This window comes from Brevibacterium metallidurans (assembly GCF_037101285.1).
Lineage (GTDB): Bacteria > Actinomycetota > Actinomycetes > Actinomycetales > Brevibacteriaceae > Brevibacterium > Brevibacterium metallidurans.
In genome coordinates this window covers 44,161-101,831 of record NZ_BAAAAF010000004.1, presented here as the reverse complement: position 1 = coordinate 101,831, position 57,671 = coordinate 44,161, and the positions used below count along the sequence as shown (strand labels likewise).

Annotated in this window: 47 protein-coding genes, 1 tRNA gene and 2 CRISPR repeat arrays (1 of these 50 running past the window's edge); of the genes, 20 read left to right on the top strand and 28 right to left on the bottom strand. The window is 66.9% G+C overall.

Translation table 11 applies throughout. From position 1 onward, the window contains the following. From AACX88_RS06945 to AACX88_RS06930, 4 genes are all read left to right on the top strand, one after another. Window positions 1-44, top strand: the end of a protein-coding gene (locus AACX88_RS06945; protein ID WP_137825680.1) for a CarD family transcriptional regulator. Its footprint begins 439 nt before the window's first position; only the last 44 of its 483 coding nucleotides appear in the window; its start codon lies beyond the left edge, outside the window; its stop codon occupies window positions 42-44. Continuing rightward, the gene (locus AACX88_RS06940) at window positions 41-895 is read left to right on the top strand and encodes an IspD/TarI family cytidylyltransferase (RefSeq protein ID WP_339392497.1); all 855 of its coding nucleotides are present in this window, start codon (window positions 41-43) and stop codon (window positions 893-895) included. The genes AACX88_RS06945 and AACX88_RS06940 overlap by 4 nt, the downstream gene beginning before the upstream one ends. A gap of 135 nt (window positions 896-1,030) precedes the next feature. Further along, entirely contained in the window at window positions 1,031-1,510 is a 480-nt protein-coding gene (gene ispF / locus AACX88_RS06935; RefSeq protein ID WP_339392314.1) for a 2-C-methyl-D-erythritol 2,4-cyclodiphosphate synthase, read from the top strand. Window positions 1,511-1,710: 200 nt separating this feature from the next. Then, window positions 1,711-2,601, top strand: a complete 891-nt coding sequence (locus AACX88_RS06930) for a hypothetical protein (protein ID WP_339392313.1) — start codon at window positions 1,711-1,713, stop codon at window positions 2,599-2,601. Window positions 2,602-2,630: 29 nt separating this feature from the next. Here AACX88_RS06930 and AACX88_RS06925 read toward each other — a convergent pair whose 3' ends face one another. From AACX88_RS06925 to AACX88_RS06850, 16 genes are all read right to left on the bottom strand, one after another. Further along, entirely contained in the window at window positions 2,631-3,035 is a 405-nt protein-coding gene (locus AACX88_RS06925) for a transcriptional regulator (RefSeq protein ID WP_339392312.1), read from the bottom strand. Further along, window positions 2,920-3,411 carry a hypothetical protein gene (locus AACX88_RS06920; protein WP_339392311.1) on the bottom strand — a complete coding sequence of 164 codons (492 nt, stop codon included), beginning with the start codon at window positions 3,409-3,411 and terminating at the stop codon, window positions 2,920-2,922. The genes AACX88_RS06925 and AACX88_RS06920 overlap by 116 nt, the downstream gene beginning before the upstream one ends. A 104-nt stretch (window positions 3,412-3,515) precedes the next feature. Then, entirely contained in the window at window positions 3,516-4,913 is a 1,398-nt protein-coding gene (locus tag AACX88_RS06915) for an amino acid permease (RefSeq protein WP_422614418.1), read from the bottom strand. 156 nt (window positions 4,914-5,069) lie between these two features. Continuing rightward, window positions 5,070-5,435 carry a VOC family protein gene (locus tag AACX88_RS06910; protein WP_339392309.1) on the bottom strand — a complete coding sequence of 122 codons (366 nt, stop codon included), beginning with the start codon at window positions 5,433-5,435 and terminating at the stop codon, window positions 5,070-5,072. A gap of 292 nt (window positions 5,436-5,727) precedes the next feature. Then, the gene (gene cas2e / locus AACX88_RS06905; protein WP_339392308.1) at window positions 5,728-6,105 is read right to left on the bottom strand and encodes a type I-E CRISPR-associated endoribonuclease Cas2e; all 378 of its coding nucleotides are present in this window, start codon (window positions 6,103-6,105) and stop codon (window positions 5,728-5,730) included. Continuing rightward, the gene (gene cas1e / locus AACX88_RS06900) at window positions 6,105-7,049 is read right to left on the bottom strand and encodes a type I-E CRISPR-associated endonuclease Cas1e (protein WP_339392307.1); all 945 of its coding nucleotides are present in this window, start codon (window positions 7,047-7,049) and stop codon (window positions 6,105-6,107) included. The genes cas2e and cas1e overlap by 1 nt, the downstream gene beginning before the upstream one ends. Window positions 7,050-7,061: 12 nt before the next feature. After that, a complete protein-coding gene (gene cas6e / locus AACX88_RS06895; protein ID WP_339392306.1) occupies window positions 7,062-7,790 on the bottom strand; it encodes a type I-E CRISPR-associated protein Cas6/Cse3/CasE in 729 nt (242 codons plus the stop codon). Further along, window positions 7,771-8,571, bottom strand: coding sequence for a type I-E CRISPR-associated protein Cas5/CasD (cas5e, locus tag AACX88_RS06890; RefSeq protein ID WP_339392305.1), 801 nt, complete (start codon window positions 8,569-8,571; stop codon window positions 7,771-7,773). The genes cas6e and cas5e overlap by 20 nt, the downstream gene beginning before the upstream one ends. After that, complete coding sequence (cas7e, locus tag AACX88_RS06885; protein WP_339392304.1) at window positions 8,568-9,713, bottom strand: type I-E CRISPR-associated protein Cas7/Cse4/CasC; 1,146 nt, start codon at window positions 9,711-9,713, stop codon at window positions 8,568-8,570. Before cas7e ends, cas5e begins: the two co-directional genes overlap by 4 nt. A gap of 75 nt (window positions 9,714-9,788) precedes the next feature. Then, the gene (gene casB, locus AACX88_RS06880) at window positions 9,789-10,502 is read right to left on the bottom strand and encodes a type I-E CRISPR-associated protein Cse2/CasB (protein ID WP_339392303.1); all 714 of its coding nucleotides are present in this window, start codon (window positions 10,500-10,502) and stop codon (window positions 9,789-9,791) included. Beyond that, complete coding sequence (gene casA / locus AACX88_RS06875) at window positions 10,489-12,171, bottom strand: type I-E CRISPR-associated protein Cse1/CasA (RefSeq protein ID WP_339392302.1); 1,683 nt, start codon at window positions 12,169-12,171, stop codon at window positions 10,489-10,491. The genes casB and casA overlap by 14 nt, the downstream gene beginning before the upstream one ends. A gap of 82 nt (window positions 12,172-12,253) precedes the next feature. After that, entirely contained in the window at window positions 12,254-15,475 is a 3,222-nt protein-coding gene (gene cas3, locus AACX88_RS06870; protein WP_339392301.1) for a CRISPR-associated helicase Cas3', read from the bottom strand. A 375-nt stretch (window positions 15,476-15,850) separates the two neighbouring features. Continuing rightward, window positions 15,851-16,366: a CRISPR direct-repeat array (repeat unit 28 nt; unit sequence GGATCATCCCCGCGAGCGCGGGGAGCAC). A gap of 92 nt (window positions 16,367-16,458) precedes the next feature. Beyond that, window positions 16,459-23,077: direct repeats of the CRISPR family, unit length 28 nt; unit sequence GGATCATCCCCGCGAGCGCGGGGAGCAC. A gap of 410 nt (window positions 23,078-23,487) precedes the next feature. Then, window positions 23,488-24,159 (bottom strand): MBL fold metallo-hydrolase, encoded by a 672-nt coding sequence (locus AACX88_RS06865; RefSeq protein WP_339392300.1) that lies wholly within the window; start codon window positions 24,157-24,159, stop codon window positions 23,488-23,490. After that, window positions 24,156-25,250: an S-(hydroxymethyl)mycothiol dehydrogenase gene (locus AACX88_RS06860; RefSeq protein WP_339392299.1), complete on the bottom strand. Its 1,095-nt coding sequence runs from the start codon at window positions 25,248-25,250 to the stop codon at window positions 24,156-24,158. Before AACX88_RS06860 ends, AACX88_RS06865 begins: the two co-directional genes overlap by 4 nt. Before the next feature lie 436 nt (window positions 25,251-25,686). After that, window positions 25,687-25,791, bottom strand: a complete 105-nt coding sequence (locus tag AACX88_RS06855) for a methionine/alanine import family NSS transporter small subunit (RefSeq protein ID WP_339392298.1) — start codon at window positions 25,789-25,791, stop codon at window positions 25,687-25,689. Next, the gene (locus AACX88_RS06850) at window positions 25,791-27,377 is read right to left on the bottom strand and encodes a sodium-dependent transporter (protein ID WP_339392297.1); all 1,587 of its coding nucleotides are present in this window, start codon (window positions 27,375-27,377) and stop codon (window positions 25,791-25,793) included. The genes AACX88_RS06855 and AACX88_RS06850 overlap by 1 nt, the downstream gene beginning before the upstream one ends. A 212-nt stretch (window positions 27,378-27,589) precedes the next feature. On the opposite strand from AACX88_RS06850, the gene cysS reads away from it, so the two are divergent. Both cysS and rlmB read left to right on the top strand, forming a co-directional pair. Beyond that, a complete protein-coding gene (gene cysS / locus AACX88_RS06845) occupies window positions 27,590-29,041 on the top strand; it encodes a cysteine--tRNA ligase (RefSeq protein WP_339392296.1) in 1,452 nt (483 codons plus the stop codon). Window positions 29,042-29,097: 56 nt separating this feature from the next. Continuing rightward, window positions 29,098-30,039 carry a 23S rRNA (guanosine(2251)-2'-O)-methyltransferase RlmB gene (gene rlmB / locus AACX88_RS06840; RefSeq protein WP_339392295.1) on the top strand — a complete coding sequence of 314 codons (942 nt, stop codon included), beginning with the start codon at window positions 29,098-29,100 and terminating at the stop codon, window positions 30,037-30,039. Window positions 30,040-30,197: 158 nt separating this feature from the next. On the opposite strand, the gene AACX88_RS06835 is transcribed toward rlmB, so the two are convergent. From AACX88_RS06835 to AACX88_RS06820, 4 genes are all read right to left on the bottom strand, one after another. Further along, on the bottom strand, window positions 30,198-31,688 hold the full coding sequence (locus tag AACX88_RS06835) for an amino acid permease (RefSeq protein ID WP_339392294.1): 1,491 nt from the start codon (window positions 31,686-31,688) through the stop codon (window positions 30,198-30,200). 99 nt (window positions 31,689-31,787) lie between these two features. Further along, the gene (locus AACX88_RS06830; RefSeq protein WP_339392293.1) at window positions 31,788-32,651 is read right to left on the bottom strand and encodes an SDR family NAD(P)-dependent oxidoreductase; all 864 of its coding nucleotides are present in this window, start codon (window positions 32,649-32,651) and stop codon (window positions 31,788-31,790) included. A gap of 207 nt (window positions 32,652-32,858) precedes the next feature. Then, window positions 32,859-34,148: a DUF4032 domain-containing protein gene (locus AACX88_RS06825; protein WP_339392292.1), complete on the bottom strand. Its 1,290-nt coding sequence runs from the start codon at window positions 34,146-34,148 to the stop codon at window positions 32,859-32,861. Between the two features lie 3 nt (window positions 34,149-34,151). Further along, window positions 34,152-34,859, bottom strand: a complete 708-nt coding sequence (locus tag AACX88_RS06820; RefSeq protein WP_339392291.1) for an ABC transporter ATP-binding protein — start codon at window positions 34,857-34,859, stop codon at window positions 34,152-34,154. 314 nt (window positions 34,860-35,173) lie between these two features. Here AACX88_RS06820 and AACX88_RS06815 point away from each other — a divergent pair, with 314 nt between their 5' ends. After that, window positions 35,174-36,154: a LacI family DNA-binding transcriptional regulator gene (locus AACX88_RS06815; protein WP_339392289.1), complete on the top strand. Its 981-nt coding sequence runs from the start codon at window positions 35,174-35,176 to the stop codon at window positions 36,152-36,154. Next, a complete protein-coding gene (locus AACX88_RS06810; RefSeq protein ID WP_339392288.1) occupies window positions 36,154-37,194 on the top strand; it encodes a LacI family DNA-binding transcriptional regulator in 1,041 nt (346 codons plus the stop codon). Before AACX88_RS06815 ends, AACX88_RS06810 begins: the two co-directional genes overlap by 1 nt. A 42-nt stretch (window positions 37,195-37,236) precedes the next feature. On the opposite strand, the gene AACX88_RS06805 is transcribed toward AACX88_RS06810, so the two are convergent. Together AACX88_RS06805 and AACX88_RS06800 are read right to left on the bottom strand one after the other, a co-directional pair. Further along, on the bottom strand, window positions 37,237-38,175 hold the full coding sequence (locus AACX88_RS06805) for a trehalose-phosphatase (RefSeq protein ID WP_339392287.1): 939 nt from the start codon (window positions 38,173-38,175) through the stop codon (window positions 37,237-37,239). An 8-nt stretch (window positions 38,176-38,183) separates the two neighbouring features. Further along, entirely contained in the window at window positions 38,184-39,734 is a 1,551-nt protein-coding gene (locus tag AACX88_RS06800) for an alpha,alpha-trehalose-phosphate synthase (UDP-forming) (protein ID WP_339392286.1), read from the bottom strand. 65 nt (window positions 39,735-39,799) lie between these two features. Here AACX88_RS06800 and AACX88_RS06795 point away from each other — a divergent pair, with 65 nt between their 5' ends. The 3 genes from AACX88_RS06795 (at window position 39,800) to AACX88_RS06785 (ending at window position 43,429) form a co-directional block, all read left to right on the top strand. Continuing rightward, entirely contained in the window at window positions 39,800-42,028 is a 2,229-nt protein-coding gene (locus tag AACX88_RS06795; RefSeq protein ID WP_339392496.1) for a serine/threonine-protein kinase, read from the top strand. A gap of 269 nt (window positions 42,029-42,297) precedes the next feature. Beyond that, a complete protein-coding gene (locus AACX88_RS06790) occupies window positions 42,298-43,158 on the top strand; it encodes a DsbA family protein (RefSeq protein WP_339392285.1) in 861 nt (286 codons plus the stop codon). A 195-nt stretch (window positions 43,159-43,353) separates the two neighbouring features. After that, window positions 43,354-43,429, top strand: a tRNA-Thr gene (locus tag AACX88_RS06785). Between the two features lie 38 nt (window positions 43,430-43,467). On the opposite strand, the gene AACX88_RS06780 is transcribed toward AACX88_RS06785, so the two are convergent. From AACX88_RS06780 to AACX88_RS06770, 3 genes are all read right to left on the bottom strand, one after another. Continuing rightward, window positions 43,468-44,541 (bottom strand): MFS transporter, encoded by a 1,074-nt coding sequence (locus AACX88_RS06780; RefSeq protein WP_339392284.1) that lies wholly within the window; start codon window positions 44,539-44,541, stop codon window positions 43,468-43,470. Window positions 44,542-44,790: 249 nt separating this feature from the next. Then, the gene (locus AACX88_RS06775) at window positions 44,791-45,165 is read right to left on the bottom strand and encodes a hypothetical protein (RefSeq protein WP_339392283.1); all 375 of its coding nucleotides are present in this window, start codon (window positions 45,163-45,165) and stop codon (window positions 44,791-44,793) included. Continuing rightward, window positions 45,162-45,767 (bottom strand): ArsR/SmtB family transcription factor, encoded by a 606-nt coding sequence (locus tag AACX88_RS06770; RefSeq protein ID WP_339392282.1) that lies wholly within the window; start codon window positions 45,765-45,767, stop codon window positions 45,162-45,164. The genes AACX88_RS06775 and AACX88_RS06770 overlap by 4 nt, the downstream gene beginning before the upstream one ends. Window positions 45,768-45,874: 107 nt before the next feature. On the opposite strand from AACX88_RS06770, the gene AACX88_RS06765 reads away from it, so the two are divergent. From AACX88_RS06765 to AACX88_RS06755, 3 genes are read left to right on the top strand one after another with little or no spacing between them, the layout of a single operon-like run. Beyond that, the gene (locus AACX88_RS06765) at window positions 45,875-46,996 is read left to right on the top strand and encodes a M4 family metallopeptidase (protein WP_339392281.1); all 1,122 of its coding nucleotides are present in this window, start codon (window positions 45,875-45,877) and stop codon (window positions 46,994-46,996) included. Further along, complete coding sequence (locus AACX88_RS06760; RefSeq protein WP_339392280.1) at window positions 46,993-47,334, top strand: hypothetical protein; 342 nt, start codon at window positions 46,993-46,995, stop codon at window positions 47,332-47,334. The genes AACX88_RS06765 and AACX88_RS06760 overlap by 4 nt, the downstream gene beginning before the upstream one ends. A 45-nt stretch (window positions 47,335-47,379) precedes the next feature. Then, complete coding sequence (locus tag AACX88_RS06755; RefSeq protein WP_339392279.1) at window positions 47,380-48,279, top strand: tryptophan 2,3-dioxygenase; 900 nt, start codon at window positions 47,380-47,382, stop codon at window positions 48,277-48,279. A 102-nt stretch (window positions 48,280-48,381) separates the two neighbouring features. Here AACX88_RS06755 and AACX88_RS06750 read toward each other — a convergent pair whose 3' ends face one another. Together AACX88_RS06750 and AACX88_RS06745 are read right to left on the bottom strand one after the other, a co-directional pair. Continuing rightward, a complete protein-coding gene (locus tag AACX88_RS06750) occupies window positions 48,382-49,191 on the bottom strand; it encodes an alpha/beta hydrolase (protein ID WP_339392278.1) in 810 nt (269 codons plus the stop codon). After that, window positions 49,184-50,077, bottom strand: coding sequence for an SGNH/GDSL hydrolase family protein (locus AACX88_RS06745; protein WP_339392277.1), 894 nt, complete (start codon window positions 50,075-50,077; stop codon window positions 49,184-49,186). Before AACX88_RS06745 ends, AACX88_RS06750 begins: the two co-directional genes overlap by 8 nt. Window positions 50,078-50,369: 292 nt before the next feature. On the opposite strand from AACX88_RS06745, the gene AACX88_RS06740 reads away from it, so the two are divergent. Both AACX88_RS06740 and AACX88_RS06735 read left to right on the top strand, forming a co-directional pair. After that, entirely contained in the window at window positions 50,370-51,641 is a 1,272-nt protein-coding gene (locus AACX88_RS06740) for an amidohydrolase (protein ID WP_339392276.1), read from the top strand. Beyond that, window positions 51,638-53,443 (top strand): threonine/serine exporter family protein, encoded by a 1,806-nt coding sequence (locus AACX88_RS06735; RefSeq protein WP_339392275.1) that lies wholly within the window; start codon window positions 51,638-51,640, stop codon window positions 53,441-53,443. The genes AACX88_RS06740 and AACX88_RS06735 overlap by 4 nt, the downstream gene beginning before the upstream one ends. A 61-nt stretch (window positions 53,444-53,504) precedes the next feature. On the opposite strand, the gene AACX88_RS06730 is transcribed toward AACX88_RS06735, so the two are convergent. Beyond that, entirely contained in the window at window positions 53,505-54,197 is a 693-nt protein-coding gene (locus tag AACX88_RS06730; protein ID WP_339392274.1) for a uracil-DNA glycosylase, read from the bottom strand. A 158-nt stretch (window positions 54,198-54,355) separates the two neighbouring features. Between AACX88_RS06730 and AACX88_RS06725 the strand changes: the two genes are divergently transcribed. The 4 genes from AACX88_RS06725 (at window position 54,356) to AACX88_RS06710 (ending at window position 57,558) form a co-directional block, all read left to right on the top strand. Beyond that, a complete protein-coding gene (locus tag AACX88_RS06725) occupies window positions 54,356-55,822 on the top strand; it encodes an aldehyde dehydrogenase family protein (RefSeq protein ID WP_339392273.1) in 1,467 nt (488 codons plus the stop codon). 334 nt (window positions 55,823-56,156) lie between these two features. After that, on the top strand, window positions 56,157-56,423 hold the full coding sequence (locus tag AACX88_RS06720) for a DUF3263 domain-containing protein (RefSeq protein WP_339392272.1): 267 nt from the start codon (window positions 56,157-56,159) through the stop codon (window positions 56,421-56,423). 2 nt (window positions 56,424-56,425) lie between these two features. Beyond that, a complete protein-coding gene (locus AACX88_RS06715) occupies window positions 56,426-57,076 on the top strand; it encodes a LytR C-terminal domain-containing protein (protein ID WP_339392271.1) in 651 nt (216 codons plus the stop codon). A 278-nt stretch (window positions 57,077-57,354) separates the two neighbouring features. Beyond that, window positions 57,355-57,558, top strand: a complete 204-nt coding sequence (locus tag AACX88_RS06710) for a cold-shock protein (protein ID WP_339392270.1) — start codon at window positions 57,355-57,357, stop codon at window positions 57,556-57,558. The last annotated feature ends 113 nt before the right edge of the window (window positions 57,559-57,671 follow it).

The window sequence follows — 57,671 nt, the reverse complement described above, 5'->3', positions numbered from 1 at the left end:
AGTCCGAAGCCGAAGCTCTCCTCGACGAAGTGCTCGCGTCCTGAGCACCTGCGTCATCGTCCCGGCCGCAGGGTCGGGAACGCGCTTGGGTCATCCCGAGCCGAAGGCTTTCGTCTCCGTGGACGGGCGTACGCTGCTCGCCCACAGTCTTGAGGCCATCATCTCCTCGGGAGTCGCCACCACCATCGTGGTTGCGGCTCCCGAGGAGTTTCTGCTTCTCGCCCGGGCAGAGATCGCCGAGGTGGTGCGGCGGCTGTCAGTCAACGCGCAATCCCAGGAAATCGCGCAGTCCCGCGATGTCGAGATCATCGCCGTGGTCGGCGGTGCCGATCGCGTCGCGTCCGTCGACGCCGGGCTCGCGGCGGCCGGGGAGCATGACGTCGTCCTCGTCCACGACGCCGCCCGGGCGCTCACCCCGCCCGATGTCTTCTGTCGTGTCGTTGCCGCGGTGTCCTCCGGCGCCGAGGCGGTCGTGCCCGTCCTGCCCATGATCGACACCGTCCGGTGGGCCGAGACGGTGCGTCCGACGGACGTCAGCGCACCGGCCGAAACCGACGGCAGCCTCGGCGTGGGAACCAGCGACGACCACGACAGCCGAACCGATTGCGAGGTCCTTCGCGGCGACCTCGACCGGGCGAGTCTGCGCCGTGTCCAGACTCCGCAGGGATTCGCCTTGGCGATCCTCCGCCGAGCCCACGAGGCCTACCGTGAGGAAGTCCGCACCCGGGGTGAGGGAGCCCGGGAAGCGACGGACGATGCGGGACTCGTCGAGCGCCTCGGCGTCGATGTCGTCGCCGTCGATGGTGATGAGGAAGCGCTGAAGATCACCTACCCGCTCGACCTCGTCCTCGCCGAGCACATCGCCCGCGAACGCAGCCGCACGCAGTCTCAGTGACGACACGTCGCCTGACGCTTCGTGCCGGGTGACACGCGCGCGCCGACTCACACTGCACCCCAGCTGACACCGCCCCTTGGGCGTCGGACACGCACTACCCTGGAAGCAGACGACTGCATGTGGAGGTGTGAGGCGATGACCATTCCGCGGACGGGGATCGGTGTCGATGTCCATGCGTTCTCGGCCGAGCCGGGGCGCGAGCTCTGGGTGGCGGGGCTTCTGTGGCCCGGCGAGCAGGGCCTCGAGGGGCATTCGGATTCCGATGTGGCGGCGCACGCGTGCTGCGATGCGCTGTTCTCTGCGGCCGGGATCGGCGACCTCGGCGCGCATTTCGGGGTCGACCGGCCCGAGTTCGCGGGGGCATCGGGGGTGAGTCTCCTCGCCGAGGCGGCCCGCCTCGTTCGGGAGTCCGGGTTCGCGATCGGCAATGTCTCCGTGCAGGTCATCGGGAATCGGCCGAAGATCGGAAAGCGGCGTGACGAGGCGCAGGAGGCGCTGTCGGAGGCGATCGGCGCCGAGGTGTCGGTGTCGGGGACGACGACCGATGGGCTCGGTCTCACCGGCCGCGGTGAGGGTGTCGCGGCGATCGCGAATGCCCTGGTGTACAGGCCATGAGAGTGCTCTTCCAAGGGGCGGGGGCGATCGGCATCGCCGGTGCCGCGCTCTTCGGAGGACGTCACGAGGTGGCGGTGGTGTCGAGGTCGCGTCGGAACGGTGCCTCAGCGGCGTTTCCGCAACGGGTCAGTGTGCTCGAGGCTCCGGTTTTTAGGGGCGCAGAGGAGACAAACGCCTCGACAGTCGCTGAGACAAGGCGGGTGACGGTCACCGACTGGGCAGGGATCGAGGCGGCCGGAGGATTCCGGCTGCATTCTGACACTGCTTCGAATGAGGCCAAGGGCAGCGCTGACGTCGCTCGTGGTTCGGCGGTCGGTCGAGGAGTGACGATCGCGCAGGCCAGGCGGTACGCGCAGCGCGGCACTCGCCGGAGCGCGCGTGATCGTCGAGTGCAGGACTCGTGGGATCTCGTCGTCCTCACGACACGGCCGGGCGACCTCGATGAGGAGGTGGCTGCGGCGATCAGAGCCGTCGCGCCGAGGTGGGTGGCGATCACGAGTCAGGTCGACGGTGACCTCGACGTCGCGCGGTCGCTGTTTCCCGGCACCGAGGTGGTCGTCTTCGGTCCGGCGTTCCTCTCCGAACGAGTCGACGCTTCGCCGGCCACTCCGGCCGGGCGTGAGGTGCGGTATTGGTCACCGTTCGGTGCGCCGACGTTCCTCGTGGCCGGACCGAAGCATGCGGTGCGGAGGCTTTCACCCGAGCTCGGGTCGCTTGTGGTGCCCGTGCCCATGAAAGCGCTGTTGGTCTCGCCTGCGGTGTTCATGCCCTTCGTCGCCGAACTCAGTGTGCGCGGCGGGGACTGGGAGGCGCTGCTCGACCATCTGGATCTGCCGAGCGCTGCTGCCTCCGAGGCGATCGAAGCCGCGGCCGGTATTCGAGTGCCGATCGTGCCGGAGGCTGCTCGCGCCGTGCTCGAAGTTATCGAGCGGATCTCGCCGATCTCTCTCCCCGAATACGCGGGTCGGCATTTCGCCCGGCACGAAGGTCAGACCCTCGACATGCTCGACGGCTGGATCGCGCGAGCACGGGACCGTGCAGCACTGAGTGAACTCGCGGGCGAGATGAGGTCGCGGGTTGGTGAGAGCTGACGCCGCGGATGGCGTCCGGTGGAGCCGCGTCAAGCCTCCGCAGAGTCGACGATCTCTCGCAGCGCCGCAAGATGCGCCTCATACGCTGAGCGTCCGGCTGGAGTGAGCGAGAGCCATTGGCGGGCCCGCCCGAGACGGACAACGGACTCCTCGTCGACATAACTCGCCTCATGAAGTTGGGTCAGATGTTTGCTCAGCGCCGACTTCGAGATGTCGAGCCGTGACTGGATCTCACTGAACTCGATCCCGGCGGCTTTCGACAGCATGGCGCAGATGCGCAGTCGGATCGGCGCGTGGATGAGAGGGTTGAACGAGGCCTCAGGCAACGTGCCGACCTGTGCCCTTCGGCCAGAGCTTCTCGGCGACGTCCAAGACCGCCGGGAGCAGGCAGACGCCGCCGATGATGAATAGCCAAATCGCTGACACGCGAACACCTGCGTCTCGCGCCGCGATGACCCAGACGATGCCGATCAATGTTGCGAAAATGGCGCCGATCACGATGGTGCCGACGACCTTCCACTCGATCTTCACGTGTCGGTAGCCGCGAGGAAACCAGATGTAGCGCATCAACAGGGCAATGATCACCAGCGACACGAGGCCGAACGTGCTCATGATGACGATCGACGCTGTTGTCGGTTCAGGGTCGGTCATCAGGAATCCGGCTGACGCGAAGCACAGAGCCGCAGAAGCGAGATTGAGCCACAGAGGGAGGCGCGGGTTCTGAGTCTTCTTCATCTCGCTGTCCGCGGTCTGAAGCGCACGCTGCGCGTCGACGGCATCCGGCGAGGTTCCATCGGTTCGTGTTTCCATATCGGAAACTCTACCCCAGAGTTTCCGATATGGAAACACTAAGATTACGGCCCCTGCACCGCGCGGAGGGCACGGGGCAGGGGCCGGGAGGACCACCTCGGCGATCACACCTCGGCGACGATGCCCTTCGCCTTGTTGCGGCGGGTCACGGCGATGCCGATGAGGTAGAGGGCGACCGAGAAGATCAGGGTGCCGATGATCTGGGAGCGGACGGATTCGACGGTGAGGCCGAGGATGATGATCGCCGCGATCCCGGCCAGGGTGAGGTAGGTCAGCCACGGGAACAGCCACATCTTCAGCGGCAGTTCTGTGCCGGCGGCCTCGGCGCGGCGGCGGAGGATGAGCTGGGAGACCAGGGTGACGACCCAGGTGACGATGAGCGTCGAGCCGACGATCTGGAGGAGGACGCCGAGCACCTCGGCAGCCCAGAAGTAGTTCAGGGCCACGGCGATGAAACCGAACACCGAGGTCGCGAGCACCGCGGCGACGGGGACGCCGCGCCGGTTCGTTCGGCCGAGTCCCGACGGCAGCATCGACCGGCGCGACATCGAGAAGGCCATGCGGGAGGCGCCGTAGATGTTCGCGTTCATCGAGGACAACAGCGCGATGACGATGACGGCGGCGAGGAGCGATGCGATGACCGGCAGGCCCGCGGTGTCGAGGACGGCGACGAACGGCGATTCGGCCAGGCGCGGGTCGGTCCAGTCGAGGACGAGGACGATGATCGCGACCGAGCCGATGTAGAGGAAGAGGATGCGCCACACGATCGTCTTGATGGCCTTGGACACGGACCGGCTCGGGTCGGAGGTCTCGGCGGCGGCGACGGCGACGATCTCGATCCCGCCGAAGGCGAAGGCGACGATGAGGAGGCCGGCGGCGACGCCGGAGATGCCGGTGGGCATGAAGCCGTCGGTGAAGATCTCTGCGGGCGGGTCGGCCGGTGTCCAGCCGAGGAGGTAGGCGACGCCGAGGATGACGAAGAGGGCGACGAAGGCGACCTTGATGAGGGAGAACCAGAACTCGAACTCGCCGAAGCTGCCGGAGGTTGTGAGGTTGATCGCGGTGAAGACGATCATGATGATGAGCGCGAGCACCCACTGCGGGATGGACGGAATGTAGGCGGCGGCAATCTGTGCGGCCGCGGTGGCCTCGGCGGCGACGACGAGGCACAGCTGGACCCACCACAGGGCACCGACGGCGAAAGCTGCGGCAGGTCCCATCGCCTTGCCGGCGTAGTGGGAGAACGCGCCCGGGTTGGGGTCGGCGGCGACGAGTTCGCCGAGCGCGCGCATGACGAAGATGACGATGAGGCCGGCGACGACGTAGGAGACGAGCACAGCAGGCCCGGCCGCTTGGATTCCTGCGCCCGAGCCGACGAAGAGTCCGGCGCCGATCGCGGAGCCGAGGCTCATCATGACGAGGTGGCGAGGCTTCATTCCCGCTTTGAGGCCGGAGCCGTCGGGAGTTGACTGAGGGCTGGCGTGGGCGGAGTCGGCGGTCACTGGCGACTGCGATGAATGTGTTTCAGGCACCAGAGCAGTCTAACGCTCATGGGGTGACCCGAGTCTCATGGGGTGGAGTGTGCAGGGGCCGCGTGTGACGTGCAGGTGCGGTCGCTTCGAGTTCTGCGGTGTGGTGGGTGCAGTGTGTTGGGTCGGTCAGTCGTCCTGGAGGTAGACGAGTCCGTTGCCGTCGGGGTCGGTGAACGAGAACATCGGCGGCACGCCCGGCCACCGCAGCACCTCGTCGTTGTGGATCGTCACGCCGGCGGCCGAGATCCGTTCGTGGGCCTCCTCGGCGTCCGAGGTCTCGAGCCGGATGGCGACGGGGATCTCGCTGCCCTCCGGGATGAGGACGATCGCGACATCAGACCCGGGTGGAGCCACCTCGACGATGCGGCTGCCGGGCATTGGCTCGCCGTCGTAGCTGACCGAGCATCCGAGGACCTCGGTGTAGAAGCGGGTTGCCTCGTCGAGGTCGCTGACGGGGACGGAGACACTGAGGATTTTCGTCGTCTTGGCCATAGGTTCAGTGTGGGGGAGCGAGCGGCGGGTGTACAGGGGGAAACGAGTGCGAACCCAGTCTCCGTTCGTGGCAGTGCCCTGGCCGTTGACACAAGCGCGTAATTTCGAGTTTGCAGGGGAGAACGACAATCGCTGATTTTGTCGAGGGAGCACGAATATCTTCTCCCCGCAAGCGTAGGGACCACAACAATCCCGACCTAGGCGCAGGCGTGGTGAATGGATCATACCCACGTGTGCGGGGAAAATGCTCGCTAGTCAGTACCAATGGCATGTCTGCTTGCGTTGGCGAATGCTATCCACGTCGTCGGTTTCGTGAAGCCATGCTCCACCCTTGTTGAAGACCGCCCTTATCCGAATCCGCAAGCTTCACGCCCTTTCTGCGGAGTTCGGCTTGCTGAGGATCCGGCCGAGTAATCAGCCGGAGCCCATCGAAGTCACTGACCTTCCACGTGTCCCCGTGAGTAAGGAACTCGAGCCCCTGCTCATTATTGGCAGACCAGACGATGGTCGCACGTCCGGTTCCGACTCCATCGACGACCCGTTGCCAAACTCGCTCTCGAACGCGCTTTGACAGCTTGCCGACGAAAGTCCCCGGTGATATTTCCAACAGCCAACGTGTGAGCTCCCCTCGCAGGCCTGGTGGACACGCCGCAACCACGACGACGACCATCAGGGTTCCTTTTCAAAGTTGGTTCCGCCGGCGTGGAGTCCGTTCGGATCCCAGAGCTGAACGACATTGTCGTCGAAGCCCAACGAATTCAAAGCGTCTTCAGCCTCTGCGGGTTCGAACAGCAGTCTCGTCACGTCATCGACGATCTTGTCGATAGCTCGGAACCGGTGGACGGTGTCCCGCACCCGAAAACGAACCGAGGATCCGATGTCTGGAGGTGCTTCGGCAGCGACATCGAAGGCAATCGGAATCGTCAGTTCAGCTTTGTACAGATCTGCGATGTCATAGACAAAAGCACGTTCGTGTCCGTGATGGACGAATCCCAATCCGGGAGAAGCGCCAAGCGCTGCCACGACAGCATGGGTGATTCCATAGAGGCAAACGTGCGAAGCACTCAGGGCTCTATTGATGTCATCCGAGGCATCGAAGTCGTCGAAGTCGAACTCTCTCCTGTTCCATGGAACGCCGGTGCGCGCAGCCTCGTCCCGATAGATCCGCCGTATTCTCGCACCTTCGCGACCTCGCAGCTGCTGCATTGAAAGAGTTGACACATCTTCGTCAGGAAAGCGCTGAGCATACATCGCCCGCGCGACAGCAACTCGAGATCGAACATTGGACACCAACTCCGCCTGCCTCACCAAGTATCGTGTGCTCGAAGCTAGAGACCGTCCGTGCGCGTAATAGCGAATGCCTTGTTCACCGACCCAAATTGCGGAAACCCCGCATTCGCCGAGCAAGCTCATACCCTGATGCGTGATCCGAGTGCCAGGCCCGACCATGATGCATGCGAGGCCGGCTCCAGGAGCATACGTAGTTCCCTCTTCCGTTCGAATGGTCAAGGCGTTTCGATCTCTGGCGATCGTTGCCTTCTCGACGTAGAGAAACGAGAGACGATCTCGGATACGAGTCAGCTCATAACGCTCCAATGGAACCGAACCCTGCATGGCAGTCCCTCCTCAATCGAAGTCGGCTTCACGGGCGATCTGTGGGGCTGGCGGCACCAGAGTGAGCAGACCGCACCCATAGGCTTTGGCCGGACCGATTCCGCCGACCAGCGCACTTCTGAGCAACCCGGGATCTGTCACGCGAAGTGCACCATCGAATCGCACCTTCCGAATCGTCACACTTCGATCCTTCTTACGGAACTTCATCAACTGCCGTTCTTCCACACGGAAGCTCACCGGTTCTGACTCAACTGGTCCTTCCGGATTGGTGTCCTCGCTGACACCGACGTCGAAAGCGACACCGAGCTTCTCCGCTCGTTCCGAAAGCCAACGTTCCTGTTGGGCCACCGTGACATGGGCGAACCTTTTGCCCCGCAGTCCTTCGCCTTGTCTTACGCTGTGGACGGGGTTGGCTGTCAACCGGAACTCCCACTGCTGTCCCTCTGTCAGGCCATCCAACAAAGGCGCATAGTCCGCGACTCCCCAACTGGGTTGAGTAGGCCATCCGGCCTGCTCTTCGATATGGGTGAAATCGGGAGCGCTGTCGCTGACGACATAAAGAACAGGGTTCGGAGTTCCTCTATCGATCCGCCACAGACGCCTTGGCGGAGGTCCTTCCTCTGCAGTCTGCACATTCGATGGGAACGATGCCTCTACGGCCGCATGCATCATCTGCGGTGAACCCAGCAGATGTCTTGCCCCTCGGCGTGCAGCATTGATCTCACATTTGCTGAGAAACATTCGGACCTCCCAAAAATCCCACCGGGTCGTGGGTGCGTGCCGAACCGCCTCCGCGAGATGAAGCACGGTGGTCAACCGGTGAAGTACTGCCAATTGAAACTCCATGCGCCCTATCTGCGCTTTCCGGCTTCTCCGCCACGGGGTTCGGCAACCTGACAAAGTATTCGACCACTGGGCGCGAGCCGAACAACCTCCGATTGGGGTCGAAACTCAGCGGAACGTCCTCATGTACATCCGTAGGATCCTCGTCTGCACTGATATCTCGAACGACCCTGAGACTGACTTGTGGGCTGTGGTTCGACTTCTTCACCAATGGACTTGCCTGCCAAGGAAACGTATCCAGAGCCTCATCCATGGCCTCTGGTCGCACGCCGAGGCTGAGCCGTCCTGCAGGAGGAAACGCGCGCCGACCGAGATAGAGCGGAAACTTCGGAGTCGTGAGCGCACTGTCGATCCCCTCAACCAACGGCTCAGGTCCTTCCACAGCCGCCAGGAATATCGCATCGCTGAGGTAGTACCGATACGACAGTGGTGCCGTCACACCGGGTCGGGTCGCGGTTTGGAAATCACGCATGAGACGTCCTGGCTGTTCGATGCGAACACCCATCCGCAACTGTGCGAGATCCTCGATCGGGTCAGTTCGGCGGCGCCCCATCGCTGCCGCCAACAGACCCACGACGCCGCTTTTCGTCGGTTGCAATTCGGTTGTGCGGCGCGTGAATCTGCCGCGCATCCCCCATGACTGCATGGGACCCGCTAAACGTAGGAGAAGGGTGCTCATTTGTCTTCCCCGGTCGCAGCGTTCTTGATGGCGGAATCAACAGCTGCCTCTGCGGCAGCCTCAATCGAGGTGCGGGGTGTGAGCGCGTCCAGTCGTTCGGAACGAGGCCCGACTCCAGCCGTCCAATAACCGAGCGCCGGTGAATACGTGGCGTCGACGCTGGTGGCGTAGCCGACCAGTTCGTCGATCGCTGTGCGCACAAAGCCATCACTGTGATCGATCGGATCTTCGAAGGCTTCGACGAAGTTGATGGGTCGATCGGTTCGCACCGAGTAGATGACCGCCGCCGGCACGGTCGTGTTGCCGAACGTGTTCATCTTTCCTGTCGGCATCGATAGGACGAATGCGCGGGCAAAGGCGGAGAGTGCTTCGCGCGTGACATCTCCGGAGCCAAGGTTCTTCTCAAGCTGGTCGACGTTGACGGTCGCGTATCGATAGAGCGTAGAGGAATTGAACTCGACCGTCCCGAGCATACCCGCGCCCGCATCGCGGTCTGGATCGTTGACCTTGTAGTCATCGACTGCAGTGTAGAAGTCTGCCTCGCTCTCAACGGCGTGTACGGACAATGCATGCGCTACCTGCGCCGATGCATCGACGCCGAGGTCGGTGAGGTCGGCGATCATCCGTCCGAACAGGGCGATGTCGATCGAGTTGTCGGCTTTGAGGATCGGCGCGTACGTCTTCTTCTCGAATTTCGTCTTCCCATCCCGGTGGTCACTGACTGCCTGTTCCGCGGCCTTGGCGATCTGCTGTGCGCTGAAGAAGACGAGATAGGCAGATTCCGTGCGAGTGTCATTCTCGTCTTCGGAATCCTTTGACTTCTTCTTCGGCTTCTCGAGTTTGATTCCCACAGCACTGAGCACACGCTCGGCAATGGCATCGGCGTCGGCTTTCAGCGTGTCATCGATATTGCCGATCGCCTCTGCGAGCTGTTCGATCACTCGTTGCGTACGGAATCCGAGGTTGTCTTTGTCGAGCAAGGTGTCGAATGCCTTCCGAGTCGCCCGCTTCCAGGCCTGTGAGGACACGCGCGCTCTCCGCACTCCGCCGTACATAGCGGTCTTTGGTGCGCCGGTCTCATCCCGATTGACGTTGCTCGGGGGAACGGACTGGATGACGTGGACGTCGAAGTAGGTGGTCATGATTGCTCCTTGAGTTCGATGGTGCGTTGGTGAGATCGCAGTTCGGATGGTTGGCACGAAGTTGATTGAGTCGGATTACCGGCTTAAGGTTTCGGAATCGTCGGCGTCCGCTTGGTCGCTCTGTTGTTCGCCGGGCACTTTCGCGGTCCCGTCCTGTCTGCCAGCACCCGAAGTTGAACCAGCCGCCGTATTGAAGAACGCACGGCTCCAGGTGCGCTGCACTCCGACTCGTCGCCCGGGAATCTGCCAGAAATACAGATCGTTGGCGAGCTGGCCGAAGTCCATGCCGATTCCGCGCCGTTTGAGAAGGCTGACCATGCCACGCAGCTGCCAGCGCAATCCGGAGACTGACTGCGCTTGAGCAAGCTTTGAAAGACGTTGCCACACCTTCCCCTGGTCCATCGGTTCATCGGCGCTTCCGCCGAGGAGCCGGGCGGCTGTTCCAAGTGACCGCTTGTCGACATGCATGGGTTCGGATCTGGCCTGCTGCATCGACGCGTAGGACGTCATTGCGATGTGAATTGCCGTCTCTGCGAAATCGGCTGAGTCTGCGTACTGGGACCCCGACCTCAACATACTTGGCTTAAGCTCGCGTTCCGGCAACAGATATTCGCTGATACCCCACGCTGCACCAGGATCCCCCGTGGTCGCGGCACGCAGCTGCGCAAGCACGGCCCGAGCATCTGGACTGCCCTCGAGGAACTGCTTTTGGAGGTTTACAACCTTCGGAATGACGAATGAGCTGGGTAGATCGGACCGCATCGTCGTTGCTGATTCATTTCCTGACATCTGTCTTCTCCTCATAGGCAAGTGGGAGGGTCTTGCGGAGCCCGCGATGGAAGTAGCTCAAAGCGATATCAGTGGTGAGCCACTTGTTGGTCTCGACGTCGATCACCCGCCCGAAGAACGACTCGACTCCGGCTTCCAGAGCAAGTTGATTCGCGAACTCGACAGCATCCTGACGGAGTGACTGTTGCCAGGTTCTTCGGGCACGATGCCATTCACTGACAGCGTGCATTTCATCGAGCCACGCGTGGAAGAGCTGGCCGAATCGAAGGTAGGCCTCCTCGCGCGCTTCTCCCCGCATAGTCTCGGCGGAATCGATTCCGCGCGCCTTGGCGAGATTCGCGGCAAGGGTGCCGACGTACCAAGCAACCGTGTCGGCGTCGTCGATGGCATGGATGACTGTCTGAGCGGCATCGATCGCACCTTCTTCGAGCAGAAACGGTGGCACGGTGAGGGAATCGCTGACCAGATCGGCGTAGGTTGCCGACATGTTCCCGTACTCCACTCCATAGAGTTCGATGTTCGGCATCAGCTCTGGCGGTAGGACAGCGTGTTTGTGCAGCTCGCCGATCCACCGGAGAACACCCGGTTCCCGAAAGCGGGGCTGATCATCGGTTCTGTTCTGAGCCCGAGTCGGAAGCCATGCTGCAAAGCTGCGCCACACTGCCTTGGTCGGGTCAACCATTCCCGGCATGAACACAGTAGTGCCGAATTTCGACGACTGTGGTTTGCTGTATCGCCAGGTCATCATCGGATCGAGCGAATCGCGGTTCTGCTCACGGAGAGGATCACCGTAGGTCAGCACGATGCCCACGACGTCGCTGTCGTCGAAGACAAGACGGATTCGCCTGGACTGCCAGGTATAGACCTGAATGAATCCGCGCGGCTGCGCTGGCTGATCGAACTCTTCAAGTGGGCCCGGATGCGAGCGCTCCCACGGCGGAAGATCATCGCTCCCGCTGATGACGAACTGTCCATCCGCTCCGATGAAGTTGAGACGAAGTGTTTCGCCGAGGTTGATTCCACCGGCGACGAGAATCTCGCCCTTACCTGCCCATCCCGTTCCCAGCGGATAGACTCTGCCGCCCTTGGCTCGAGGGTCCCGACGATCGGGAGTCTTGATTCCCGACGGATCGTACGCCTGAGCGTGAATCACCCAGCGGGCGGCTTCAGCCGCGGACATGCGGTGCAGGCTGTTCGGTCCCCGTTGAGTGAACATCTGAACGTTGGCAGGGAAGTCGGCGACTACCGCGTCAAGTCCCTTGATTTCGCCAGTACTTGGCCCGAGGTCTGCCACTTGAAAGAAGGGCTGATCGGGGTGGCACAACCAGAATCGATCGTGATGCTCCGTCAGATACCGTGACACCGCATCTCTCACGAGTTCCCAGTCCGTGCATTTCGCGAGCCAGTCGTTCGGGCTATCCGGCAGCCCGAGCGCTCGACACATGACGGCAATGACTACACGGAGGATCGCCGGACGCATGGTCGGGAGTTCTCCTTGGATCTGCCGGATCGACTCGGCCTCATCGAAGAGCCCGCTCAATGAAAGAATCGTTTCGGTGCCATCGACGTTGAGAACGGGGATCCAGGGTTCGTCGACGAGGTTGAAGAACGGTTCAGTCGGAGTATTCACCTCCTCGGTTATCTGTCCTGTTGTCTGTTGGGTGCTCATGCTGGGTATCCTCTCTGTGTCGTGGTTCGGATCTGAAGAGTGCTTCGGAACGATTGGGCAGTCGGGGTCAGTATTGGTTTCATCAAGGAGCGAACTGTTCGGCATTTCTGGTGACTGGAGATGCGGAGAGACCCTGCTCTTTGTCATAGGTGACGTACCATCCGCCAACTTGACCCTGGTAAGTCGTTACCGATGGGTCCTTGGCCTCGACTTCGATTTCCTGAGTGCCTATAGGTTCGGACTGCGGGGCGAGAGGGAGGACGAGTTGGCCTCGGAGCAATGGCGACTGCTGCCAACTGGCCACACCAAGCTTTTCGAGTTCAGCAATGACCGCATCACCGGCTGTTCCTCGTGACATGGCGAAGGGAAGTCTGATGGATGAGTTGGCGACCGCCTCGGCGATGTATCGAGGGACTTCCGTATCTGTGGGGATCGGAACCCCGCCCGACCGCGGCAACCAGTCAAGAGTCCGCCAACCGGTTCCGTCGGTGAGAACGAGAAGGACTTCTATGGACTCGGAACCATCACGAACGCTGCCTCGCTCGCGGTTGTGAGGGTCGACGTCCTCAGGGTCGCCGTCGTTGTCATTCAGCCAGTCGTCGAGTCCGTGAATGTCGAAATCGGGCTCGGTTGTCCATCTCTGGGCAAGATCACGCAATTCGGCGTGCTTGCGTTCGGCTTGCACTTGAGCGTTCAGCATCGTCGGACCCCAGGTTTCGGGACCCAATGGTTCTGCGCTGTAGACGGAGTGAACAAGGGCTGCAACATCATCCGGAGAAGCTACGATGCCGTCAGGACATTGCGACCTCAATGCGGCTAGTGATCTCAGGAGCAGGTGTTCGCCGTAGATGGATACCGAATCTCGGACGAAGCACGGTACTGCAGAGGGAACCGCTTCGTCAGTTTCCTCACGGTTGATTCCGGTGATGAAGCACAGCGGGTCTGCGAGGGTTCTTGGTCGTTTGCGTTCTTGGTGACGATGAACACGACCGAGGCGCTGGATGAGGAGATCAATGGGGCAGAAATCGGTGAACATGGCATCGAAGTCGATGTCCAGACTCTGCTCGAGGACCTGGCTGGCCACGACGATGGAAAAGGCCGGCCGTGAAGTGCTCGTTCTCCCATATCGTGCAAGGAGCTCTCGATCCTTTGCGGCCCGATCTGAGGCGGCAAACCGAGAGTGGGCAACTGTCACAACGTCATCTCCAAACTCCTGACGAAGAAGTTCTGCTGTGTCTTGAACGCGGGTGACGGAGTTGCGGATGACCGCGAAGCACCCTCCGTCGTGGCTCAGAGTTCGCAGTTCAGCGATCAGCGTTTCATTGTCATCGGAGATCTCGTGCACCTCGACTGTTCTCGAACTGCCTCGCGCAATTGGCACAGTGGTTTCTGTCGAGCTCGAGACAACTGTGAGTGCCGGGTAGACGGCTTTGCTCTTATCAGGCTCGTGTGGTTTGCCAAGCGGGTCGTCCTCGCTGGGAGCGGTGAGAGCCGACGAGTCGGAATCAGCCGCGGAATTCCGATTGGAACGCAATGAGAGCCCTCGCCTGTAGGCATGGATGAGCTCCCGCTTCTGGCCGGGCGGCAGAGTGGCAGTGAGGACGACGACCGGAACACCCCACCGACCAAGCCACACGAGAACCTTGGTCAAGAACAGCCTCATTGTTGAATCCGCTGCGTGGACTTCGTCGATGATCACAACCTTGTCGGCCAGCCCACTGTGTCGAAGCATGAGGTGTCGTGATCTCATCGCCCCCATGAGCAGCTGATCGACTGTGCCGATGACGAAGTCGGAAAGCAGTCTCTTCTTGCGTCCGCTCAGCCAGGCATGGGTGCCGGGCTTGAGCCGTTTGGGTGACCTGCCGTTGCTAACATGGTTGTCCCATTCGTCCTCAACTTGAGAGTCATCAGGCAGGTGGCCGCCGAGGTGTAGTCCGACCACGTCGTTCACGTAATCCGCGCCCTCGCCGAGACGTTTGTTGCTCGTATCCGTGTCACTGTCGGTGAGCCGACCGATTTTCTGCCAGTCTCGGTTGAGTGAGGCTTTGCCGTGAGCCAGGCTCAGCGACACTCCCGGCGCAGCGCCGGCGCTGACCAGATTGGCGACCCATGGAGCGAATCGAGAGAACATGCCGTTGGTGGTGGCTTGGGTGGGCAATCCGAAGAACACGCCCGACGCTCCGGTGGCCCGCGCCAGATTTGCTGCCGCCATCAATCCCGCTTCAGTCTTACCGGCCCCAGTTTCGTCCTCGAGGATGATCAGCGCGGGTGAACGTAACCCTATCGTCGCTGCGTGTGCCGCCTGTTGCCCTGACGATGCACTCGCGGAATGAGGAAGGTCGAACATGGAGTGTAGGGCCTTGTCCGCTGAGTTGGGCGGTACTGATACCCAGAGAGAGGGTAGGCGGATGTCATTCCACGCGTTGGAGGCTCTGGTTGTTGAGGGCTCGCACAGACCGATGTTCTGGTCAGGGTCAATGAGTGGGAAATTCGTGTGGTCAGACGCGATCCAATCTGCCTCGACGACGATGCTAGAGAGAAGGCTAAGGGCGCCTCGGTCCACGAGAAATGCACTATCGCGCCAAAGGTCTGCTCCGAGGTCGAGCCCGCTTTCGTCTATCAGCGCCAGTACGAGGTCACGCTGAGTCCGCGGCCAAGGTGTTGATTCGACACCGAGCAGAGCAGTTTGCTTCGTCGAGACGATGTGGCGCGCGGCAAGCGCACCGTTAGCTGTCATACCGTGGTGGGCACCGAGGATACTCGCGAACTGGTGAACGATCGGGAAGAGTCGACGCTGAGTCTTCGGTTTGATCCGCTGAAACGCACTGCCTGACGAGGTTGGTGTTGTCAGGTCGAAAAGTCCGAACTCTTCGCCGAGTGTCCTCGCAACAATGATCTCTGACGCCAGCGAGTGGGGAAACTCCGACTGACTTGCGACTTCTTGGCAGTCGCTGATGTTCAAGGTTGAAGAACCGTCAGCCGCCAGACGTGAAGTCTGATCGTAGAGGCTCTGTGCACGGTCTTGTGACTGTGCCTGGAAGTTCGGCCCGGCCTTACCAGTGTCGTGCAATGCTGCGAGAAGCCAGACCAGCGCTTCCAGATCGATTGCTTTCGGAATCGCGGCGTCGAGAACCGCGAGTTGTTGCCGCGACTTCCGATGGCGGAGAAGCAGGCACGCGATCTCTGCCGTGTCGCGAAGATGAACGGGCAGAGGGAGCCAACCGATGAGCTCCTTGGTTTCAAAGTCGTTGAGAGTCTTCGCCCATAACAGGTCAGCGAGGGGGAGCTGGACGGGGTAGATCACGAGGTGCTCCTGTGGGTCGAGGACCTAGTACCGATACCGATAGACAATAGTTACAAGTTAAGCGAATGGGTATGGATCATCTTGTCTGCTTCGGAAGTAGTTGTCAAGGGCAAAATGTGCGCTGCATCACTTCTGTTGGTTGTTCATGCAGGTTAGCGTGAGGCACGGACTTGACACTGGGCGCTGGCAAGTTCAAGGGAACTCGCCGGGACACTCATCTGTGCAAGACCGTACGCCGGAAGAGCGGGCGCGTATCTTCACCATTTGCATCGGGCCGAGGTCTGCAATTCTGTTGCGAGCGCCGGGCCGTCGAGGCGATCAGTTTTTCGACCATGGGCCGATCAGGTATCAAGGACACGGACTCTATGGGCGTTCGAATCATCCCCGCGAGTGCGGGGAGCACCACCATCCAGGAACCCCTGACGTCCCGGCCGTGGGATCATCCCCGCGAGCACGGGGAGCACAGGGGGGGGCGGTGGCCACGGCCGCGTGCCATCGGATCATCCCCGCGAGCGCGGGGAGCACTCGCTGCCCCGATGTGACCGCGACCCCCGCATCGGATCATCCCCGCGAGCGCGGGGAGCACTGGAAGCCGGAGGCGGGTTCTTTGGTCCCGGACGGATCATCCCCGCGAGCGCGGGGAGCACAACCACGCCTACACCCCGGCGGGCCGCACCTGGGGATCATCCCCGCGAGCGCGGGGAGCACAGGACGCCGGAAAGCACGGTGCAGCCGTCTCCCGGATCATCCCCGCGAGCGCGGGGAGCACGTGAGCGTGAGGAACTCCCTGCCACCGGCCGAGGGATCATCCCTGCGAGCGCGGGGAGCACCCCGCCGCCGATCGCGAACGCCGCGTCAATGGCGGATCATCCCCCCGAGCGCGGGGAGCACCCCAAGTCCGGGTCGTCGAGGTCGTCCTGGTACGGATCATCCCCGCGAGCGCGGGAGCACGAGGACTCACCCCCACCGCCGTTGCCCGCAACCGGATCATCCCTGCGAGCGCGGGGAGCACGCGCTCGAGTCCATCGAGATCCCCGTCAGCGACGGATCATCCCCGCGAGCGCGGGGAGCACGGCGTGCCTCGGCGGGCGTTGGAGTCCCAGTTGGGATCATCTCCGCGAGCGCGGGGAGCACGAGTCGCGCCGCGCGCTCGTGCTCAAGTCGATCGGATCATCCCCGCGAGCGCGGGGAGCGCATGGCGGCGAGGATGAGGACGACGACGGGCCCGGGATCATCCCCGCGAGCGCGGGGAGCACCACCTGATCGAGGTGGCTTGCAGGGAGGACACGGGATCATCCCCGCGAGCGCGGGGAGCACGCGGCGGCGGATCCGAGGATCATAGACAGGCGGGGATCATCCCCGCGAGCGCGGGGAGCACATCGACACCAGCAACGGAGCCGATATCGGGGACGGATCATCCCCGCGAGCGCGGGGAGCACGACGGGAGCACCAGCACGCTGGCGATGGAGGAAGGATCATCCCCGCGAGCGCGGGGAGCACGCCTCCCCGGACTGGGTTTAGGCCGTGTCGGACGGATCATCCCCGCGAGCGCGGGGAGCACAGGTGCCGCGCCGAGGTCGAGTGGTGAGCGTGCGGATCATCCCCGCGAGCGCGGGGAGCACCCCCGACACCGACCCGGACGACATCTGTGACGCGGATCATCCCCGCGAGCGCGGGGAGCACCACCTCAGCGCACGCGCCCGCACCATCCTGGGCGGATCATCCCCGCGAGCGCGGGGAGCACGAGTTGGAGACCCCGGCGGACATGCCGACGCCCGGATCATCCCCGCGAGCGCGGGGAGCACTCGCCGCCGCCGACCCGGTTGCCCTGGTCGCGCGGATCATCCCCGCGAGCGCGGGGAGCACCTGTCGGCGATGTTGCCCGGATTGGTGGAGAGGGGATCATCCCCGCGAGCGCGGGGAGCACAAACCATCCTCCCAGTGGCGCGACTGCGAGACAGGATCATCCCCGCGAGCGCGGGGAGCACCACGAGACGATGGGCGCGTGCGCGCGTGGACAAGGATCATCCCCGCGAGCGCGGGGAGCACCTGGGTGGTCGATGGGGCCGGTGATGGTGACTGGGATCATCCCCGCGAGCGCGGGGAGCACCGTCCGCGAAGAAGTCGCCCGCCAGGCCAACCCGGATCATCCCCGCGAGCGCGGGGAGCACGCGGCGGCGGCCTTGAGGATCATGGACATTCGGGGATCATCCCCGCGAGCGCGGGGAGCACTCAACCAGTGCCAGAAAGCCGCGCTGTCCCTGCGGATCATCCCCGCGAGCGCGGGGAGCACCGTCCGCGAAGAAGTCGCCCGCCAGGCCAACCCGGATCATCCCCGCGAGCGCGGGGAGCACGTCACCGTAGTCCCCGATGGTGTGTCGGTCGAGGGATCATCCCCGCGAGCGCGGGGAGCACACGGTTTTGCCCTGGCAGGCATCGGCGATGCGGGGATCATCCCCGCGAGCGCGGGGAGCACTTTCGGGCGGACCTTCTTCGACGTGCCGTGCGGGGATCATCCCCGCGAGCGCGGGGAGCACCCGCTGTGGTTGCCACTTCCAGCCTGGTAGGGCGGATCATCCCCGCGAGCGCGGGGAGCACGAGGAGGACGCCTCTCTTCATCGGCGGCTGATGGGATCATCCCCGCGAGCGCGGGGAGCACTCGACGATCTGCGCGGCAGCCTTGTTCGCGGCCGGATCATCCCCGCGAGCGCGGGGAGCACCTCTTTTCGATTTCCGTCGCCTGCGGGGCCAGCGGATCATCCCCGCGAGCGCGGGGAGCACGTCACCGACGATGCGCACCGACAGGACGGCTGAGGATCATCCCCGCGAGCGCGGGGAGCACGGCCCGACGGGTGGGCAGCTGTGGAGCCATAGGGGATCATCCCCGCGAGCGCGGGGAGCACGTGAGTACACCGTCACCTCCGAGGGAGTCGTCGGGATCATCCCCGCGAGCGCGGGGAGCACACTCAGTAGGCGTGGCGGGCGACGACGGCCCAGAAGGATCATCCCCGCGAGCGCGGGGAGCACTTGGACTCTCCGACGACGACGGGGTCGGGTACCGGATCATCCCCGCGAGCGCGGGGAGCACTACCGACCCCGACCCCGACGACATCTGCGATGCGGATCATCCCCGCGAGCGCGGGGAGCACGGTGTGATGTTCTGGTAGCCCGAGGAGGGAAGGGGATCATCCCCGCGAGCGCGGGGAGCACCGGATCTGCGACGGCTCGATCCACCGCCCGTGCGGATCATCCCCGCGAGCGCGGGGAGCACGGTTGGCCCCGCCGCAACATTCGCGCTCAACCGGGATCATCCCCGCGAGCGCGGGGAGCACGCGGAGAGACCGCGCACCGGGTCTTGCAGAGCCGGATCATCCCCGCGAGCGCGGGGAGCACGTAGGCGATGCGTTTCGTCATGCCGAAGAGTCCGGATCATCCCCGCGAGCGCGGGGAGCACACCCTCTGGGCGATCCTCGGCTCGACGGGGCCGGGATCATCCCCGCGAGCGCGGGGAGCACGCGAACGTCCGGTTCGAGGACACCCAGTCCGGGGGATCATCCCCGCGAGCGCGGGGAGCACGGGTCGGGTCTCGCTCTGTTCTTCATGTGCGGGGGATCATCCCCGCGAGCGCGGGGAGCACTGTGCCCGGGACGTGGAGATCTCGAACAACGCCGGATCATCCCCGCGAGCGCGGGGAGCACTTCTGCGGTGAGGAGTACCGGAGCGTGAAGCTGGGATCATCCCCGCGAGCGCGGGGAGCACGCGCCTGGCCACGAAGGTGTGGGGCTCCGAGGCGGATCATCCCCGCGAGCGCGGGGAGCACTCGGTGAGATCTTCGGAGGCGTACACGGGTTCCGGATCATCCCCGCGAGCGCGGGGAGCACGACGCGAAGGATCTCGTGAAGATCCGCCACACCGGATCATCCCCGCGAGCGCGGGGAGCACGAGGGCGCGGAGCTTCGCCTCGGCGTCGTCGCCGGATCATCCCCGCGAGCGCGGGGAGCACGCCGAGACGCTACGCATTGAGCGGGCGGAGCTGGGATCATCCCCGCGAGCGCGGGGAGCACAGTCATCGCCTCAGCGGCACTGGCGATGACGGGGGATCATCCCCGCGAGCGCGGGGAGCACCCAGTGAGAGCGGTCTTCCACTGGTCGCGGTGCGGATCATCCCCGCGAGCGCGGGGAGCACCAAGGGGGCTGGAGGTTCGCCTCGTGCACCGCCGGATCATCCCCGCGAGCGCGGGGAGCACCTCGTTGAGGAGGCGGTCGTCGCATCGCTGGTCGGATCATCCCCGCGAGCGCGGGGAGCACCGGCAGGTCGCCACCCTCGTCCTCCCCCAGCAGGGATCATCCCCGCGAGCGCGGGGAGCACGCGGTGATCTCCCAGTACAGGTTGAACGTGGTGGGATCATCCCCGCGAGCGCGGGGAGCACAACCTCGACGAAATCCAGGTCGAACGTCGGTTGGGATCATCCCCGCGAGCGCGGGGAGCACGAGTAGATGATCTCCGAGGAGTTCCGGTAGTTGGGATCATCCCCGCGAGCGCGGGGAGCACGCACGAGGCTACGGTCGTCGTCACCGTCGCACCGGATCATCCCCGCGAGCGCGGGGAGCACGGACACCCCGACAGGCAGGGGGGAGCCGATGACGGATCATCCCCGCGAGCGCGGGGAGCACTCGGAAGATCATCACTCCGCAGCGGCGGTAGTCGGATCATCCCCGCGAGCGCGGGGAGCACTCGCCGTCGACGGTCATGGCCGAGCTCGGCGTGGGATCATCCCCGCGAGCGCGGGGAGCACGAGGTGGTCGGGTTCACGTCCGACCGTCGTGGGGGATCATCCCCGCGAGCGCGGGGAGCACTCTGCGCGCTGCACGTACCCGCCCAGGTCGCCCGGATCATCCCCGCGAGCGCGGGGAGCACGTTCACCGGGTGCACGCGCGCCCCCCGTAGGCGGGATCATCCCCGCGAGCGCGGGGAGCACCTTGAAGAGCAAATCCGTGAAATGAAAGAGGACGGATCATCCCCGCGAGCGCGGGGAGCACGAAAACGCGGACCTCAAGGCTCAGCTTCAGGCGGGATCATCCCCGCGAGCGCGGGGAGCACCCACCGCCACGCTCAAGGCTCTCGCTGGGGAACGGATCATCCCCGCGAGCGCGGGGAGCACCTATTCGCCGCCTCGATTGGGGCGGTGCCCGTGGGATCATCCCCGCGAGCGCGGGGAGCACATCTTCGTGGAGCTCCGCGACAAGAGGTGCCAGGGATCATCCCCGCGAGCGCGGGGAGCACACGACTTTGCTCTTCTCCCGCTGATACCAGCTCGGATCATCCCCGCGAGCGCGGGGAGCACCAGGCCCGCAGGCTCGACCCAGGGACGGCGATCGGATCATCCCCGCGAGCGCGGGGAGCACTAGGTGTTCGAATCTCCGGGGATACTCGCGGTCGGATCATCCCCGCGAGCGCGGGGAGCACGCGTCGTTTCCCGGCCTGGCCTGCGGTGGAGGCGGATCATCCCCGCGAGCGCGGGGAGCACCAGGCCCGCAGGCTCGACCCAGGGACGGCGATCGGATCATCCCCGCGAGCGCGGGGAGCACCATTCGGCGCATATGGTCCTCATGGTTCGGTCCGGATCATCCCCGCGAGCGCGGGGAGCACGAAGACCTCGACTCCGGTGCGCACGGATTTCCGGGATCATCCCCGCGAGCGCGGGGAGCACGCGTCAGGTCAGTCGGCGAAGGAAATCGCGGACGGATCATCCCCGCGAGCGCGGGGAGCACGACGGCTGGCAGCTCGTCCGGCGCGAAGATGTCGGATCATCCCCGCGAGCGCGGGGAGCACTTGATTCGAGGCTGTGTTCGATCCTCTCGAGCCGGATCATCCCCGCGAGCGCGGGGAGCACACTGTCAGCGGGAAGGCTGGTCGAACCGTGACCGGATCATCCCCGCGAGCGCGGGGAGCACTCGGGCTGGCACGGGTCCGGCGGGGTGTTCTCGGGATCATCCCCGCGAGCGCGGGGAGCACCACATCGGTGGGCGCGGGTAGCTGTCATGGGTGGGATCATCCCCGCGAGCGCGGGGAGCACTTGAGGGTGGTGTCCAGGTCGAGAGTCCACCCCGGATCATCCCCGCGAGCGCGGGGAGCACGTCGGGGGTGTACTTCTCACTCATGGTCGTGCCGGATCATCCCCGCGAGCGCGGGGAGCACGGGGCTGTAAACGTAACGGGCAGCTTGTCGACCGGATCATCCCCGCGAGCGCGGGGAGCACGCGGTGAGCTTCTTCGCCGCCTGCTGATACGACGGATCATCCCCGCGAGCGCGGGGAGCACGGTACTGCCGTGTTCGACCGCACTGACGGCCTGGGATCATCCCCGCGAGCGCGGGGAGCACTCCTCCTCCATGAATCGATTGTTGTAGTCGTTCGGATCATCCCCGCGAGCGCGGGGAGCACATCATCGCGGCCATGCCGCTGAACTCATGCTGCGGATCATCCCCGCGAGCGCGGGGAGCACCTCGCCCTCGCATACGAGCAGCAGACGGCGAACGGATCATCCCCGCGAGCGCGGGGAGCACAGGTCACCGGACCTGTTGTTCACGTCGCCGATGGGATCATCCCCGCGAGCGCGGGGAGCACACGACGGCGGCATCGAACTCGTGCTGTCCGGCCGGATCATCCCCGCGAGCGCGGGGAGCACCTCGACCAGGCGGGTGTGTCGGCTGGTTCTGACGGATCATCCCCGCGAGCGCGGGGAGCACATCGTCACGTCCCCGGTTGGCCTGGTCCCGGTGGGATCATCCCCGCGAGCGCGGGGAGCACATGTCGCTTGGGCGCGACTGTGCTTGGCACGAAGGATCATCCCCGCGAGCGCGGGGAGCACTTCATCAAGATAATCAGCGATACCAGGGTAGTCGGATCATCCCCGCGAGCGCGGGGAGCACGGATTATTGCTGAATACCTTGATGCCGATGGGGGGATCATCCCCGCGAGCGCGGGGAGCACCCGTCGTCCGTGGCTGTGATGGTGTCGGGAATGGGATCATCCCCGCGAGCGCGGGGAGCACGCTGAGTTGGGGATGTCGACGAACGTCCAGTACGGATCATCCCCGCGAGCGCGGGGAGCACGCCGCAACCACGCGTTCACGTAGTCATCGGAGGGGATCATCCCCGCGAGCGCGGGGAGCACTGCATTCCCCCTTGGGTGGGGACGTAGGTGCGGGGATCATCCCCGCGAGCGCGGGGAGCACCTCATCGCGATGGTGGAGGCAGTGCTGGGGGTGGGATCATCCCCGCGAGCGCGGGGAGCACGTCGACCTCAGCGTCGACCTGGACGCCCACCGGGGATCATCCCCGCGAGCGCGGGGAGCACGTCGTCGCGAGCAACGAGATTGCCTGCATGGCCGGATCATCCCCGCGAGCGCGGGGAGCACGGCGGCGGGTGCGTGGGGCGGTTCTCGCACCTCGGATCATCCCCGCGAGCGCGGGGAGCACTTCAAAGACCCCCAGCCGATCAAGCTGGGGATCGGATCATCCCCGCGAGCGCGGGGAGCACCCCCGGGATCTTGACGTTGAGGACACTGAGCTGGGATCATCCCCGCGAGCGCGGGGAGCACACTTGCTGATCTGCAATAATCTTACCCGTGTCGAGCTACTTCCATGAGTTTTGAACGGGCCCGACATTGCAATGCCATCAGCGATTTCGGCTGCGCCTGTGCCTCGTTCCGTTCACATCATGGTCGACGAAATCAGACCTACGACTGCCGTCCGCCCTGTGCTTGACGCGCCAATGATGGTCAGAGAGTTCGACGACGTTTCGCGGAGAGTAGACTGCGTGGCGGACTCGGCGTAGCGCGAATCGCTTTCCCGGCATGTTGACGCCGGGATGACCCGAGTTAGAAGTTGGCTGTGGCCGACAGTCGACCTTTTTCCCCGCCTCAGCGGGGATGAACGCGGCGCCTCAACACCTGACATCGAGCGTTGAGGCGCCGCATGCGTCAGCGAGGAGAGCTCCAAACCAGCCGCCTCAGGACCCCCGTTTGATCCACTCCTCGAGGCTCGGCTTCTCCGCCTCGATCGACGTCGCGTCGCCGTGGCCGGTGAGGACGACCGTCGGGTCGGGCAGGGTGAACAGGCGGTCCCTGATCGACTCGATGATCGTCTCGAAACTTGAATGCGAGCGGCCCGTCGCCCCGGGTCCACCGTTGAAGAGGGTGTCCCCGGAGAAGAGCACCGGACCGACGGCTGCTCCCGCTCCCGCCGAGGCGGGCACCGGCATCCCGGTCTCGATGAAGAAGCTCGTCGACCCGGGGGAGTGGCCCGGGGTGTGCAGGGCGCGGATCGTCACCCCGCCGACGCTCCACGTGTCCCCGTCGGCGATCTGGCCTTCGGGCCGGTAGTCGTCGTAGGTCATGTCCCAGAGCACGTAGTCATCGGGGTTGAGATACACCGTCGGGTTGCCCACGCGCTGCGCGAACTCACGGACGACACCCACATGATCGTCGTGACCGTGGGTGAGGAGAACGGCCTTGACCTCTCTCGCACCGACCGCCTCGGCGATGGCATCGACATCATGGGCCGGATCGATGACGATGACCTCCGAGTCATCCCCGACGATCCACACATTGTTGTCGACATCCCAGGTCCCGCCGTCGAGCGAGAACGTCCCGGAGGTCACGACATGCTCGATCGCGGTCACGGGAACACCACCACCGACCGCAGAACCTCGCCCCTGCCCATCTTCGCGAATGCCTCCTCGACGTCGCCGATGCCGATGCGCTCGGTGACGAACTTCTCCAACGGCAGGCGCCCCTGCTCGTAGAGGTCGACGAGCATCGGGAAGTCCCGTTCGGGCAGGCAGTCGCCGTACCACGACGACTTGAGCCTCCCACCGCGACCGAAGACGTCGAGCAGCGGCACGCTCAGCTCCATCTCCGGAGTCGGCACACCGACGAGGACGACGGTGCCGGCGAGATCACGGCCGTAGAACGCCTGCCGCCACGTCTCGGGCCGACCCACCGCGTCGATGACGACATCGGCGCCGAACCCGTTCGTGCGCTCCTGGATCGCGGCGACGACCTCGTCCTCGCTCATGCCCCGCGTGTTCACCGTCTCGGTCGCCCCGAGGTCCTTCGCCCACGCAAGCTTCCGGTCGTCGATGTCGAGGGCGATGATCGTCCCAGCACCTGCCAGACGCGACCCGGCGATCGCGGCGCAGCCGACACCGCCGCAGCCGATGACCGCCACGGACTTCCCGCGGGTGACCTCACCGGTGTTGATGGCCGCACCGATGCCGGCCATGATGCCGCACCCGAGCAGCCCGACGACCGCCGGATCCGACTCGTCGACCTTCGTGCACTGTCCGGCAGCGACGAGCGTCTTCTCCGCGAACGACCCGATGCCGAGCGCCGGAGTGAGCTCCGTGCCGTCGGTGAGCGTCATCTTCTGCTCGGCATTGTGCGTATTGAAGCAGTACCACGGCTCACCGCGCTTGCACGCCCGACATTCGCCGCACACCGCACGCCAGTTGAGGATGACGAAATCGCCGACCTTCACGTTCGTCACCCCCTCGCCCACCTCGGCGACGACACCGGCCGACTCATGGCCCAAGAGGAACGGGAAGTCATCCGAGATCCCGCCCTCACGGTAGTGGAAGTCCGTGTGGCAGACCCCGCACGACTGGACGTCGACGACGACCTCGCCGGGACCGGGGTCGGGAATGACGATGTCGGTGAGCTCGACGGGGGCACCCTTGCTCCGTGCGATGACGCCCTTGACGGTCTGTGGCATTGCGCCTCCTAGGGGAGATCGGCGGCGACGACAGCGACGCTGCGACACGTGCCGATGGACTGTTCGTACGCTTCCCACCCTAACCACGCATCCCCACCCGCGACCAGCACGTCCGGATGGCGTGCGGCCGGTGCCGAATCGCCGAGGTGGGGGAGGGTTCGCGACGGGTGCGGACCGGGGTGGGGATGGGTTGTCGTCCGTCGCCGAGGCGGCACCGGGCGTCGCGCGACCGCTGAGTCGTCCGCGGACAGCGAAGCGGGGCGCCTCCCGAAGGAGACGCCCCGCCTGAACGCTGTCAAGAAGTCCCGGTGCGCAGGACATGTGCACCGCGCTCGGACTTCTTCCTCGCGGTCACTGTGGGTCGAGGACCACTGGTGCGACGACCACTGGTGCGACGACCACAGGTGCGACGACCACTGCCGCGAGGATCAGGAGATCACTCCTGATCCGGGTGCTTGCGCAGATGCACGATCGCGGCTGCCAGACCGCCCCAGACCGTGACCATGGCGATGATCATCATGACGATGGCTGAAGTTCCCATCAGTTCCCTCCCTGCGTGGTCTCGTCCGCTGCGTGGCGCCCGGTGGGACGCTTGATCTCTTCGGCAACGGAATCGGCGATCGCCTCGTCGGCCGCCTCAAGTGTGCGCCTGGGCCACTTGATGAGCGAGAGGACGATCGAGATGACGATGAGCAGACCGATCATGCCCCAGCCGAAGACGCCGATGAGCGTCGCCGGGTACTCGCCGTAGCCCTCGTTCGCATACGTGATGATCTGGACGATGAGCATGTAGAGGAGCACCAGAGTGGTGACTCCGCCGAGGATGATCATCCAGAACCAGCCCACCTTGAAGCTCGAGATCGCGTTGAGATGATCCCGGAGCACCGGCAGCTGACGGGCGAACCAGCCGACGACGATGAGGCCGACGACGGCGGCACCGACGATGCCGATGTTGTTCGCGAAGGCATCCATCGTGTCGAGCACATAGAGCGCGGTGACCGTCGACATGAGCAGGATCGAGACGATCGCCATGACACCGCCGACGAGGAGGACCGAGGCCTTGTTCCCGACCCCGAACTTCTCACGCAGCGCCTGGATGGGCACCTGAACGATCGAGATGAGCGAGGTCAGACCCGCGAAGACGAGGCACGCGAAGAACGCGAACCCGAAGAGCCCGCCGCCGGGCATCTCGGAGATCAGCGTCGGGAAGGCGACGAAGGCCAGGCCGATGCCGCTGGTCGCGACGTCGGAGACCTGCGCGCCCTGCGCCGCGGCCATGAAGCCGAGTGCCGCGAAGACGCCGATGCCGGCGAGGATCTCGAAACCGGAGTTCGAGAACGCGACGACGAGACCCGAACCGGTGAGGTTCGTCTTCCGCTTGAGGTACGACGCGTAGGTGATCATGATGCCGAACGCGATCGAGAGCGAGAAGAAGATCTGGCCGTAGGCCGCGATCCACACCGCCGGGTTCGCCAGTGCTGAGAAGTCCGGTGTGAAGAGGGCGTTGAGGCCCTCGGCCGCACCGGGCAGGAACAGCGCCCGGATGACGAGGGCGAGGAAGAGGACGATGAGCAGCGGGATGAAGATCTTCGAGAAGCGCGCGATGCCGTCCTGGACGCCGAGGAGGAGCACCGCGAGAGTGATCACCCAGACGGCGATGACGAGCAGGAGGATGGTCGGCACGAACTCCATGGAGACCCCGGGGTCGCCCATCTTGAGGAAGCTGCCGAAGAAGTACGTCTCCGCATCGTCTCCCCACGCCTGGTTGAGCGAGAAGAACATGTATGCGCCGGCCCAGCCGATGATCGCCGCATAGTAGATGGCGATGACGACGGCGACACCCGTCTGGAACCAGCCGATGGGCTCAGCGACCTTCGTCGCCATGCGGAAGGCCAGCGGAGCCGAACCCCGCGAACGGTGACCCATCGCGTAGTCGAAGAAGAGCAGCGGGATACCCGCGGTCAGCAGTGCGACGAGGTAGGGGATGATGAAGGCGCCGCCGCCGTTCTCATACGTGACATACGGGAAGCGCCAGATGTTGCCGAGGCCGACAGCCGAACCGATGGCCGCGAAGATGAACGCGCCGCGGGTGGCGAAGACCTCCCTCTGGGGTGTGGATGTTGACATGATGACCTTTCGTTTCACGCCGCACATGGGCGTCGGTGCCACATGGATGCGGATGATTGCCCACCAGCTTACTGGGAGTTGTTTGGGAACAGTGCTCCGCATCACGTGTCGTGGGTCACAATTCGGCACCGATTCGATCATCGTCATACGGACCCGGGATCGGGCACCTGACCAGGACCACCTCGGCGGGGATGGCCGGTAGACTTGGGCGGGTGACTATTGCTCTGTACAACACCGCCTCCCGGACCACCGAAGACCTCCGACCCGTCGTCGACGGCCACGTCGGGATCTATGTCTGCGGCGCCACCGTGCAGGGTCAGCCGCACATCGGGCACCTGCGCTCGGCTTCGGTCTTCGATGTGCTGCGCCGCTGGCTGCTCTACCGCGGCTACTCCGTCACCCTCATCCGCAACGTCACCGACATCGACGACAAGATCCTCTCGAAGTCCGTCGAGGAGGGTCGTTCGTGGTTCGAACACGCGTTCCTCTACGAACGCGCCTTCACCGCGGCCTACGACGCACTCGCCGTGCTCCCGCCGAGCTACGAACCGCGCGCGACCGGCCACATCACGGAGATGCACGAACTCATCGAGCGTCTCATCGATGCCGGTCACGCCTACCCTGCCCTCGACGGCAGCGGTGACGTGTACTTCTCGACGACCTCGTGGCCGGACTACGGGGAGCTGACGAACCAGCGCCTCGACGACATGGAGCCGGCCGAGGACTCGGACATGCGGGGGAAGAAGGACCCCAGGGACTTCGCGCTGTGGAAGGCCCACAAGCCCGGCGAACCGGAGAGCGCCTCGTGGCCGTCCCCGTGGGGACGCGGCCGACCGGGCTGGCACATCGAATGCTCGGCGATGTCGACGAAGTACCTGGGCCCGCACTTCGACATCCACGGCGGCGGCCTCGACCTGCGCTTCCCGCACCACGAGAACGAACTCGCGCAGTCGCGTGCGGCCGGTGACGCGTTCACGAACATCTGGATGCACTCGGGTCTGCTCAACGTCGGCGGCGACAAGATGTCGAAGTCGCTCGGCAACTCGATCTTCGCCTCCGACCTGTTCGCGCAGTTCAGCCCCATCGCCGTCCGCTACTTCCTCACGAGCGCTGGCTACCGTTCGGTGCTCGAGTACTCGCCCGAGGCGATGGAGCGCCAGACCGCGTCACTCGAGCGTCTCTCGAACTTCCTCGACCGTGCCCGACAGGCGCTCGGCGAGGACGCCCCGGCCCTGCCGAACGTCGAATCCGCCTACGCCGACCGCAGCGTCGACGTGCCCGTCGAGTTCGCGGCGGCCCTCGACGACGACCTCGGTGTGCCCCGTGCCCTCTCCGTCGTCTTCGCCCGCGTCACCGAGGGCGCGAAGCTCCTCGACTCCGGTGCGGACAAGCCGGGCCTGGCCCGGATCGTCGCCGAGGTGGAGCTCATGCTCGACATCCTCGGCGTCAATCCCAGCGCCGAGGTGTGGGGCAGCGGCGAGGACGACGCACCTGCCGCGGCCGCCCTCGACGCCCTCGTCGGGGACCTTGCGCGCAAGCGGATCACGGCGAAGGCGGAGAAGGACTACGCGACCGCAGATGCGATCCGCGACGAACTCGCCGCCGCCGGCATCGCGATCGAGGACACCGCCGACAGCTACCGCTACCATCTCAAGAACAGCTGACCCTGCCCGACGCATCGGGACACTGACGGCAGCACCGACGAACCAAGAGGACTGACATGGCATCGAATCCACGCTCCGGCGGGTCGAAGAAGAAGGGCCCGCCCAAGGGGTCGGGCGGCAAGAACCGCCGCGGGCTCCAGGGCAAGGGACCGACGCCCAAGGCCGAGGACCGCGTCTACCACAAGGCGCACAAGGCCGCGCAGGCGAAGAGGGCCGCGAACGCCTCGGCGCAGGCGAAGCGGAAGAAGAAGGAGCTCGGCCCGAACATGGTCGCCGGGCGCAACTCCGTGCTCGAAGCGCTGCGCGAAGAGGTGCCGGCGACCGCACTCTACGTGGCCAGCCGCATCGACTCCGACGACCGGGTCAAGGAGGCCATCGCGCTGGCCGCCGGTCGCGGCATCGCGATGCTCGAGGCCAGCCGCTCGGACCTCGACCGGCTCACCGACGATGCGATCCACCAGGGCATCGCCCTGCAGATCCCACCGTACGAGTACGCCGACCCGCGCGACCTCCTCGAGTTCGCGGCCGAACGGGCCGAGACCCCGCTCATCGTCGCCCTCGACGGGGTGACCGACCCGCGCAACCTCGGCGCCATCGTCCGTTCGGTCGCGGCCTTCGGCGGACACGGGGTGATCATCCCCGAACGTCGTGCCGCGTCGATGACGGCTGCGGCCTGGAAGACCTCGGCCGGTGCCGCCTCGCGGATCAAGGTCGCCCAGGTCGTCAACCTCGCCCGCGCGATCGACGAGCTGAAGAAGCAGGGCGTCTTCGTCGTCGGCCTCGACATGGACGGCGACGTCGACCTGCCGGAGCTGAGCTTCACCACTGACCCGCTGTGCATCGTCGTCGGCTCCGAGGGCAAGGGACTCTCCCGCCTCATCGCCGACAAGTGCGACCAGATCGTCTCGATCCCGATCGCCGCCACCACCGAGTCGCTCAACGCCGGCATCGCCGCGGCCGTGAGCCTCTACGAGGTCGCCCGCGCCCGCCGCGGGTGATCCATCCCAGCAACCCAGAGGGCGCTGAGCCACCCTGCGCAGGGTGGCTCAGCGCCCTCTGGGTTGCTGGAAGTGAATGTCGGCGGCGCTGACTCGCCGGCCGGCCCGGCGGCAACAGGGTCGCCGCCGGCCAGCAGTGCGCTCAGGCGGCAGTGCGCTCAGGCGCTGAGGCTCGTGCGGTAGTCAGCGTCGCTCATCGTGCCCACGCGTGAGTGGCGACGACTGTAGGCGAAGTAGATGAGGACGCCGACGAGCATCCAGATCCCGAAGACCGCCCAGGTGATCCCGCTGAGGTTGAGCATGAGGAACGCACACGCCAGTGCGCCGAGGATGGGGATCGTGTACCCGAGCGGCGCCTTGAAGGAGCGCTCGAGCTCCGGCTTCGTCACGCGCAGGTAGATGACGGCGACGTTGACGAGGCAGAACGCGAAGAGCGTGCCGATGCTCGTCGCGTTCGCGAGCTCGCCGAGCGGGATGAGTGCGGCCGTGATCGCCACGAGGGTCCCGGTGACCAGGGTGCCGATGAGCGGGGTTCCCGTGCGCGGGGAGACGACGCCGAAGAAGCGCGGCACCATGCCGTCACGCGACATGGTGAGCAGGATGCGCGACTGGCCGTAGAGGACCGTGATGACCACGGAGAAGATCGCGAGCACCGAGGAGGCCGCGAAGAGGAAGACCGCGAAGTTCGACTGCGTGATCTCGTGGACGATCTGGACGAGCGGCGCCGTGGTCGTCTCGAGGCCGAACCACTCCCAGTTCTTGGCCCCGACTGCGGTGACCGCGACGAGGACGTACATCGAGGTGACGATGACCATCGAGAGGATGATCGCCCGCGGCAGATCCCGCTTGGGGTTCTTCGCCTCCTCGCCTGCCGTCGAGGCGGCGTCGAAGCCGATGTAGGAGAAGAAGACGATCGAGGCGGCCGCCGTGACACCGGCGGCGCCCATCGGCAGGAGCGGTTCGAAGTTGCCGGCCTTGAACGCCGTGAACGCGACGATCGAGAAGAAGACGAGGATGCCGATCTTGACGAAGACGATGACCGTGTTGACGACACCGGACTCCTTCGCCCCCCGCATGAGGAGGATCGTCGCGAGCGCCACGACGATGAGCGCCGAGAGGTTGATGACCCCGCCGGGCTGGTCGGGACCCGAGGCCAGCGCGGGAGGCAGTTCGACGCCGAAGATCCGCAGGGTCTCGTTGACGTAGTCGGCGGCACCGACGGCCACTGCGGCCACGGAGACCGCGTATTCGAGGACGAGGCACCAGCCGCAGACCCAGGCCACGCCCTCACCGAGGGTCGCATACGTGTACGAGTAGCTCGAACCGGACACCGGCACCATGCCCGCCATCTCCGCATAGCTGACCGCCGAGAGCAGGGCGGTGATGCCGGCGAGGATGAACGCGATCCACACGCCGGGTCCCGCGATCGGCACGGCCTCGCCGAGGATGACGAGGATTCCCGTGCCGAGGGTGGCGCCGACGCTGATCATGGTGAGCTGGAAGATGCCGAAGGTGCGCCGCAGCTCCTGCGAATTCGCGTCCTCGGTGTCCTTGATCATGCTGGTGATCGACTTGCGGCGTCCGAGCTGACGGACGATTCCTGGGCGCTGCCCCGACGGTGGTGCAGGCGTAGTCTGCGGAGAACTCATTGAGCCATTGTCACATGGTCCCGGGAGACCTCCGTCACGCAGGTCCCCTCTGCCCCGCCCGGCTCATGGGCGCACGCGTCGAACCTCCAGGCCAGACCCTCACACCTCGGGTGTGAACCGTCCGTCGTGGGCCATCCAGCCGCCGTCGACGAGCAGGGAGCTGCCCGTGACGTACGCCGAGGCGGGGGAGGCGAGGAAGAGCACCGGACCGGCGATCTCGTGGAGTCGACCCCACCGGCCGAGCGCCGTCTTGTCCGCATACGCGTCCCACCACCGCTCATCGGCCTTGATCTGCTGGGTCAGCGGTGTGTCGAAGGGACCGGGGAGGATCGCGTTGACCCGCACCCCGTCCGGTCCGAGTTCGCTCGCGAGGGTCTTCGTCAGCTGGACGACCCCGGCTTTCGCCGCCGCGTAGAGACCCTGCCCGGGTTCGACGGTGATCGCGCGGAAGGACGCGAAGGTGACGATCGAGCCGCGACCGCGTTCGGCCATCGCCGCACCGAATCCGCGCATGAGCCGGTACGTGCCCTTGAGGTTGATGTCGATGACCCGGTCGAACTCGTCGTCGGTCGTCGTGGTCAGGCGTTTGCGCACGTTGGCCCCGGGGGTGACGACGAGGATCTCGGCGCCGGGGTGGGCGGCGACGAGGGCGCTGACCGAGTCCGTGTCCGTGATGTCGAGGACGGCCGCCTCCGCCGGCTCCGCGCGTTCGTGCCGACCGTGGGCGCCATCGTTCGCCGAGGTGGTCCCGACGTCCGAGCCTCCTGCCCGGGCGGCGATGAGGCGGACGGTCTCCTCGGCGCCGGCGGCGTTGAGGTCGGCGGCGACGACGTGGGCCCCGGCGTCGGCGAGGCCGAGCGCGCTCGCCTGCCCGAGTCCCGATCCGGCCCCGACGACGACCGCGGTCCGCCCGGAGAGGTCGAAGAGGCCGGGGATCGAGGGATTGTCGGCGTTCGTCGGCATGGGACGTCCTTCCTTCCGGCCGTCATGGCCGGGCGAAACAGGGTGCGCGCTGCATCGTTGCAGATCCGAGCACCGAAATCACGGGTGGTCAGGCCAAGCTATGCCCGCCGAGGCGGCCCGGCCACCCGCGTCCACGTCGTGGAATCCGCGTGCCCGGCCCCCGCCCGGACCCGCCCCCGCAAGCGCGCAGACGCACCCACCCGACGGTCACCTCGGCGGGGGTTGGACGTACCGGGATTCGTCGGGCAGGTTCGCGAGGTCGTCCATGATGAAGTACGCGATCGCCTCCCGCAGCGGAATGTCGCGCTGCCTCGCCTGCGCCATGACGCGACGGTGCTCGGCGAACTCGTAGAAGATCTGCCCCGGTTCGAGCTTGTTCATCAGACTGCCGGGGATCGCGCCGATGAGCGGTTTGTAGACCTCGTCGAGCCAGATCCGCGCGGCCTCCTCCTCGCTCAGCTCCGCCGGCATCTCACCGGACCCGTGGGCCCCGCCGGTGAACCCGGGCGCCGTGCGATACGAGTCGAGGTCGTTGAGCATCGCCCTGGCCTGGTTCTCGTTCGCCCCGATCCCGGTCAGGCGCAGCAGCCTGCGCGAATGGTGGTTGGGTTCGACGACCTTCGGTTCGACGAGGAGGCTGACCCCGTCGAGGTCGGTCGTGACCGTGAGTTCGCCGAGGTCGAAGCCGAGGTCGTTGAGGCGGCGGATCCGCTCGTCGATGCGCCAGCGTTCGTTGACGGAGAACTCCTCGACCCGGGTGAGCTCGGCCCACAGGCCGTTGTAGGCCTCGAAGAGCCGGTCGCCGGCGGCGAGCGGGTCGACGGAGGACTCGACGAGACCGGCGGCCTGAAGGTCGAGGAAGTCCCCGGCGATGTTCGTCCGCGCGATCCGCAGGTCCATCTCCCGCTGCCCGGCGGAGAGCCGGTCGTGCAGCTCCCCGGTCTCGGCATCGACGACATAGGCGGCATAGGCGTCGGCGTCGCGGCGGAAGAGCGTGTTCGACAGGGACACATCACCCCAGTAGAAGCCGACGAGGTGGAGGCGGGCCAGCAGCACCGCGAGCGCATCGACGAGGCGACCGGCCGTGTCCTCGGCCAGCGCCCGGGAGAACAGCGCGCGGTAGGGCAGGGAGAAGTCGAGGTGCGTGGTCACGAGCGCTCCCGGCAGCTCCTCACCGTCGGCATTCCGCCGGCCCGTGATGTACGCGCGGGGTTCGACGCTGGGCACATCGAGGTTCTCGAGCACGCCGAGGATGTCGAACTCCCGCAGGGCCTGCCGGTCCTCGGTCTCCTTGATCGCGAGCAGTTCGTCGCCGTTCTCGATGAACCGGACGATGTGGCGGGATATGCCGCGGGGGAGTCCGCCCATGAGGTCGGTCGGCCAGTCCGCGAGCGGCAGCTCCCACGGCAGCTGCGCCAACATCGCATGATCGGCGGGGTCGACGGTGTGGATCGTGGGGCCCGAGGCGGTGGTCTCGGCCCCTGCGGAGGCCGGCACGGCTCAGACGTCCGGGTCGGCGATCGAGGCGACGAGCGCCTCGGCGACCTCCGGCTCCTCGACCCCGATGAGTCGGCCGTGGTCGAGGAAGGCGATGCGGTCGGCGAGGACCTTCGCATCGGCGAGGTTCGCGGTCGCGTACAGGGTGGTCAGGCCGAAGTCCTGCTGGAGGTCCTTGATGAGGCGGACGGTGTCGGCCTGGTGCTCGGGGACGAGGTTGACGATGGGTTCGTCCATGATGAGGACCTTGGGCTGGCGCACGATCGCCCGGGCCAGGGCGATGGTCTGCCGCTGCAAGGGGGAGAGGTCGCCGGGGACTGCGTCGAGGATCGCGCTCAGTCCGATCTTCTCGGCCACGGATTCGACCCGGGCGGCGATCTCCTCGGCGGGCAGGCCGTCGATGCGCAGGGCGAATCCGAGGTTGTCGCGCACGCTCATGTGCGGGTAGAGGGCGTAGGACTCGAGTGCCAGGGTGACGTCGCGGTCGTTGACGGCGGCGTGCGTGACGTCGAGTCCGTCGATGAGGATCGACCCGGTCTTCGGGGCCTCGAGTCCGTGGAGCATGCGCAGGATCGTCGACTTGCCCGACCCGGAGGGGCCGTAGAGGACGAGGAACTCGCCGTCGTCGATGAAGAGGTTGAACGGATGGACCGAGGGGGACACCGTGTTCTCGTACGCGTGGCTGAGGCCATTCAACGACACTGTTGACATGTCAGCTCCTTCTCCGTCGGCTGTGAGCAGCTGGTCGTCGGTGACCTGCGCGGATGCTCAGACTCCTTCATCCTATGCGGTTCCCGGCGGCCGGAGATAGGGAGTTTTACACAGCGTAGAGTGATTCTCAGCACTGTGACAGGGCGGTCGGGCCACTGTGACAGCGCGGTCCGTTCGAGCTGAGTGACGGCTGTGCAGGATCCCCGCCGAGGCGGACGACCGACCCCGACTCCCGTACCCTCACGCGGTGGCCGGGTGAGCCCCGCCCGCCCGGCCCGAGAGCGGGACGGGCAGTCGAAAGTAGACTCGGGGACATGAGGGTCACGCTGGAGGAGGTCGCCGCCCGGGCAGGCGTGTCCCTGGCGACCGTCTCACGGGTCATCGGCCGCCGCGGAGCCGTCGCCGAGACGACCCGCCTCGCCGTGCTCGACGCGATCGACGAACTCGGCTACTCCCGGTCGACCCTGCTGCCCGAAGCGCCGCGGCGTCTCGTCGCCGTCAGCGCCCCCGGCAACCCGGAGTACTGGCAGACCCAGGTGTGCACCCGCGTGGCGACGGCCCTGCAGGATCACGGACTGCTCATCACCCGCCCGCCCGTCGAGACGGATGCGGCCCCGCTGGACATCGCGATCGAGGCCGGTGCCGTCGCGCTCGTCACCCCGACCCTGACCGCGCTCGACACCGCGATCCCGTGCATCCGCGTCGACGAGCAGTCGGCGAGCCGCACCGACGGCGGCACCGGGGACCTCATCGCCGCCCGCCTCGACCTCGGCGGGGGGATGACGACGGCCTTCGAGCATCTCCGTGCGATCGGCCACCGCCGCATCGGGCTGATCTGCAACGACACCGGGGAGCTCGCCACGCAGCTGATCCAGCGGTTCCTCGCCGAACATCCGGCACGCTCCTACGGACTGCCGCTCGAGGACTGGATCGCGCCGGTGCCGAAGTCGTTCTCCGGCGGTTCGCGTGCCGTCCTCGAACTCAAGGACGCGACGTGCACGGCCGTCATCGTCCAATCCGCCCTCCAACTCCACGGAGCACTCCACGGCCTGCGCAACCGGCACCTCCAGGTGCCGCGCGACATGTCGCTCGTCGGCTTCGGGGACTCCCCGACGATGCGGTTCACCGGGCCGCCCGCGACGGTGCTCGGCATCGACGTCGACGGTCTCTCGCAGGCGCTCATCGACGCGACCCTCGCCACGCTGAAGATCACCCCGACCGGGCTGCCGTCCGTGCCCCCGGTCTTCCGGCCCCGCCTCTACGCACGGGGTTCGACCGCGGCGGCGAGGCAGTGATGGACGCCGAATCGAAGCAGGTGCGCCTGGCCGACATCGCGAAGCTCGCGGGGGTCTCGACGGCCACGGCCTCGCGGGCCCTGCGGGACCCGGATGCGGTCTCGGCCGCCTCGGCGTCGAAGGTGCGCCAGGCGCTGTCCGTCCTCGGCGTCGAGACCCCGCGCGCGGAGGAGGGGGCCGTTCCCCTCATCGCTCTCGTCCGGCCCTCGGCGCCGGCGGGCAACGTCGACCCGTACACGCACCTGTTCGAGATCCTCACGACCCGGATGTTCGCCCAGGGCATCGCCGTCGTCCACGTCGAGGCCGAACTCGAACGCACCGAGGCGCTCGCCGACTCCCTCCTCGGCCCGGCCGGAAGCCCGGCGACGGGTCTGCGGGTGAGCGGGGCGATCGTCCTCGGCGGCGGGGCGGCGGGAGCGCTCGCGGGCAGACTGTCCGAGCGCGGCCTCCCGCTCATCCGGGTCTCGAACGCCCGCCACGACGACGGCATCTCCCGCATCGTCCTCGACGCGTCCGACGGCATCGCCACCGCCGTCCAGCATCTCGTCCACTTGGGTCATCGCCGCATCGGCCTCGCCGTCCTCCGCGACACCGCCGCGGCCGCGCGCATCGCCGGCTTCCGGAAGTCGATGGCCAGTGTCCTCCACATTCCCGCGACCCGCGATCAGGCGCCCGTCGTCGAGGCCGCCGGCGGCCCGATGGCAGGGGTGGCCGCAGCCGAGGAGCTGCTCGGGCTCGGCTGCACGGCCGTCATCGCGTGCGCGCCCTCGCTGTCCTTCGGCATCCTCGAAGCGGCGGCGCGCGCTCGCCTCGACGTGCCCCGGGACCTCTCGCTGCTCACCGTCGGTGATATGCCCGATGCCGATGTCATCGCCCCGCCCCTGTCCCAGGTCAGCTACGACTGGGAGACGATCGCGGCGTCCGCGCTCGACGAGGTGGAGGCGATGATCGCGTCCCCCGCACCGGCGCCCCGCGTCGACTACTCGGTCACTCCCGATCTCGTCCTGCGGGCGAGTGCGGTGCCCCCGCAGCGCCGGTAGGTGCAACGGCGGCGCGGGCTCGGGCGGTGTGTGGCCTCAGGCTCAGGCGCCGGTGAACGCGGCCCTCTCCTCGGCGAGGCGGGTGAGGAGGACTGCGACGGCCTCGGGGTCGGCGATGCGCAGCTCGGCCTGCGTGGGCGCCGAGCCGACCTTGATCCCCACCCCGGTGAGTTCGGGGCTCAGCTGCGCGAGTTCGGCGAACGCGTCCTCGTCGGTGATGTCGTCGCCCAGGTAGAGCGCCGCGCTCGGGTCGACCGCGGTGACGAGCGCCCGCATCCCCGTGCCCTTCGTCGCCTGGCTCACGGCGAGTTCGGTGATGTCGTGGCCTTCGATGACGCGGATGCCGCCGTGTTCGGCCTGGACGGAGACGACGTGCTCACGCAGCGAGGCGGCGAGCCCCGGTGCCATGCCCCGGGTGTGCACGGTGCGCGAGTAGGGCTTGTACTCGATGCGCAGGTCGAAGCCGTCGCGTTCGCTCAGCCGGCTGAGTTCGCCGAGGTGGTCGTCGATCGCTGAGAGCAGCGCATCCTCGTCGTTCGTCAGGGCGTTCGGGGCCGGGGCATCGGTGCCGGCGTCGGAGGTGTCCGCGTCGGCCGCGTCCTCGCCGCCGCTGTCGGCGTCGGAAGCCGTGGAGTCGGCTGCCGGGCCGAGGTCGATCTCCGCACCGTGGGAGCCGACGATCATCGCCGACTCGGGAGGGTCGGCGAGCCCCCGCAGGGTCGTGACGTCCCGGCCGGAGACGAGGGCGAGCTGGGTGTCAGGCAGCGCAGCGAGACGGGCGATCGCCTCGGCGGAGGCGGGCACGATGCGACTGGTCGTCGGATCGTCCTGGAGGGGTGCGAGCACCCCGTCGAAGTCGAGGGCGACGAGGAGGACGTCCGCCTCGGCGAGGGGGCGCAGGTCGATCTCGGCCGGATCGCTGAGGGCGGGGGTGAGGGAATCGGAAACGGCAGGCGGCATCGAGGTCGACTCCGAGGTCACGGCGGCTCCTAGGTCGCTGAACGGGTTTCGGGAACGGTCTGCTGAGTCTGCGCGGGCTGGGCGGCGGGTCGACCGGGGGTCGCGGGCGGGTCGGGGACGACCGCCTCGGGGGAGTCGCGGATCGCATCGAGTTCGCTGAGGAACCGCTTCGACCATGCGCTCACGGTGTCCGTGCGCACCTTCTTGCGCATCTGCCGCATCCTGCGGGCGCGGGTCTTCGGGTCCATCTGGACGGCCTCGAGGATCCCGGCCTTGAGGTTGCCGATGTCGTGGGGGTTGACCAGGACTGCGCCGGCGAGCTGTTCGGCGGCCCCGGCGAACTCGGAGAGCACGAGCGCCCCGTCGTCGTGGAGTCGGCACGCGACGTACTCCTTGGCCACGAGATTCATCCCGTCGCGCAGGGCGGTGACGAGCATGACGTCGGCGGCGATGAAGAACGCGGTCATCTCATCACGCGGGTACGAGTGGTGGAGGTAGTGGACGGCGATCGACCCGATGTCGGCCTGTTCGCCGTTGATCCGACCGACCGCGAGCTCGACGTCGTGGCGGATGATCTTGTACTGCTCGAGCCGCTCCCGCGAGGGCGTGGCGATCTGGATGAGGACGATGTCCTCGACGTTGAGCCTGCCTTCGGCCAGCAGCTCGCCGAAGGCCTTGAGACGGTGGCGGATGCCCTTCGTGTAATCCATCCGGTCGACGCCGAGCATGATGACCTTCGGGTTGCCGACCTCCTCCCGGATCTGCGCGGCGCGTTCGATGATCGCCGGATCCGCCGCGAGCTCCTCGAGGTAGGGGGTGTCGATGGAGATGGGGAACGCCTCGGCGCGCACCGAATGGCCCGGGAGGTCGCCGCTCTCCGGAACCGTGACCGTCGAGCCCTTCGTCTGGTAGCCCAGGCGCCCGCGCACGGCCCGCCGGAAGTTCGCGGCATCGGCGGGACGCTGGAAGCCGATGAGGTCGGCGCCGAGGAGGCCGCGGAGGATCTCGTCACGCCACGGCAGCTGGGCGAAGAGCTCGAACGGCGGGAACGGGATGTGGTTGAAGAAGCCGATCCTCAGGTCCGGGCGCATCCGGCGCAGCAGCTGCGGGACGAGCTGGAGCTGGTAGTCGTGGACCCACACGGTCGCGGACTCGGCGGCCACCTCGGCGACCTTGGCCGCGAAGCGCTCATTGACCCGCACATACGCCTCCCACCATGTCCGGTGGTACTCAGGCGGGGCGATGACGTCGTGGTAGAGAGGCCACAGGGTGGCGTTGGAAAACCCTTCGTAGTACCTGAGGACATCCTCATTTGTCAGGGTCACGGGGATGAGGTGCATACCGTCGATGGTGAAGGGCTCGAAGTCGACGTCGGCGACACCGGTCCAGCCGATCCACGCGCCCTCCTGCGCCTTCATGACAGGGGCGACTGCGGTGACCAAACCTCCAGGTGAGGTGCGCCATTCCTGCTCCGGGTCGGATGCGTCGCGATCGACGGGCAGCCGGTTCGCGACGACGACGAAATCGCTGTCGCCATAGGTTCCCGCAGACTCGGATCCAGCGGCGTCGACGATGCTCATCTGCGCCTCCTCATGTGTCGTGGCTTGGAACGAACTCTACTCGCTCGACTACCCTTGTGACCGTGATGGTTCAGGATCTGGGAGGCTACCGCCTCATCGAGGAGCTCGGCTCGGGCGGCATGGGTGTCGTCTACCTCGGTGTCGACGGCGGCAACAATCCTGTCGCCGTCAAGGTCCTCCATCCGCACATCGCCGGCGACGAGACCGCCCGCAAACGCCTGGCCCGGGAGGTGCGGACGCTGCGTCGCATCCGCCATCCCCGCATCGCCGAGGTGCTCGACGCCGAACTCGACTCCGCGCAGCCCTTCATCATCACCGAGTTCGTCGACGGGCAGACCCTGTCCGATGACGTCCGGGACAACGGTCCCTTCGCCGAGGATGAGCTCGTCCACTTCGGCCATGCCCTTCTCGACGCCCTCGGCGCCGTCCACGATTCCGGTGTCATACACCGTGACCTCAAGCCCGCGAACGTCATGATCATGGACGGCGAGCCGATGGTCATCGACTTCGGCATCGCCCAGGTCGCCGACGAGGTGCGCGTGACCGCCACCGGGCTCGTCATGGGCACCCCCGGGTACCTGTCGCCCGAGATCGCCGACGGCAAGTCGTCCTCGGAGAAGACCGACTGGTGGGGCTGGGCTGCGACGATGGCGTTCGCGGCCACGGGCCGCAACCCCTACGGCGCGGGTCCCCTCGAGGCGGTACTCGGCCGGGTGGCGTTGGGCAAGTACGACCTCTCCGGTGCTCCCGCCGGCTTCGTTCCCCTGCTCAAGGCCTGCCTCGACCCGAAGCCGGAGAGGCGCCCGAGCGGGCAGATGATCCTCGACGCCCTCGTCGACATCGAGTCCGGGCGGATGCCGCAACTCGGTTCGGGCTCGGCCGCCGGCGTCCAGCGCACCGCGGTCATGCCCGCCGTCGACGAGGCGCGGACTGCGTCTCCCGGAAACGGTGACACGGCCGACGGGCGCGGCGCACCCCGCGGCGGATACCCCGGCCACGACCCGCGCGGCGGCATGGGTGCTGCCGGGGTCGCCGGTGCCGTCGGCGGGGTCGCAGCCGGCGGCGCGGCCCTCGGCGGTGCCGCAGCGTCCGCGGCCGGCAGTGCCGGTGCCGGGATGGCAGGGAATGCCGCGGGTGCCCCTCGTGCCTCCGCCGGTCAGGGCTCTCATCTGCCGACCCGTCAGGGTGTCGGCTACGCCCAGGCGAATCCGTATGCGCAGCCGAATCAGTACGCGCAGGCGAATCCGTACCCGTCGGGGCAGACACCTGGTCAGGGGCCGGGACAGGCATCGGGACAGATGCTCGGGCAGGCGCCGGGGCAGATGCTCGGTCCGGGTCAGCCCGGCCAGCAGCCGGGACCCACGACCCACGGCCAGGCTCCGCAGGGACAGCGCTTCGGACCGGCCGGGCAGACGGCCATGCGTCCGACCTCGCTCCACCAGGGACGGCCCATGGCGGGCCAGCCGGGATTCGACCCGGCGATGCGCCAGGCGACCGCAGGACCCGTGCACAACCCGAACGGAGCGATCCGCTCGGCACCCGGCTCACCCATGGCCGGCGCCGACCTCGGCTCGCGCGGCAATGGCCCCGGCGACGCCGCGGCGGGCACCGGTGCGCCGGCGGGCGGTCACCCAGGTTGGCCCGGGCAGTCGGGTGCCCCGCAGGGGACCGCGCCGAATGAGCAGTGGGCACCCCTGACGTACCGGTCGATCCGCACCGGCGGGTGGGTTGTCTTCGCGCTCGTCGTCTTCGCCGTCGTCATCACGCCACTCAGCCCGCTCGTCATCACCGGCTTCGCCTTCGTCTGGTCGGTGCTCGCCCGCACGGCCACCCGGCTCGATCGCACGGTCCAGCGCTACCGCTACGAACGCGGCGACGACGGCGGGGGCACCCTCCGGTCGGTCGCCTCGGCGCCGGCCGCACTCATCGCCTCGGTGCTCACCTCGATCGCGACGTTCCTCCTGCCCGCCGTGGCCGGCATCGCGATGCTCGTGCTCACCCGCCTCGACGTCGCCGACATCGTCCCCGGCGACCTCTCCGAGCAGTGGTCGGTGTGGACGGCGGCCGCGGCCGGGGCCCTCGTGCTCTGGGTGGGACCCGGCGCTGCGAGCCTGCGGTACGGATCGCGGCTCATCGTCACCGGAGCCACCCGCAACGGTCTGGGTCGGCTCATCGCGCTCGGCGTCCTCGCCGTCCTCATCGTGCTCGCGCTCATGGTCATCACCTCGGGGGCGGGCATGAACTGGTGGCCGCTGCCGGTCAGCCCGTTCGAATGGCTGCCTGGCCCCGTCTGAGAACTCACTCAACGTCCGTCCCGGCTGCAGTGGGAGTGCACGGCCGGGTCTCACCGAGGACCGCCTCGGCGGGGGCGATGATCACACGGATGACGCACCGCGGGTGGGCCGATCCCGATGATTGAACCTTGAATTTATCTGGGAGTCGCGTGACATGCGGTTTCGGTACAGTGGGAGCGTCGGGACAGTCATGCGCCCGACGGGTCTGATGTCGGTTCGCGCCGACGGGGACCGCACCCCCAGTCGGACGATCGACAACGTGAGGAACAATGGCGAAAGACAACTCCGCGGAGCAGAAACGGAATCGGGCACGCGAGAACGCCCGCCAGATCGCAGCAGCCCAGGCGAAGAAGGAGAAGACCGCCAAGGTCATCCTCTACTCGGGAATCGGTGTGGTCGTCGTTGCGGTCGCCGTCATCGTCACCCTCCTCGTCGTCCAGTCGGCCAAGCCCGCGACCCCGCCGGCGAACTACGTCGCAGGCGGTGTCAGCCTGGCCAAGGGCGGTGCGGTCGTCCAGCCGATGAACATGCCCAAGGGCGAGGAGTCCTCCCTGCCGACCCCCGCCGAGGCAGGGGTGAAGGAGAACGCCGCCACCGTCACCGTCTTCCTCGACTTCCAGTGCCCGGCCTGCAAGGCCTTCGAGGACACGAACAACACGACGCTCGACAAGCTCGTCGAAGAGGGCACGATCGTCATAGAGTACAAGCCGATCGCGATCCTCGACCGGTTCTCCAACGGCAACGAGTACTCGACCCGGTCGGCCAACCTCGTCTCCTGCGTCGTCGACTCCCAGCCGGAGAAGACCGAGGCGCTCGTCGAGGCGATGTTCGCGCAGCAGCCCGAGGAGGGCACGAGCGGACGCACCGATGCCGAGCTGCTCAAGGTCGCCACGGACGCGGGCATCGACACGTCGAAGCCGCTCAAGTCCGATCCGGAGCAGACGGTCGCGAGCTGTGTCGCCGACCAGACGTTCAAGAAGTACATCACCAACACCACTCAGGAAGCCCTGGACTCGGGTGTCGAAGCGACCCCGTGGGTGCTCATCAACGGCAAGAAGACCGAGCAGACCGGCGACGCCCAGGCGCTGGCGCTCGAGATCCTCAAGGCCACCGGCGAAGTGAAGAACTGAAGTTCTCTACTGAGCTGGGGCTCTGAGTCGAAGCGGAGCGCTTGCTGAGCTGAGGCGCTGAGGGCGTCGGAACGGCCGGTCGGTGCGGGAGGGAACTCCCGCACCGACCGGCCGTTTCGCGTGACGACTTTTGTCGCCCGAGTGCCCGATGCACTACTATCGTGTAGGCATTGAGCGCGGGAGATCCGCGCCCGCGCCTCCTTAGCTCAGTTGGTAGAGCACCGCTCTTGTAAAGCGAAGGTCGTCAGTTCGAGTCTGACAGGGGGCTCCATCGAATCGGGTCCGGCAGGTCACTGTCGGGCCCGATCGTCATCTCCGCCCCGGCAGGCCGATCTGCCTCGCCCACACGAGCACCCACACGGCACCCGCGATCGCGACGAAGCCGGTGAAGAGAACCCCGAACCGCAGCGAGGCGATCGCGATGACGAGGGCGATGACCGAAGGACCCGCGAGCTTGCCGCCGTTGTTGAAGATCGCCCAGATCCCGAGGAACCGCGCCCGCCCGATCCTCGGCGAAAGGTCCGCGCCGATCGTCATGTTCACCCCGGCACCGAGGCCGTTGCCCACCGCCATGATCCCCACCGACACGATCATGCCGACGAGGTTCGGCATCGTCACCATCGCGATGAATCCGGCCCGGAAGATCGTCAGGCAGGCGACGAGCGTGGCGACCCGGCCCAGGTGGTCCTTGATGTAGGCGCCGAGGAACATGAAGACGAGTTCGAGGCCCGCCCCGAAGGCGATGAGCAGAGAGATCTGCGACTCGTGCAGTCCGATCGAGACACCCCACAGCTGGATGACGACCGGCTGAGCCGAGCGCGCCACGGTGAGGGTGACGATGGAGATCCCGACGAGGACGACGGCGTTCCACCGTACGTCGAGACGCGCTCGCCGAGGTGGTTCTGCAGGCGAGTCGGTCCCCGCAGTCGCGGCGTCGGCAGAGGCAGTCTTCGAGCCGGTGGTGGCGCCTGCATCGGGATGCGAGTGCCCGTAGTCCGGGATCCGGGCGATCGGCAGGGCCATGACGAGGATCGCGAGGAGCCCCGCGACACCGGCGAAGACGAAGACCGACCAGATCGGGAAGACGAGCATGAGGCCGGCGCCGATGATCGGCCCGACGAGGTTGCCTACGCGCATGCTCCCGCCGAGTGCCGTCATCGCCTTCGCGAGATGGGCCGAGGGCATCACCTCGGCGACGACGGCCTGCCGGGCAAGATTCCACACGTCGGAGACCGGGGCGAAGAGCATGAGGGCGATCGTGTAGACGAGCAGCGAGCCCGGTGCGTCCCAGAGGAACGCCGCGACGATGCCTGCGACGATGACGATCGCCGAGGCGGTCGATGAGGATTCCCGCCGGCACCGTCGCGAGCAGTGAGACCGCACCCATGATCCCGACGATCGCGGCCGCGAACGCCGAACTCGCCCCGAGGGATAGCGCGCCGAGGACGAGGACGGGCATGATCGCCCCCAACCCTGCCGCGAAGAGCAGCGACGGGACGAGCACCGGCCACAGGATGGGTTTGAGCACGTCATCAGTGTATGGACGACCTGATCCCGGGGTCGGAGAGTCCGTGTTGCGGTCCTGACCGTATGGACCGTCCGACCATCACCGTCGCACCTGGGGTGCGGATCTCAACCGAGGTAGCTCGCTGCTCCGAACCCGAGTCGGGCATTGTGCGACTTGGTCGCATCGAGGCTCGCGGCAATGCTGTCGGCGTGCGGTCGCAGGCCGGCGGCGCGGCGGCGGCCGAGTCGGACGAGCCAGAGCCCGAGGCGGACGACGGCCCGGTCGAGCCCGCGGATCTCACCGCTCGCCTCGGCGATGGTCTCCACCGTCGGTCGGTCAGGAGCTGTTGTGCGGGGAGCGGGGTCGTCGAGGTAGATCTCGCGGATCGTCGTGGTCGTGCGTTCGACGACGCGCATCGCGCTGCGGTGTGCGGAGACGACGGGGGCGGGTCGGCCGCGGCGGTCCCTGACCGCACCGTCGATGCTGATGAGAGTGCTCATGAGGGGGTTTCCTCTCCATCGATCAATGGGAAGGCATGGAACTGGATCTGCACGGGACGGGATCCGGGGTCGTTGCGGCCGCGGAACTCCTCGACCAGGGTCTGCGTGGTCTCCTGGACGCGATTGCGGACCTCGGTGAGCTGTTCGGGGGTGAGGCGGAGGCTGATCGTCGTCAAACCCACGGCTTCGGCCCATTCGGGTGGGACACGGTCGGGGTCGGAGTAGGCGGCGGCGAAATCCTCGAGCGCGTGGATGCTGCTGCGCGTCCACTCGCGGAAGACGAAGTCCGCCGCGGCGCTGACCGCCGGCTCCCGCTCGTCGCCGGGACGGGGCAGCTCGACGCCGCCGGGCACCCTCTCCCACCACTTCTCGCGTCCGCTGCCAGAGCCCTCGACCTCACGGATGAAGCGGTGTCGCGCGAGCTGTCGCAGGTGGTAGCTCGTCGACCCCGAGGATTCGCCGAGGCGGTCGGCCAGAGACGTCGCCGTCTGCGGACCGTACTTCGTCAGGGTGTCGTAGATCGCCATCCGCAGGGGATGGGCGAGGCCTTTGAGGGCGGACGGGTCGAGCTCGCGTCCTGGTGTCGTCTGTGGCTCGCTCATACTGCAAAGGTACCTCTGCAAAGAAGTCTTTGCAAGGAAAACTTTTGCACTGTTTTCGGCCTCCAGGTTCTCACCGAACACTCGGGCGCGGATGAGACCGTGGTCACATGAGTGATGCACACGTGAGAACAGTCGTCCCGCCGTACCTCCTCAACGCGCTCGCCGAACGCGGTGCGCAGAAGTTCCCCCGCGCCGCGGTCGCGGCCCGCAGCAACCTCGTGGCCTCCGCGAAGGTGCGCGAACTCCGGGCGAAGGGCCTGCTCGCCGCGCCGGACGCCGACGACTCTTCGGCGACTGCGCAGACCCGCAGCGCGCAGGCCGGAGCTGCCGGTCCGAACCGGCAGATCCACGACGCGCAGAACAAGGAGGACCTGCCCGGCGTCCTCGTCCGCAGCGAAGGGGACGCCCCGACAGAGGACACCGCGGTCAACGAAGCCTACGACGGCCTCGGCGCCTCCTACGCCCTCTTCGCCGAGGCCTTCGACCGGAACTCGCTCGACGGTCAGGGCGGACCGCTCATCGCCAGCGTCCACTACGGCAAGGACTACGACAACGCGTTCTGGGACGGCCGCCTCCTCGTCTTCGGCGACGGCGACGGCGAGGTGTTCGAAGGCTTCACCGGCTCGGTGTCGATCATCGGCCACGAACTCAGCCACGGCGTCATCACCCACACCGCCGACCTCGAGTACTTCGATCAGTCGGGGGCGCTCAACGAACACTGCGCCGACGTCTTCGGGGCCCTGACCGAGCAGCACGCGGCCAGTCAGAACGCCGAGGACGCCACCTGGCTCATCGGGGCGGGCATCTTCACCGAGGCGGTCACCGGCAAGGCCCTGCGCTCGATGATCGCCCCGGGCACCGCGTACGACGACGACGTCCTCGGCAAGGATCCGCAGCCGGACAGCATGGACGGCTTCGTCACGACCGAATCCGACAACGGCGGCGTCCACCTCAACTCCGGCATCCCCAACCGCGCGTTCGCGCTCGCGGCCACCACCGTCGGCGGACCGGCCTGGGAGACCGTCGGGCAGGTCTGGTACGGGGTCCTCACCGGGCCGGAGATCACGTCGAAGACCGGCTTCTCCGAGTTCGCGGACCTCACCATCGCCGAGGCGGCCGAACAGTTCGGAGAGGGATCCGACGTCCACGACGCCGTCGTCGAAGGTTGGCAGACCGTCGGCGTCTCCACCAGCGCCTCCGAGCGGGGCAACCGCGGGAGCAGCTGGTGAGCCCGGGCGGCTTCGGCCACATCCTCGTCGAACGCAGCGGCGGCATCGGCGGGTTCCTCCTCGTCTGGGACGTCGACATCGACACGAGCAAGCACCGGGAGGAGCTCGGCGAACGGGTCGCCGAACTCCCGTGGCCGAGCACCGGCGAGGGCCACGGGGATTCGACGCAGGGTACGCGCGGCTCCGTGTCCGCAGCCGACCGCTACGTCTACCTCATCGAGAGCCGCTTCGGGCATGCCCGCTTCGGGGAGACCGAGCTGACCGGGGAGTGGAAGGAACTGGTCGACCACGTCCAGGATGTCGCCGAACCCGAACGTCGTCGCCCCGGGGCCGTGTGAGCCGAGGTGAACTCCGCATTCACGTGCGCGTGACATCCTTGTCCCATGACTCATGACACGTCGACAGCCGAGAAGAACGAGCGCGCCCTCGAGGACGAGATCCACACCGACCTGCGGGAGCAGATGACCTACGGGTCGTACCTCGACCTCGACCGACTCCTCACCGCGCAGCATCCGGTGAGCAGCCCCGAGCACCACGACGAGCTCCTCTTCATCATCCAGCACCAGACGACCGAGCTGTGGTTCAAGCTCGTCATCCACGAACTCCTCGACGCCCGGCGGCTCATCGCCGCCGACCAGCTGCAGCTCGCGCTCAAGCGCATCGCCCGGGTCAAGCACATCCAGAAGACCCTGACCGAACAGTGGTCGGTGCTCGCGACCCTGACCCCGAGCGAGTACGTGGGCTTCCGCGACGAACTCGGCCAGTCCTCGGGCTTCCAGTCCTGGCAGTACCGGGCGGTGGAGTTCCTGCTGGGGAACAAGAACCGGGGGATGCTCGCGGTCTTCGATGCCGAACCCGAGGCCCGTGCCGTGCTCGAGCAGTATCTCGAGGAGCCGAGCGTCTACGACGAGTTCCTCCGCTTCCTCGCCCGCCGTGGCCTGCCGGTCCCGCAGCGCATCCTCGACCGCGACGTCACCGTCTCGCACACCTTCGACGAGGAGCTGCTCGAGACGTTCCGCATCATCTACGAGAACCCCGAAGAGTACTGGCTGGAGTACGAGAGCTGCGAAGAGCTCGTCGACCTCGAGGAGAACTTCCAGTTCTGGCGCTACCGCCACATGCGCACGGTGCTGCGCATCATCGGCATGAAGCGCGGCACCGGCGGGTCGAGCGGCGTGGGCTTCCTCCAGAAGGCCCTCGACCTCACGTTCTTCCCCGAGCTCTTCGACATCCGCACCGGCATCGAGAACGGCCCGGGCACGCAGACGCACCCGAAGCACTGAGGCCGCCCATCCGAGCATCAGAGCAACCCTCCGGGCGCTCGGCCACCCGGCGCAGGGTTGCCCAGCGCCCGGAGGGTTGCCGAGAGCGGAGACTCGCGGTGCTCAGGCGAGGAGCAGCTCGAGGACCTGCGGGAAGTACGGCGACTCGGGGTCGACGAGGTCCATGTGGTCGGCCCCGGGCAGGATCGTGAGCGGGGCGGGGAAGTTCTGCGAGAAGGACACGTCGACGATCCCGTCGGCATCCCCGTGGATGATGTGCGCGGCGGCACGGGCCGGGATGAGCACCGCCCGCGACCGCGGATCTGCCCGCAGGTACGCCGGCAGGTCCCCCTGCGGCGGGGCCCCCATGTAGTCGAGCACCGCGCCGTCCGCGAGTCCCTCGTCGACCTCCCGCAGCAGATCCGAGATCGGGGCGAGCGGACGCAGTCGGAAGGCCCGCCCCTCCTCGCCGAGGTGGCTCGCCCACGACAGCACGAGGCAGCCTCCCGCCGAGTGCCCGGCGACGACGGGCCGCTCACGCGCCCGTTCCGACACGCCCCACTCCTCGAGCGCATCGACGGCGAAGCCGATCGCGGCGGTGACGTCGTCGAGGCAGCGCGGCTGCCCGCCGATGCGACGGTATTCGACGAGGACGCAGAGCAGACCCCGAGCGGCGAGGGCCAGCGCGAACGGCCTGGCATGGACGAAGTCGATGCTCGGACGGAAGTAGCCGCCGTGGACGAAGACCACCACCGCCGAGGCGGTCGCCGGGTCCCCGTGGACCTCGACGAACTGGTCGGGATCGGTCCCGTAGGCGTGACGGGTCACGTTCGGTTCGGCGCCGAGCCTCTGCCCGAGCGCATTGAGGGACTCGCTGCGCTCGTCCTCGCTCGGGCGCGGCGTCTGCGCCCAGGTGTGCGGCCATTCAGTCATTCCGTCCCTCACTCACTGCTTCGCCGCTCACGGCATCGGTGCTGACGATCTGCTCGACTTCGACATCGCGACCGGCGACGTGCTCATGGTCGACGGTGCGGCGGACGGGGGAGAGGTCGGGGACCTTCGGGCTGAGCTTGTCGCCCGAAGACTCCCCGCGCAGGCGCCGTCCCACCCAGGGGGCCAGGTGCTCGCGCGCCCACTTCGACTCCTCGACGACGACGTCGCGGATGGGCCGGGTCGTGCGCGGGGGCATCCCGAACCCGGTCGTCGGCAGCGAGTGCCCGGACTCGAGCGTCGCGAGCGCCTGTCGGGCGACGAGGTCGTGCCCGGTCGAGGAGAGATGGATCTTGTCCTCGGCCCACATGTCCTCGGCGTAGAGCGGACGCAGCCCCCACACATCGACCATGTGGCAGCCGTGGCGCTGCGCGATCGTCCACAGGTGAGCGTTGTAGACGCCGACGCGGGGGCGCACCGCGCGCAGCAGCGGCGACATCGTCTCCGTGTCGAAGCCGTTGGCCATGACGACCTCGATGCCCTCCTCGCGCATCGCGATGACGGCGCGTTCGAACTGGTTGGCGAGCCCGTCGATGTCCGTGCGCGGACGCAGGCAGTCGTTGCCGCCCGCGCAGAAGCTCACGAGATCCGGTTTGAGGTCGAGGACCTTCGGCACCTGTTCGTCGATGACGCCCTGGAGGAGGCGGCCGCGGATCGCGAAGTTCGCGTAGAGGAGCTCGGGTCCGGCGGCGGGGGAGTCGACGAGGAGTTCGGCCAGCCGGTCGGTCCACCCGCGGAAGCGGTCCGGGGTGCCGTCCGGGTCGGGATCCATGAGTCCTTCGCTGAAGGAGTCGCCGATCGCGACATAGGAATGGATTGTGCTGAGCATCGTTGGCTCCTTCGCTCGTTCGTCCGCTGCGTCCAACCTATACCCATGATCAGACCAGGTGTACCCATGAGTAGCCTGACAGTCTGGGCCGTCGCCCCACAGCCTCTGAGTCCCGCGGCACAATAGTCCGCAAGCTCGGTCAACGGCGTGGTCAGAGCCGTTGCCGGCCGTTGTCGTGGCGTAGACTCGTCACTGCGATGCGGCCACCAGGCAGGCGTGCACATCCGCCGCCGAGAACCGCAGTCGAACCGCGAAGACGCACACTGACCACCCGCGCAGTCGAAGGAGCACGATGTATCGTTCGGTCCCTGTTCCCCCGCGAAGCGACGTCGCCATCGTCGGCGCCCGCATCCTGCCGATCGCCGATGCCGACGGCACGCGGGCCGAACCCATCGACAACGGCACGATCGTCCTCGCGGACGGGGTCATCGCCGCTCTCGGCGGACCGGACACCGCGATCCCCGCCGGCACCGAGACCATCGATGCCGGCGGCCGCTGGGTGGTTCCCGGCTTCATCGAAGCCCACGGCCACCTCGGCGTGCATGAGGACGGGGAAGGCTGGTCGGGCGATGACACGAATGAGATGACCGATCCCAACGGTGCGGGTCTGCGCGCACTCGACGGCATCGACCCCGCCGACCTCGGCTTCAAGGATGCGCTGCGCGGAGGAGTCACCTCGGCGCTCATCAAACCCGGCTCCGGCAACCCCATCGGCGGGCGCACCGCGCTCGTCAAGACGTGGGGGCGGGTCGTCGACGAGATGCTCGTGACCCAGGACCTCTCCGTGAAGTCCGCGCTCGGAGAGAACCCCAAGAAGGTCTATGGGGAGAAGAAGGTCACCCCGTCCACGCGCATGGGCACCGCGAAGGTCATCCGCGATGCCTTCGTCGAGGCACAGAACTACCGGGCCGCCCGCGATCACGCCGAGGCGGAGGGCACTCCGTTCGAACGCGACCTCGTCAAGGAGACGCTGGCCGAGGTGCTCGACGGCACCCTGGCGTGGGACCAGCACTGCCACCGGGCCGACGACATCGCCACCGCGATCCGCCTGTCCGAGGAGTTCGGGTACCGGCTGGTCATCAACCACGGCACCGAGGGTCACAAGATCGCCGACTACATCGCTGAGAAGGGCATCGACGTCATCCTCGGCCCGCTCATGACGAGCCGGTCGAAGGTCGAACTGCGCGACCGCACCCTGGCCACGGCCGCCGCGCTGGCCGAGGCGGGGGTCCGGATCGCGCTGACGACCGACCACCCCGTCATCCCCGTCAACTTCCTCATCCACGAGGCGTCCCTGGCCGTCAAGGAGGGCCTCGACCCCGTCGTCGCCCTCGAGGCGCTGACGATCAACCCGGCCGCGATCTTCGGCCTCGACGACCGGCTCGGATCGCTGGCGCCCGGCAGGGACGCCGACCTCGTCATCTGGTCCGGGGACCCGCTCGACCTCGACTCCCGCGCCGAGGAGGTCTTCGTCTCCGGGCGCCGGGTCTACGCGTTCGACGCGACGACCGGCACCGCCGAGGTGGCCGACCCCTACGGCCCGACTCTCATCAGCGAGCCGTGACACAGAGGCCCTCCCACGACGCCGCGACCGGAGCCCCGAGCGCTCCGGACGAGGCGACCACCGCCGACATCCCGCTCGACCGGGCCGATCCCGCCGGGGCGGACGAGAATGCGACGACCGCGGACATCCCCGTCGACCGGGCACCCGCCGAGGTGGTCCGCGACCAGGACACGACGACGGGTCCCGTGACCGGCCGGTCGGAGGCAGGATCGCAGGCGCTGCGCGAACTGCTCGAGCGCACCCGTGCCCAACGCCTGGCCGAACTGCAGGCGCAGCCGATGCGCACCAGCACCCGCGCACCCAAGCAGACCAAACCGCGCACCGACCACCTCGGCGCCTCCCAGCGGGTCGCCCAGCGCGTCGCCCGCCGCACCGTCGGCCGGCTCGTCACCGGCACCTCGGTGAACACGCAGCCGGTGCCGATCATCACCGTCCTCAAGGGCACCCCGTACCAGGCGCCCGTGCAGGCGAGCGAACCGGGCGAGGACGAGGCGCGGATGATCCTCGACCTCGCCGCGGACATCGCGGCGATCATGATGCGTGCAGGCGCGGGCACGAACGACATCGAGGTCTCCGTCATCGCCGCGTGCACCGCGTGCGGGCTCTCGACCGCCGAGGTGGACCTGACCTCGAGCACGCTCGTCGTCCACTACTCGACCTCCGACGGCCGCCTGATGACGGTGATGCGGGTCAACCGCGGGGAGTCGACGCACTACGCGAAGCTCGCCTCCGTCCACAAGCTCGTCTCCGACCTCGTCGACGGTCGGATCGGATTCATGGACGCCCGCAGCCGTCTCGACGCGATCCGCTCCCAGCGCCGGCCGTTCAAGGAATGGTTCGTCACCGGGGCGTGGGGGCTCATGGTCGGCAGCCTCGTCCTCCTCCTCGGGGGAGGCCCCGTCGCGATCATCCTCGGCATCGCCATGGCGGTGTTCATCTTCCAGCTCGGCAAGCTCATCGGCCGCACCAGCCTGCCGTCGTTCTTCATCACCGCCCTGCAGGCGGCGATCGGGACCCTGGTGGCGATGGCCGCCGGCAACTTCGGCCTCATCGACTCCCCGCAGTACCTCGTCGCCGCGGCCATCGTCCTCCTCCTGCCCACGCAGGCGCTCTACTCCTCCGTCCAGGATGCGCTGACGAACTTCCCGCTCACCGCGGCCGGGCGCCTCGTCGGGGTGTTCCTCTCCTTCGCCGGCATCGTCTCGGGACTGGCCTTCGGCGTCGCCTGCGGTCAGGCGCTGGGGATGCAGCCCATCGAGATCCTCGTCCCGCGCTCCGGCGTCCACGTCGTCGCGATGATCGTCTCCCTCGGGGCGGCCGCGGTCGTCGCGATGGCCGGCGCCGTGGGCATGCAGGCCTCGCGGCGGTTCATCCTGCCCGCCGCGGTCGTCGGCCTCGCCTCGTTCATCACGATGATGTCGCTGACGCTGCTGGGCATGGACAATGTGCTCGCGAGCCTGCTCTCGGCCACCGTCGCAGGCTTCCTCGCCCGGCCGCTCGCGCTTCGGCTCGGAGCGCCGGCGATCGTGCTGACGATCCCCGCGATCTACACCCTCCTCCAGGGACTCTCCATCTTCACCGCCGTCTACCGGATCGTCGCGGAGACGGAGACGACGACGTTCGCCGAGGGCCTGTCCGCACTGTTCACCGCGATCCTCGCCAATGCCGCGCTCGCCGTCGGCGCCGTCCTCGGCAGCTACCTCGCCCGCCCGCTCAAGGGACGCAGGGCCGAGACCGTCGCCGAGACCGTGCGCTCCGGGGACGCCCCGGCGCCGGGCGACGGGACGCAGCGGCCGGCCTGACGGGCGGCTCAGCCCTGCGCGGGCAGCTCAGCTCTGCAGGCGGCTCAACGCTCCAGGTGACTCAGCTCTGCGCGGGCAGCTGCCAGTCGATCGCGGGGATGCCCTTCTGCCCGAGCAGCTCGTTCGTCCGCGAGAACGGCCGGGAGCCGAAGAACCCCCGGGACGCCGAGAGCGGGGAGGGGTGCGCGGATTCGATGATGGCCACCTCGGCGCGACCGGAGCTCAGCAGCGGAGCGAGGTTCCGCGCATCCCGACCCCAGAGGATCGCGACGAGCGGCTGATCCCGGGCGACGAGGGCGCGGATGGCCTGCTCGGTGATCGCCTCCCAGCCCTTGCCGCGGTGCGAGGCGGGAGCGCCGGGACCGACGGTGAGGACCCGGTTGAGGAGCATGACGCCCTGCTGCGACCAGGCACGCAGGTCGCCGTGGGCGGCCGGGGCGATGCCGAGGTCGTCGGCGAGCTCCTTGTAGATGTTCGTCAGCGACCGGGGCAGGGGCCTGACCTCGGGGTCGACGGCGAAGGACAGTCCGATCGGATGTCCCGGCGTCGGGTAGGGGTCCTGGCCGACGATGAGGACCTTGACGTTCGCGAGCGGTTCGGCGAACGCCCGGAAGATCGAATCGCCGGCCGGCAGGTAGGAGCGCCCGGCGGCGTTCTCGGAACGGAGGAAGTCGCCCATCGCGTGGATGTCGGCCTCCGTCTCGGCCAGGGCCTCGGCCCAGTCGGGGGACATGATCGTGCTCATCGAGCTCATGCCCGCGATTCTATCGAGGAACCGCCGCCGCGATGTGCTCCGAGCGCAGACGAGGTGTGCATGATCGCCCAGCCTCCCGGCGTTCAGATCGCAGGGGGCCGGGGGATATGCTCGGGGGAATGAGTTCATCGGAGAACCTGGAAGGTGAGTCCACCACAATGACGCAATTTCCCGACGCCACACCCTGGAAGATGTTCATCGGCGGAGAATGGGTCGACGCCCTCGACGGGGAGACCCACGACGTCATCACCCCGATCGACCGCAACGTCGTCATCGCCACGGTGCCCGAGGGCAAGGAAGTCGACGCAGACCGTGCGGTCAAGGCCGCCCGCGCCGCCTTCCCCGGATGGGCCGCGCTGCCGTTCAAAGAGCGGCAGAAGCTGCTCATCAAGTGCGCCGACGCGCTCGAGGCCGGATCCGAGGAGCTCGCCGAGCTCACCGCACTCGACACCGGCAACGCGATCCGCACGCAGGCCCGGCCCGAGACCGTCATCCTCGCCGATCTCTTCCGCTACATGGGCGGCGTCGCCGGCGAGGTCAAGGGCACGACCCTGCCCGCCGGAGACAAGCAGTTCCAGTACACGAAGCGGGTTCCCCTCGGCGTCGTCGCCGGCATCCTGCCGTGGAACTCGCCTCTGATGATCGCGGCGTTCAAGACCCCGGCCGCGCTCGCCGCCGGCAACACGATCGTCCTCAAGTCGGCTGAGGATGCGCCGCTGACCATCCTCAAGATGGCCGAGCTCCTCGACGGCATCCTCCCGCCCGGCGTGCTCAACGTCGTCACCGGCAAGGGCTCGGTCATCGGCGAGGCCCTCAACGTCCATCCCGACGTCGACAAGCTCTCGTTCACCGGTTCGACGAGCGTGGGCCGTCACGTCGCCGAGGTGGCCGGCAACCGCCTTGCGCATTCGTCGATGGAGCTCGGGGGCAAGAGCCCGAACATCATCTTCCCTGACTCCGATGACGAGGACACGGTCGAGCAGGTCCTCCTCTCCACCCGCTTCGCCCGCCAGGGTCAGTCGTGCACGATGGGCTCGCGCCTCTTCCTCCACGAGGACATCTACGACTCGTTCCTCGCCAAGCTCGTCGCCGCGGTGAAGACGATGAAGGTCGGTGACCCGCGCGACGAGGACACGGACATCGGGGCGATCATCAACGAGAAGCAGTACGACCAGGTCGAGAGCTACATCGAGATGGGCAAGGCGATGAACGGCGTCGAGGTCGCCTACGACGGCCACGGTGAGCTCAACGTCGGTGAGCCCGGCTTCTACCATGCGCCGGTGATCTTCTCGAAGGCGCAGAACGACTGGCAGACGAGCCAGGAGGAGATCTTCGGCCCCGTCCTCTCCGTCATCCCCTGGAAGACCGTCGACGAGGTCATCGACATGGCGAACACGAGCGAGTACGGACTCGCCGCCTATGTGTTCACCAAGGACCTCGACTCGGCCCTGACGATGGCCGACCGGATCGAGTCCGGCTGGATCCAGATCAACCAGGGCGGCGGTCAGCTGGCCGGTCAGTCCTACGGCGGCATGAAGAACTCGGGCTTCGGACGAGAGGCCTCGCTCGAAGGCATGCTCGAGGGCTTCACCCAGATCAAGCAGGTCAACATCCGCATCCGGTGATCGGCCGTCGGTCACGCCATCGCGGCGTCTGATCGCAGTCGTTCGCCGAGGCGGTTCCGCCGTCGAGGCGCGAGGGCAGGGCTTCGGCCCTGCTCTCTCGTCGTGCCTGGGGAGTCGGAGGAGGCGGCCTGGGATTCCTGCCGGGACCGGGGACCGGGATGTGACTTGCGTGACGGTCGGGGCGCGTGCCCACGGCAGCGGAGCACCGCCTCGGCGGGGGAGAATCCCCGGTCCGAGGCGGGAACACGGGCGAGTGCGCGTGCCGAGAATGACAGTGATGTCATTCGGGCGATAGCATAAGCTCAGAGAAAACACTCGAAGGAGCACACCGTCTATGCCGCAGAACGAGGGCACCCCTGCACTGAGTGAGCTCGAGGTGTCCATTCTGGAGTTCGAGCGGCGCTGGTGGAAGTACGGCGGGGCGAAGGACCACGCGATCCGCGAGCGCTTCGACATGTCGGCGACGAGTTACTTCCAGATCCTCAATTCCCTGCTCGACAATCCTGCGGCGCTGGCGAGCGATCCGATGCTCGTCAAGCGGCTGCGGCGCATCCGCACCACTCGGCAGAGCGAACGCGCTCAGGCCCGCGTCTCGAGGTAGCCATGACTGACGAATTCGACACCATCGAACCGGGACGTCGCAGCGGTGCCCACAGGCAGGACTCGGCGTCGTCGAACGTCGGGGCGATCACTCTGGTCATCGTCCTCGCCCTCGTCGCCGTGCTCCTCGTCGTTGCGGCCATCAACATCATCACCTCCTCGATGCGCGACCCCGAGACCACCGTCGGCGAAGGCGCTGGCGCGCCCGCGACCTCGGCGCCGGCGACTCCGAAGCCCTCGGAGAGCGAGGTCAGCGTCGTCGACTCCTCGCTCAAGGTCGATGTGCTCAATGGCTCGGGCGTCTCCGGTGTGGCGAAGAAGTTCTCCGACGCCGTGGAGAAGGAGGGGTGGACGATCGGGAAGGTCGGCAACTACTCGACCGCCCGCAGCGACTCGGTCGTCTACTACAGGGACAAGGACTCCGCCGCGCAGGCGAAGCTCGTCGCCGATGCCCTGGGCATCAAGGCGACGGAGCAGTCGAAGGACTTCACCGCCGACCTCACCGTGGTCGTGTGCTCGGACATCGCCCAGCGCGGACCCAAGCCGAGCGGCGGCGACGCGGAATCCGGTGGGGCGACCACGGGATCCGAAGGTGGTACGTCCGGCAGCTCGGATGCCTCCGGCGCGGGCGGAAACGGCCTCGGCGAAGGCTGAGATTCTGCGCGAATTCACCGTGTGAATGCTGGTTGAAATCAAAAGTAACGAATTGATAACAGTGTTGAGCGAACGGGTGACCCGCCCGGGCCTGATGTAGAGTTTTACCAGCTAGGCAAGCACTGCACCTTGTGTTCTGATCGTGCTTCACCGAGGTCAATCTCCAGAGGTAATTGAGAGAAATCGCGGGGTCTGTTGAGTTTTACTAGCGTTCGGAATCCGGCACTGCGTGGTGTCGGAAACGGATTTCAAATGACACTGCATTCTATGGAGAAGTAATGGCACAAGGCACCGTCAAGTGGTTCAACGCCGAAAAGGGCTACGGATTCATCACCCTCGAAGGCGATGGCCAGGACGTGTTCGTTCACTGGAGCGCAATCCAGATGGACGGCTACCGCTCGCTCGAAGAGGGCCAGCAGGTTCAGTTCGAGGTCGGAGAGGGTCAGAAGGGTCCGCAGGCGGAATCCGTCACCCTGCTCTGAGTCTGACATCGCCGGCGTGATGCCGGCACGGCTGTGGGGGGGGGGGGGGGGGGGGGGGGGGGGGGGGGGGGGGGGGGGGGGGGGGGGGGGGGGGGGGGGGGGGGGGGGGGCGG

Bases quoted from the DNA above. Each gene is read 5' to 3' on its own strand.
- AACX88_RS06850 (WP_339392297.1), bottom strand. From the start codon at position 27,377: ATGTCAACATCCACACCCCAGAGGGAGGTCTTCGCCACCCGCGGCGCG.
- cas7e (WP_339392304.1), bottom strand. From the start codon at position 9,713: ATGACCACCTACTTCGACGTCCACGTCATCCAGTCCGTTCCCCCGAGC.
- AACX88_RS06750 (WP_339392278.1), bottom strand. From the start codon at position 49,191: ATGACTGAATGGCCGCACACCTGGGCGCAGACGCCGCGCCCGAGCGAG.
- rlmB (WP_339392295.1), top strand. From the start codon at position 29,098: ATGGCATCGAATCCACGCTCCGGCGGGTCGAAGAAGAAGGGCCCGCCC.
- casA (WP_339392302.1), bottom strand. From the start codon at position 12,171: ATGAGCACCCAACAGACAACAGGACAGATAACCGAGGAGGTGAATACT.
- AACX88_RS06765 (WP_339392281.1), top strand. From the start codon at position 45,875: ATGAGTGATGCACACGTGAGAACAGTCGTCCCGCCGTACCTCCTCAAC.
- cas2e (WP_339392308.1), bottom strand. From the start codon at position 6,105: ATGGTCGTCGTCGTGGTTGCGGCGTGTCCACCAGGCCTGCGAGGGGAG.
- AACX88_RS06745 (WP_339392277.1), bottom strand. From the start codon at position 50,077: ATGCTCAGCACAATCCATTCCTATGTCGCGATCGGCGACTCCTTCAGC.
- AACX88_RS06715 (WP_339392271.1), top strand. From the start codon at position 56,426: ATGACTGACGAATTCGACACCATCGAACCGGGACGTCGCAGCGGTGCC.
- casB (WP_339392303.1), bottom strand. From the start codon at position 10,502: ATGTCAGGAAATGAATCAGCAACGACGATGCGGTCCGATCTACCCAGC.
- AACX88_RS06710 (WP_339392270.1), top strand. From the start codon at position 57,355: ATGGCACAAGGCACCGTCAAGTGGTTCAACGCCGAAAAGGGCTACGGA.
- AACX88_RS06810 (WP_339392288.1), top strand. From the start codon at position 36,154: ATGGACGCCGAATCGAAGCAGGTGCGCCTGGCCGACATCGCGAAGCTC.
- AACX88_RS06820 (WP_339392291.1), bottom strand. From the start codon at position 34,859: ATGTCAACAGTGTCGTTGAATGGCCTCAGCCACGCGTACGAGAACACG.
- AACX88_RS06730 (WP_339392274.1), bottom strand. From the start codon at position 54,197: ATGAGCTCGATGAGCACGATCATGTCCCCCGACTGGGCCGAGGCCCTG.
- cas1e (WP_339392307.1), bottom strand. From the start codon at position 7,049: ATGCAGGGTTCGGTTCCATTGGAGCGTTATGAGCTGACTCGTATCCGA.
- AACX88_RS06755 (WP_339392279.1), top strand. From the start codon at position 47,380: ATGACTCATGACACGTCGACAGCCGAGAAGAACGAGCGCGCCCTCGAG.
- AACX88_RS06830 (WP_339392293.1), bottom strand. From the start codon at position 32,651: ATGCCGACGAACGCCGACAATCCCTCGATCCCCGGCCTCTTCGACCTC.
- AACX88_RS06920 (WP_339392311.1), bottom strand. From the start codon at position 3,411: ATGGAAACACGAACCGATGGAACCTCGCCGGATGCCGTCGACGCGCAG.
- AACX88_RS06740 (WP_339392276.1), top strand. From the start codon at position 50,370: ATGTATCGTTCGGTCCCTGTTCCCCCGCGAAGCGACGTCGCCATCGTC.
- cas5e (WP_339392305.1), bottom strand. From the start codon at position 8,571: ATGAGCACCCTTCTCCTACGTTTAGCGGGTCCCATGCAGTCATGGGGG.
- AACX88_RS06800 (WP_339392286.1), bottom strand. From the start codon at position 39,734: ATGAGCATCGTCGACGCCGCTGGATCCGAGTCTGCGGGAACCTATGGC.
- ispF (WP_339392314.1), top strand. From the start codon at position 1,031: ATGACCATTCCGCGGACGGGGATCGGTGTCGATGTCCATGCGTTCTCG.
- AACX88_RS06855 (WP_339392298.1), bottom strand. From the start codon at position 25,791: ATGGGAACTTCAGCCATCGTCATGATGATCATCGCCATGGTCACGGTC.
- AACX88_RS06835 (WP_339392294.1), bottom strand. From the start codon at position 31,688: ATGAGTTCTCCGCAGACTACGCCTGCACCACCGTCGGGGCAGCGCCCA.
- AACX88_RS06795 (WP_339392496.1), top strand. From the start codon at position 39,800: ATGGTTCAGGATCTGGGAGGCTACCGCCTCATCGAGGAGCTCGGCTCG.
- AACX88_RS06860 (WP_339392299.1), bottom strand. From the start codon at position 25,250: ATGCCACAGACCGTCAAGGGCGTCATCGCACGGAGCAAGGGTGCCCCC.
- AACX88_RS06725 (WP_339392273.1), top strand. From the start codon at position 54,356: ATGACGCAATTTCCCGACGCCACACCCTGGAAGATGTTCATCGGCGGA.
- AACX88_RS06720 (WP_339392272.1), top strand. From the start codon at position 56,157: ATGCCGCAGAACGAGGGCACCCCTGCACTGAGTGAGCTCGAGGTGTCC.
- AACX88_RS06815 (WP_339392289.1), top strand. From the start codon at position 35,174: ATGAGGGTCACGCTGGAGGAGGTCGCCGCCCGGGCAGGCGTGTCCCTG.
- AACX88_RS06790 (WP_339392285.1), top strand. From the start codon at position 42,298: ATGGCGAAAGACAACTCCGCGGAGCAGAAACGGAATCGGGCACGCGAG.
- AACX88_RS06910 (WP_339392309.1), bottom strand. From the start codon at position 5,435: ATGGCCAAGACGACGAAAATCCTCAGTGTCTCCGTCCCCGTCAGCGAC.
- cas6e (WP_339392306.1), bottom strand. From the start codon at position 7,790: ATGTTTCTCAGCAAATGTGAGATCAATGCTGCACGCCGAGGGGCAAGA.
- AACX88_RS06775 (WP_339392283.1), bottom strand. From the start codon at position 45,165: ATGAGCACTCTCATCAGCATCGACGGTGCGGTCAGGGACCGCCGCGGC.
- AACX88_RS06770 (WP_339392282.1), bottom strand. From the start codon at position 45,767: ATGAGCGAGCCACAGACGACACCAGGACGCGAGCTCGACCCGTCCGCC.